The following is a 53,379-nucleotide window of genomic DNA, read 5'->3' on the forward strand; positions in this document are numbered from 1 at the left end:
CTGTTGTCCCTCCACACGCAACTTCAACGATTTCCAACGCGTGGATCAACAGATTGCAATCCGTCGCGCCAACGCTTTGCAATCCGTCCCTCCAAATCTTTGCGAATGGGACGTAGACGTCGCTTACACCATTTCCGGTCTTCAGGCCATTGCAGTTGAGGATGCCGGCGATAAGGTCGTCATTAGCGATAAGCACGAGCTGACGCACGGCGGTGATCACATCGGCGGATGTGCTGTTCCGTTGACCGCGGCGGCGCTTGGGCAGGCGCATCTCGCTGTGCACACCGCCCATCCAGTGGATCACGAGAACGATCTCGGCGGCTGCGTCGTCGATATCGGCCACCACTTCATGGATGATGGGCGCACGATGCGCTCCTTCAGCCTTCAGCCGCGCATCGGTCGTCGGTGCGGACCAGACGGTCTTGAGGTTCGACGCCAGTGATTGAGCGTGAGAGGATCGACGGCGGCAACGGGCATGGCTGCATCATGTGTCGCGATCTTGGCCTCGACCTCCGCCACGTGTGTGAGCGCCTTGTTCCAGCGCGCCTCCAGTTCGCCCGCGACCAGCCCATTGGCTGGATCGGCAGCATCGTATTGCCGGAAGGCGCGGTCGGCGGCGTAACGCGCCGCTTCGAGGTCGCGGCCGAGAGCGTCGCGCACTTGATCCCGCCGCTGGCCCGCCTCCTGCTCGGCGGCTGTGGCGGCGGCGACCGCGCCAGGGCCGACTACAGTCAGCAACGCATTCTCGATGGCGTCGTCAACACGCAGACCGCCGAAGGCGATGCAATGAGGGGCGCCATTGTCCATCCAGGCCCGGCTGAAGCTGTAGCGCGGGATACCGCGCTTGGCGCCTGTGTACTTCAGCGTCAGCTTGCGTCCGCAACGGTTGCAGCGGACAGCCCGGCGAGGAGCGCGTCGCCAAGCTTGGGCGCGCCGTGATGCCGGCCGTGGGAACGTTGCTGCTGACCATTTTGCGGATCGCTTCCGCCCTCTCCCAGCTTACGTATACTTCGTGCGCATTCGGCATCAGCGCCAGCCAATCAGTCCGCGCCTTGCGATGGATCTTCACGCTGACGCCATCGGCGCTGTATCCCGATGCTGCGGCAGTCTTACCATAGGCATAGGCCCCGCCGTAGATTGGATTGTCGATCATCCATCCGGTGGATGGTGGCGTAGTTGGGACGCCGCCAGGTCGTGTCTCCGTTGTTTTGCCTCACCGGCAGATTGATCGTGCTCATGGAACCAGCACAGCGCCTGTCGCGCGCTGCCAAGCTCCTGCACCTTGTCGAAGACCAGCATGATCGCCTCCTGCACTCGCCGGTCCGGATCCTTCTCATAGCGGTCGCCGGCCTTCACGAAGCCCACCTCCAACTGCGCAAGTTGGGCCAACTGTAAACAGGCCTTAGTGGATCGCCGCGTACATGATCTTCTCTTCGGTCGCCTCGAGCGCCGAAAACTCCTCCACGACCTTCCCCTGCCTCGAGACGAGGATCCGGTCAGAGAGGGCCATGATCTCTGGCAGGTAGGAGGAGATGACGACGACCGCCGTCCCCTCGTCGGCGAGCCGGTTGATCAGTTCATGGATCTCGACGATTGCTCCGACGTCCACCCCCCGCGTCGGCTCGTCGAAGATGACGAGTTTCGGCTCCTGCACGAGCGATTTCGCGATAACGACCTTCTGCTGGTTGCCTCCCGAGAGTTCGACAACTCTCGCCTGGTTGCTGATCGCGCGCACCTTAAGCTTTTCGGTCCATTTGGCGCCGACTTCCATTCCTTCCCGCTTCGAGAGCAAGGCGCGGCCCCGGGGAAACTTCGCGAGAAGCCCAAGATAGATGTTCCAGGCGATCGAGGCCGTCTCGAAGAAGCCCTCCACCTTTCGGTCCTCGGTGATATATGCGATACCTGCGCGAACGCCCGGCGCGGGCACCCGGAAACGCACCGGCCTGTCGTTCAAAATGATCTCGCCGCCGTGAAAAAAATCCCGTTTGAGGACGCCCGCGACGACCTTGAACGTCTCCGTGCGACCGGCGCCGACGAGACCAAAGACGCCGGTGATTTGACCGGCAAAGACGGAGAGTGAATTGTTCTTTACTGCCGGCGCCATCTTCAGGTTCTGCACCACGAGGACGCGGGCACCGGCTTTGCGCACCGCCGTCTTGCGAACGCCATAGAGCGTATGGGACAGATCGCGCCCGACCATCGCCCGCACGATACGGGCGCGGTCGAATTTCGCCGCATCGTCCGTCACGACGTTCCTTCCGTCCCGTAGCACCGTGATACGGTCGGCGAGCGTCAGCGCTTCCTCGAGAGCGTGGGAAATGAAGACGACTGACACACCGCGCTTGCGAAGGTCGCGGACGAGATCGAAGAAATACTTCTTTTCCTCGGGGGTCAGCGTCGCCGTCGGCTCGTCGAAGATGATGATCTTCGCGCGGTGCAGGACGGCGCGCGCGATCTCGACCATCTGCTTCTTCGCCGCGCCGAGAGTACCGACGATCGTGGTTGGCGGCACGTCGAAATTCAGCGATTGCAGGAATTGCTGCGCGGCAATGTAAACGCCCCTGAGGCGGTTATAAAAGCGCTCCTGCCCGAGAAAGAGGTTCTGCCCCACCGTCATCGTGGGAACGAGGCTGTTTTCTTGAAACACCATCGCAACGCCGAGATGCCGGGCTTCGAGCGGCGTCTTCGGAGAGGCCTCCGACCCGTCGATCGTCATGACACCGGATGTCAAAGTGACAACGCCGGCCATGACTTTGGTCAGTGTCGATTTGCCGGCGCCGTTCTCGCCGACCAGTCCATGGATCTCGCCCCGCCGAAGCGTGAAGTCGACGTTCTCGATCGCGGGATTGCCGCCGTAGAGCTTCGTCGCCCGGCTCAGGGTGAGAATGTCTTCGCCGCTCATGCGCCAAATTCCTTTTCCAGCGAGGCAAGGGAAAGGGCGAGCACGCGGCCCGGACCTTTCGCGATGACGATGAGGTCGTCCCCGAACTCGACGGCGGCGACGACGCCATGGTTCGAGCCGTCGACCCGGCTGTGCAGCGAGTAGAGCGGGAGGCCTTGCGGGTCGAGCCGGATGATGAGCCCGTAGGAGCGGGGCGGCGCCCAAGGCTTCAGCATGCCCATTGTCTTGATATGGCCGCCCTGCAGCGGCTCCTTGAAGGAGGCGCCGGAACTCAGGCGTGGCGCGATCCAGTATTGAGGGTCGATTTCCGCCATCATGCGCTCACGAAAGGCGGGCTCGCGCAGAACGAACTCGATGAGCAGCGTGCGGGCGACGAAGGCTGTGAGCCAGTAGCCGCCGGCCGCGGCGGGAGAGATGCGCGAGGGATAGACGGGAAGATGCGGCAGAACGATCCTCGTCGCCCCGTCGCGCCCAATGAAAATCAGCCGGTGGCGCCAGCTTTCGCTAACGAGCGCTCCCTCGCCGAAGGCGCAGGCACCGAACACGTAGTGCAGGCCGTTCGCCATAACCTTTGCCGTTCCGTCGGCCGGATCGAGCCGATAAACGCGTCCGGTCCGGCCGAGTTCCATAAGGTCGCTTGCCCATTCGTGAACGCCGCGTGTCGTCGATCCGTCGGTCGAGAACAGCATCCCTTCACGAGTCGGCGAGAGCGCATTAACGGCGCTGAACCCCGTTGCGAAAGTCGCGCGGGGGGCGGGGTCGGCGAGGTTTGCGTAGATGCGCACCTCGCGACCGCCTAGCGCCACCGCAAGGCCGCTGCCCGGCATGCAGGCGAGGGCGGAGATCGGCTGCTCGAAAACGCGCACCTCGGTCGCCGCGCCCCCCTGGATGGCGAGGAGCCTCGGTCCGTCGGCGAGGAAGAGACGCGCGCCGTCCGTCGCAAGATCCTCGGGAGCGGCGCACTCGAAAAGGGGCGTTGCCTGCTCGAGCATTTGATTTGGTTTCAGGGCGCCGTCAAGCGGCGGCACCGCGATCGTGGCGTCTCCACGGCCGAGCAGCCGGTTGGCGAATTCCCATCCTGCCGCAATCACGCCCGCCCCCATCGCCGGTCGTATTGCACGAAACTGGGATCGGCGCCGTCGAGCCTGTAGCGCCCGATGCGGTTGTTGGCGATGCCGCCGAGGTAAAGGAAGCCACGATGCTCGCGCATGGAGGTGATCATCGGATGGTTCGCGCCCTTGAAGTCCCATAGGGATTCGAGAATTTCGCCGCGCTCGTTGAATTTGACCACGCAGCCCGTGTTGAGGTTCGGGAAGAGCCATTCGTCAACCGGCAGGCGCTTGGCCATGCGCGTGCGGAAGCCCGGCATCCGCCAAGCGAGGTCGAGCACGGGGCTGCGCATGCCGACGAGTGCAAGCCAGTAATTCCCATCGGACGCCAGATTAATATTGTCTGGATAGCCCGGAAGGTTGTCCATAACGACCTCGATTGCGCCCTTCTTCGGGCCCTCGAACCAATAGCGCTTGACGGAGCAGCCGAAGGTTTCCGCGAATAGGATCGACTGCCCGTCGCTCGCGACGCAGACGCCGTTAGGAAACTTTAAGCCGCGCAAGGCGGTGTGCGTTTTTCCGGTGTTCGTGTCGTAGCAGATGATGCGCCCATTGCCGCGCGCCTCGAGCCCATCGATCGGCCACTCGTCCATTTCGTAGCGGATCGTGGCTTCCGAAAAGAAGACGAGGCCGCCGTCGGTGATGTCGAGATCGTCGGCGAGCCTGAGGCGGCTGTCGTCGTTGACCGAGGTCATGCTGCGGTTGGTCTCGTCGGTCGCCTTCTCGACGTCGCCGTTCGGCGCGATCCTGTAAAGACCCATGCCGCCGATGCAGATGTAGAGATTATCGTTGCGGTCGAAGGCCATGCCGAGCGGCTGGCCGCCGATATGCGCAAAGATCTCCATCTGCTGGTAGTCGGGCGCAAGGAAGCGGATGACGTCGCCGTGGCGCGAGCCAGCGTAGAGATTGTCGTTCCGGTCGAGAATGACGTCTTCCGGCGCTTCGATTCGGCCGAGGCCGATGAGATCGACCTCGCGCAGCCGGTCGTTCTGCTCGAAGGGACCGCCCATGCCGACTTCGGTCGGGGGAGGCGGCGGCAAATAGTGATAGGTCGGCGCCACGTAGACCTTGCTGATGATGCGCGTGCGGTTCTTCAGCCAGCGGATATCGATCACTGCGGCGACGAGCAAGATGCTCGCCAGCGCCATGCGGTTGATCCCGCCGCGCGCGTTCATGGTCGTCAGACCATTGGTAATCAGAAGCACGATGAGGACGCCGACCGCGGATTTCGTGACCGAGCCCTTGCCGCCGCCGAGCGTGATGCCGCCGAGCACCGTCGCGGTGAGTACGATCACTTCGAGGCCGACCCCAATGTCACCGCCGACCGTTCCGAGCCGCGCCGCAAAGAACAGCGCGCCGATCGCGGTGAGCGCGCCGCAGGCGACATAGCTCAACGCTATCATGCGCCTCACCGGCACACCCGAATTGTAGGCGGAGCGTCGCGACCCGCCGATCGCCGTGATGTGCCAGCCCGGCCGCAGCCGCGTTAGGAAGAGATGGCCGAATATGGCGACCGCGAGATACGCGATCGCGACGCTCGGGACGCCCAACGCATCCCCGCCGCCCAGGAAATTCCAGGACGGAAAATCGGGAAAAGCGGCGGCGATCTGGTTCGAGTAGCGCTGAATGAGCAGATCGAAGGCGGATCGGTAGATAATGAGTGTAATGAGGGTCGTAATGAAGGCGCGCAGCTTCAAATATCCGATGAGAAAGCCATTGATGGCGCCGAGCGCGGCGCCGCAGACGATTGTCGCGGCGGCGGCCGCAGGCACCGGCCAGTTCAGAACGTTGAGGGTATAGAGCGCGCAGAAGTCGGTGAGGGCAAACATCGAGCCGACGGATAGGTCGATCCCTCCGACGATGACCACGAGCGCCTCGCCAAGGCCGATAAAGCCGATTTCCGAGGCTTGTCGCGCTGTGTCGGCGAGGTTGGTTGGGCTCAGGAAGTTATCGATCGTCCGGCTCAGCACGAAGCCGACGATCAAAAGGACAATGACGGGGATTGCTGTCTCGGTCCAGCGCTTCGACAGGGTCTCGCCGAGGAGATGATGGGGCCAGTACTGATAACGCCAGCGAGTGAAAGTCTCACGCATGGAGAGCCGATCGCGATTGGAAAGGGAGAACAACAACGGCGGTCGGAACGGGGAAGCTCCGGCCGCCGGCGTCAACGGTTCACTGTTTCAGATCGCTCAACTTCCAGCAGGCCTTGTCCGCATTGTCCTTCGTGACGTGGACGAGCGTCGAGTAGGCGAGGCCCTTCGTGTCTCCCGGCTTTGTGCCGGAGGACAGCAGATACTTGATCAGGGCGGCGATTTGCTTGGCCTGGGTCGGAACGTCGTAGCTCAGATCAAGATCGAAATCGCCGGACTTCACGAGGTCGCAAGCGGCCTTTTGCTCGCCACCGCCCGAGGTCGCGACGAAGACCTTGCCGGTGAGGCCCGCTTCCTTGACCGCCGCGGCCGTGCCGATGTCCATGCCGTCCCAGAAGCCGATAACGCCGCAAAGATCCGGATTCTGCTTCAGCACCGTCTGGGTGATCGCCTTGGCTTTCGCGGCGTCCCAGTCCGCGGCCTGGCTCGACACGACCTTGATCTCCGGATGCTTGGCGAGGACATTGTAGACGCCTCTCAGCTGGTAGGCACTCGCCGCCGCCGAGAGAGCGCCCTGCACGATCGCGATCTTGTTCGACTTACCTTGGCAAGCCTTGACGACTGCTTCGGTTTCCTGCTCGCCGACCGAGATCCAGTTGGCGCCCACCAGGCCCGCGCTGCGATAAGCCGAACCCATATTCACCTGGATGATGAAGATTCCCTCTTTCTCGGCCCGCTGAAAAAGTTTGGCGTAGGTCTGGACGTCCGGGTTGTGGGCAACGATGACCGCGGGCTTCTCCGAGATAAGTGAGGTCACGGCCTGCGCGCCCGCGTTTGTGTTCCAGTTCGGATCGCGCAACTCGAACTTCATGCCGAGAGGCTCGAGTTCCTTCTTAAGGCCCGCGAACCAGCCCTCGGTCAGATCGATGTTCATAGCGACCGGGACGAAAGCAACCGCCTTTCCGGCGAGCGCCTCCTTGAAACCCTTTTGGAACGGCTCGTCGAGCCCCGGCTCCTCCGCAAGTGCATCTGCGGTGACGCCCGCAAGAAATCCGAGAGCAATCGCGCCCGCCTTGATCGCATCCGTCAATCTCATTGTTCTTCTCCCAGGTTTTCTCGATATCTTCCCGCTAAATGTCTCCCTGTTGGGCTGTCTCCTCGTTTCGCGGGTTGAGGAACGAGTCAGTGATGACAGCCAGAAGCAGAACGACGCCCTTGATCAGGTTCTGCCCGGCGTAGGGCACGTCCATGATCGTCATGCCGTTGAGCAGCGTTCCGATCAGAAACGTTCCGATGATGACGTTGACGACTCCCCCACGGCCGCCGGAAAGGCCGATGCCGCCGAGCACGACGACGAGGATCACATCATAGATGAGCGTCGAGTTGAATATTCGAGTCGGCATCGAATTGATGGAGGCGGCCATCACGAATCCTGCGAAACACCCGATGAGCGAAGCCAGCACGTACTGGAGCACCACGATCGGCCGCGTCGGGATGCCGGTCACGCGGGCAGCGTTCGGGTTGTCCCCGATCGCATAAATGTAGGCGCCCCATCGGGTTCGCCTCAAGAAGAATGCCACCGCAGCGCAGGATATCGCGAACATGATGATCGGAGTCGGCACGCCGAGGATCGAGCCTTGGCCGAGGTTCTGGAAGCCTTCCATCCCCTTGCTCCACTGCACCACGTCGATCGAAAACAGCGACGCCTGCCCGACGCCCGCGAGGAAAAGGCCGGTCGCCAAAGTCGCAAACAGCGAGGGCACCTCCGCGTAGGCGATCAACCAGCCGTTGACGATGCCGAAGGCCAGCGAAAGCAGAAGGGCGGTCGCTACCGAGGCGAAAAGGGAATGGCCGTCCTGCACCATCTGCAAAAGTAGACCCGGGGGCACGGCAAGCGCCGCGATCAGCGAGATGTCGATGCCTCGCCCGAGGACAACGATCGCCATCGCGAGGCCGAGAATGCCGAGAACCGCAACATTCTGGAGGAGCGACAGCATATTGGCGGCGGTGAAAAATCCGGGCAAGAACAGCGCGAACGCAAGAAAGAGCGCCGTGAAGACGGCTAATACGATTTCCTGCTGCGTGAGTTTCATGCGCTTCATGAGGCCAGTACCCGCGTTTGGGCGCGCTCCTGAATTCCAAGACCCATCGCGAGCATCTCCGTGACGGCCGCCACATAGGCCTCGATCGAGGTGCCCCTGTTCCGGTATTTGCCGCGCTTTAGGTACCAGTCCTGCAGGAGCGGCTTGATCAGCGTCGCTGCGAGGTCGGCGTCGGAGACGGCGAAAACGCCATCCTTGACGCCGCGCCGGATCACATCCGCAAAGATTCCCTCCGTTTGCGCCTCCGTCTCCACCGCGATGTGACGCTCCGCGCGGGGAAACGCCTTGGCCTCCATGAAGGCGAAAACGAACCAGGGCAGCATCGCTTCCGACAGTCTCACATGCGTGTCGATGAGCCAGGCGAGATGCCGCCGTGCGTCGCTCCTGACTTCGGGAGACACATCAACAAGGATGGACGTGACCGTCGGCATGAACTCTCCGAGGATCATCGAGAGGAGCGCAGCCTTGCTGTCGAAATAGGAATAGAGCGCGCCCATGCTGACGCCGGAGGCCTTCGATAGATCGCGAAGGCTAGTCGCGTGAAAGCCGCGCCGGTTGCCGAGCCGCAAAGTGGCTTCGATGATCCGCGCGAGTTTGGCGACGCCGATGTTCGGGTTGCGGACCCGGATCGTCTCATTGTGGCGCTCGAAGATGCGCGCGCACATCGCGCCGGTCGAAACCCTCGCCTCCCACGACGCGCCCCGCGCAATCGCCACGCGTTTCATCCCCAGAGCGTCCTCTTGCCCTCGCCGATAGGCGAGGCAACCTAAAGCATGCCAGACAATTCGTGCAGGCGATAGAGAGGGAACGACAAAATTTTGAGCGAGCGCTCGATTTTTTCTGCCGGTATGCTAGATTTGACATATCAAGCGGGAACCGCGGGCAGGGAGGACGCATGTCGGCGCACCCGAGGGGCGTAGCTGTGGGGTTTGATCCGCTTCTTGAGCGCGTGCGGCGCTTCATTCAGCGAGAGCGCGGGGGCGGGTATGCCGTCGCGCATTTCGACGTCATGGAGGACGGCCACGCGGGCCTTACCTACGGATTCGACCTTTGCGATGCGAAGGGAGAGGCCGCGGGCCGCTATGTCCTCAAGCTTGCGCCGGCCGGCGTCGCGCGCCGCGGCAACACCGACGTCTACCGGCAGGCGCCTCTATTGAGGGCTCTGAAAGGGGCCGGCGTTCCGGTCCCCGACGTTCCTTGGGCCTCGCCCGACGAGGAGGCGCTCGGCGTTCCTTTCATCATCATGGAACGGCTTCCCGGCCGCGTCTTCATGAGCTGGCAGCCTCACGAGAGCTTTCCGCGCGACCCCGTGCGGCTTCGCGACATCTGGCTTCAGGCGGCGAATCTGCTCGCCAAGGTGCATCGCGTCGACTGGCGGCGACATCTTGCGGGCTGGGAAGAGCCGCGTCCGCTGAGCTTGGAGCTCGATCGCTGGACCACCGTTCTTCGCCACGCTCAGGAGCCAGAGTGGCATATCGCGGGAACGTCGCTCGGTTCCGCGCTGGCGGCCTGCATGCCGGACGGCGATCCTGTCGGCCTCGTTCACGGCGACTTCCAGCCGGGAAACATCCTCTATGAGAATGAGCGGGCCAACGCCGTCATCGATTGGGAGCTTGCGTCGATCGGGGCCCAGGGCCTCGACGTGGGCTGGCTCCTGATGATGCTCGATCCGCTCGCGTGGCATCCGGACTGGCGGCCGGTCGCGCCGGTCGGGAAGGAAGAGCTTTTGGCGGCCTACCGGCGCGCCGGCGGTCCGGACGAGGCGCGGCTCGAATGGTATCAGGCGCTCGCCCAATACCGTCTGGGGTCGATCGCCTGCCTCAATGTGAAGTTGCATCGGACGGGTAAGCGGACCGACCCCATCTGGGAGCGCTTCGCCCTTTCGATCCCGAGCCTGTTTGCACGCGGCCTCGATCTCGTGACGCTTGCCAACAGCTCCTGAAGGGGGAAGAGGATTTATGATCGACTTCAAGTTATCCGATGATCTCGTCGAATTGCGTTCGCGCGTCGAAACCTTCATCGCCGAGAAGGTCGTTCCGTTCGAGAACGACCGCAGGCAGGGGCCGCACGGGCCCGAAGAATCCCTGCGGCTCGAACTCGTCGCGCTTGCTTTCGAGGCAGGATTGCTGTCGCCGCACGGGCCGAAGGAATATGGCGGCCTCGGGCTCGACCACCGGTCGATGGCGGTTGTGTTCGAAGCTGCCGGATGGTCTCCGCTCGGGCCGCTCGCGCTGAACATCCAGGCGCCGGACGAGGGCAACGTGAATCTGCTCGAATCGATCGCGACGCCCGAGCAGAAGAAGCGCTGGCTCGCGCCGCTCGTGCGCGGCGAAATCCGATCGACCTTCGTCATGACCGAAACCACGACCGGTGGCGCTGGCGCCGATCCGTCGCTATTGAAGACCGTCGCGCAGCAGGATTCCGACGGGTTCCTGATCACGGGCGAAAAATACATGATCACAGGCGCGCCGGGGGCCGGCGTCCATATCGTCATGGCGCGCACGCTCAATCCGGCCGGACAGGACCTCGGCGCGACCATGTTCCTTCTAGACGCGGACGCGCCGGGATTCGCGATCGAGCGCATGCTCGACACGATCGATTCGAATTCGCCGGGCGGCCACGCTGCGGTTTCCCTGACAAGGGCGCGGGCAACGCCGGACCGCGTGCTCGGGCAGGTGGGCCAGGGGTTCAGGAACGCGCAGATTCGACTAGGTCCGGCCCGCCTCACTCACTGCATGCGATGGCTCGGCGCCGCGCGGCGCTGTCACGCGATCGCGATCGACCATGCCCGGCATAGGCGCTCATTCGGGCGCCCGATCGGCGAACACCAGGGGGTCGGTTTCATGATCGCCGACAATGAGATCGACCTACATCTCAGCCGGCTTGCGGTTTGGCACGCCGCCTGGCTCCTCGACGGTCACGATCGGGCGCGCAACGAGACAAGCATGGTAAAAGTATTCTGCTCGGAGGCCCTTGGCCGGGTCATCGACCGCTGCCTCCAGATCCTCGGATCGATCGGGATCACGGGCGATACCGTGGTTGAGCGCTTCTATCGGGATATTCGACCGTTTCGCATCTACGACGGGCCTTCGGAAGTGCACCGGCACGCTCTCGCAAACCGCATTTTGGGCCAACGCGTGAATCAGAGGTAAGTCGCCATGGACCGGCATCCGACCTACGAGGACCTCTATCGGGCCTTCCGGTGGAACGTTCCGGACCGCTACAACATGGCCTACGACGTCTGCGATCGCCACGCGTCGGACTCGGACAAGATCGCGTTCATAGGTGAAAGCGGCACCGACGTCTGGCGCATGACGTTCCGGGAGGTCCAGAGAAGAGCCAACAAGCTTGCGAACCTGTTCAACGCGATCGGTCTTGTGAGGGGTGATCGCGTGATGCTGCTCCTGAGCCAGGATCCTTGGACCGCGATCGCCCATATCGCCTGTTGGAAGGCCGGTCTCGTCTCATCACCAGCGTCCATCCTTTTCGCGGCAGACGCGATCGCCTACCGTCTCGAGACCGCCAGCGCCCGGGTTGTCATCACTGATCTCGCCAACCTGCCCAAGGTCGCCGAAGCGCGGAAGACGGCGCACAGCGTCGAGCGCGTCTATCTCATCGACGGAGCAGGGCCCGACGCGCATTCGCTCGAGGAGGAGCTCGAGAAGGCGAGCGACCGATTCACGAACATCGACACCGCCGCGGATGACCCGGCCTTCATCAACTTTACCTCCGGTACGACGGGCAAGCCGAAGGGCGCGGTTCAGGGCCATCGTTCGATCCTCGGGCACATGCCGGGAGTCGAACTCCCGCTTGATTCCTTCCCGCAGCCGGGAGACCTCATGTGGTCACCTGCCGACTGGTCCTGGCTCGCCGGACTCATGGACGCGCTGATGCCGGCCTGGTATCATGGCGTTCCGGTGCTCCTCTATCGCGCCGCGCGCTTCGATCCTGAGCAGGCCTGCGCGATAATGGGCCGCCACGGCGTCCGTACCTCACTTCTTACGCCAACGATGCTGCGGCTCATGCGCCAGGTTCGCGACCCCTGGGGGCGCCACGGCGTGCGGCTTCGGGCCGTCATCTCCGGCGGCGAGTCGGTCGGCAAGGAACTTCACGAATGGGGTGCGGAGGCGCTTCGCGCGCCGATCAACGAGGCGTTCGGGCAGACGGAGTGCAATCTTGTTCTTGGTTCGAGCGCAACCGTCATGCCAGTCAAGTACGGGTCGATCGGCCGGGCGATTCCGGGCCATGTAGCGGCGATCGTCGATGATTCCGGCGAGCCTCTGCCCTCCGGAACGCTCGGTAACCTCGCGTTCAAGAGCCCGGATCCCGTGATGATGCTCGGCTACTGGAACAATCCCGAGGCGACGCGGGACAAATATGCGAACGGCTGGCTCATCACCGGCGATCTCGCGATTTGCGACGAGGACGGCTATTTCTGGTTTCAGAGCCGCGCCGACGACGTCATCACGAGCGCCGGCTACCGAATCGGACCGGCCGAGATCGAAGATGCTCTCACCCATCATCCCGCGGTCGTGATGGCGGCGGCGATCGGTGTGCCCGATCCCATGCGCACGGAGCGGATCAAGGCGTTCGTCGTATTGGCGGAGGGACGCACGCCATGTGAGACGCTTGCCGAGGAGATCCGCGATTTCGTGCGCGGGACGCTCGCTCTGCACGAGGCGCCGTCCGAAATCGAGTTCGTGGCTTCCCTGCCGATGACGACGACGGGCAAGATCCTGCGCCGCGAACTGCGGGAAGCCGAGCGTGCGAAGCGGGCGCGATGACTGCTTGGCTGGTCCCCCTTCATTCGGCGCCCACAATCGAGTTCGCGCGGCAGCGCACGGCTTTCGGCAAGCCGCTCGGCGAACATGCGAGGGCCTCCTTCATGCTGGCCGACAATGCGATTGACATCCATCAGGCGCAACTGACGATCTGGCGCACGGCCTGGCTGCTCGACAGAGGCGAGCGGGCCTCGACCGAAAGCTCGATGGCCAAGGTGACCTGCTCGGAGGCGGTCCCCGCGTCGCTGACTGCTCGTTGCAGATCCTCGGCGGACTCGGAACGACACGTGATACGGTCGTTGAGCGATTCTACCGCGATGTCCGCGCCTTTCGCATCTATGACACCCCTTTCGGAACTCCACCGCTGGGCGATCAGGCGGCGCCTCTTGACCTATGGCGGGCGATAGGCCACGCGCCGGTGGCAGTTTGGCAGAGCAAGAATGCGCGAAGCGGGAGGAAATAATGCGAGATGTGTGGTCATCCGCCCAGCAGCCGACGGCTGAAGACTATGAGGCTATGTGCGCGAACTTCCGCTGGGACGTGCCGGCAACCTTCAATTTCGGCACCGATGTCATCGACAGGCGCGCTCGCGAGCACGATAGCCCGGCACAGATCTGGGAAAATGCTGCCGGCGACAGCCGCAGCTACAGCTATTCCGATCTGTCGCGTCTTTCGAACAGGCTCGCCAATGTCTTGCGTGCGAACGGCGTGGCGAAGGGCGACCGCGTCATCGTCATGCTGCCGCGCCTGCCCGAATGGTTCATTGCGCTCATTGCCGCGATGAAGATCGGCGTGGTGCCGATCCGGTGCATCGAGATGCTTACCGCGCGAGCCGTCGAATATCGTGTCACAAACGCCGAGGTGAAGGCGGCGATCTGCCGACCGGAGCATGCGGTCAAGTTCGCATCGGTAGAGCAGCAGATCCCGGTGCGGGTCGCGCTGGGCGAGGTGTCGGGCTGGCTCGATTACGCCAGCGAACTGGCACGCGATTGAACCTGCTGTCGTGCCCGCCGAAGTCCAGCGATCATGTACTATACGTCCGGCTCGACCGGTCATCCCAAAGCCGTGGTTCATGCGGCGCGCGCGATCTATGCGTGGCGCGTCTCGGCAATCTATTGGCTCGATCTGCGGCCGGGTGAGGTGATCTGGTGCACGGCCGACACCGGCTGGAGCAAGGCGGGAACGAGTATCATCTTTGGGCCGCTGAGCTGTGGCGCCTGCTCGTTCTTCTTCGATGGTCCCTTCGTTCCGAAAGACCGTCTCACGCTCCTGCGCAAGCACCGGGTGACCGTGTATTGTGCGCCCGGGCACGGAGTTATCTCGCGTGGTGAACGAAGTCCGGTCAGGCAACGACCTTAGCCGCCTGCGCCGCGTTGTGACCGCTGGCGAGGCCATGAATCCTGTCGTCGCCGAGCGTTGGGAAAAGGCAACTGGCATCCGCATCGACGAAGCCTACGGGCAGACCGAAGCGCTCATGCTTGCGCTGAATTATCCCGGTGAGTCGGTTCGTTATGGCTCGATGGGGCGTCCATCTCCCGGTTCCGATCTCGACGTGATCGACGCCAGCGGCAATCGCCTGCCGGTGGGACAGGAGGGTGATCTCGCGCTGAAACTGCCCAATCCACAATTGATGCTGGGCTACTGGAAGGATGCCGAGAAGACCGACAGCTGTTTCGTCGACGGGCCCGACGGACGCTGGTATTTGATCAGCGATCGAGCCGAGAAGGACCCCCAGGGTGATCTCTGGTATCGCGGGCGCTCGGACGACGTCATCAATTCGGCCGGATATCGCATCGGTCCGATCGAAGTCGAGAACGCACTGGCCGAACATCCTGCGGTCCAGGTCTGCGCCGTAGTTGCCAGTCACGACGAGCAACGCGGCGAGATCGTCAAAGCATTTGTCGTGCTGCGGCAAGGCCATACGCCATCGCCGGAGCTGACGCGCGAGCTGCGTGACCGCGAGTTCACGCGCATTGGAGCAAGACGGTGAGCACGATAACTCATGCTAGAGCGTTAGCCGATCAGATTGCAAATAGCCGGCGGCGGCGAAGTAGTTTTTAGATTCTGTGGGCGTGTAGGTGTCGACGATGCGCCCGATCGCGTCCCAAAGGCCGCCGACGGTGCGTTCGGCGGCCTTTCGCAAGTGCGCCTTGAGTTTGGCGAAGGCGTTCTCGATGGGATTGAGGTCGGGACTGTAGGGCGGGAGGTAGAGGAGCGTGGCGCCGGCCGCCTCGATCATCTCGCGTATGCATGGCCCTTTGTGGCTGGACAGGTTGTCCATAATGACGATGGGGTGCTCGGGCAGCTCGGGGACGAGCACTTTTTCGACATAGGTAAAGGCGTCGCGGTTGATGGGGCCATCGAGCACCCAGGGAGCGATGATGCCGTGCGTGGTGAGAGCAGCTACGCAGGTTGTCGTTTTCCAATGGCCGTGCGGAATGGCGGCGCGCACGGCGAGCTCACTTTTGACAACGGCAGAGTTTGTCAATCAACGGTCCGCGAGCGCGGCTTCGGCGTCGGAGGAGCTGTCCTCATCCGTCAACGAGATCAGCCGGCAGGTTACGGAGGCAAGCCGGATCGCCCGGTCGGCCGTCGCCGAAGCCGAAAAATCGGACAAACTGGTGGCTGGGCTTGTATCCGTGACACAGAAGATCGGCGATGTCGTTGCCCTGATCAGTCAGATTGCGAGCCAGACGAACCTGCTTGCCCTCAACGCGACAATCGAATCAGCTCGCGCCGGCGAGGCCGGCAGGGGTTTTGCGGTGGTTGCTTCCGAAGTGAAGGGGCTGGCCAGCCAGACCGCCAAAGGGACCGACGAGATTGCCGCTCAAATCTCCGAAATGCAGACGGCGACCGGCAACACCGCGGTCGCACTCAAGGATATCTCGCACACGATCGTCATAATAAGTGAGATCAGCACGACAATTGCGAGTGCCGTTGAGGAACAGGCGGCGGCAACGAAAGAAAGTCACCACTAACATCAACGGAACCAATCAGGCGATCGGCGATGCGAGCACTGCTGCCGGTAACGTTCTTTCAGCTGCGGATAGCCTGGCCAAAGATGCATCTGAACTTGAAACACAGGTTGACAAATTTCTTGCGAGCGTCCGCGCCATGTAAACGGTGGAGTATGGGCGGGATGGCTCAGGGAATCAGGTGATGGGCGCTGTTGTCGATCTTACGTCCGAGGCAAAGAAGTTGGGCCGCTCTGCAGAATATTGGAGCACATCGCAGCGCTTGCCAGGCGCCTGCGTAGGATGCAAAGTGCGGCGGTATCCGAAGCCAAGTCCATTTTGTCAATGCTGGAACGAGAGCTGAATTGTTTGGGAGAACTCCAGGATGCTGGCCGCTACTTCAGGCCATTGCTGGTCGAGTCGAGATTGCGGATCAATTTGTCAGCCTGTCGGCGTCGTCGAGCTCCCAGGCCTGTCGCAGCACCCGACGGGTGGCCGCATGATGCTCTTTCGGCAGGCGTTCCATGATGTTGCGCGCCTTGTGGATCTGGCAGCGCTGGATCGCAGCGGCCAAACCGAAGGTGCGGCGGATCGCCTTCGACAACGCCTTCGCCCCGTCGGCGATGAACAGTCTTGGCACCGTCGGGTCGAGCCCGCGCGAGACCAGGTTGTCCAGCAGGGCCTGAACCGTTGCGGCACTCTCGGTCGCCCCTTCCACCAGCGCCAGCGGATGCTTGTTGCCTTCGCCGTCAACGCCGATCGCGGCGACCAGCATGAGATCATCGCCGAGATGCAGCCCGTCGATTTGGACCACCAGAAGGTCAGCGCGGACAGATCGGCAGCCATGAAGTCGGCCAGCCGCGCCGCCGACAGCGCCACGAACCGCCGCGAGGCCGCCGACTTCGAAACCCCCGATCCGGGCGGTGCCGGCACGTCGCCCTCGGGCAGCCCGACAGCGCGGCCGAACCGGCGCGTCGACACATTGATCAGCATCAGGCTCATCGCCCAGCGACCGAACCAGTCCTCCTGCGCCGCCGTTTCCCAACTCGGGATCGTGACCTCGCGACCATCCACGCCTGGGACCCGCGGGCGCTTGACCTCGATCTTGCCGCCGTGGAAACCGATCCGTCCCCGCGTTCGGCCCCAACGGTGCGCCCGCCGCGCCGCATCGCGACTGTGGCGCGGCCCACAGGCCGTCACATCCGCCTCCATCATCGTGCCGAGCGCCTGGATCCGTGAGGTGAGCAACGCCGACCTCTTCAGAAATTCTCAGAACTCGGGACATTCCCGGGACGAGATAGAGGGCTCCGCAAGCAGGCGCCGGACTTCGCAGCCGATTTCGTGACGGAAATTATAGAACAATCTCAATAACATAAGAGTTCGTGATTTTGTTCCGAATGGCGCGCCACTTTTTCAATGACTTAGCAAACCGCCCGAAATTTTTTGCTCTTTTTTTGCTCTGCGCTCTGAGAGCCGGTGGCATGATGAATATTAAACGCGTGCGCTGCCACCTACCTGGGCGCCAGATCGCAATGCGTCAGACTTGACTATTGCCTCATTGAGACATCGACCGTCGACGTAGTGAGTGCGATCCCACATGATCGTGTAGTAGATATCTCGGAAGAGGTCTTTGGCTGCTTTCTCCTGCGACTCGCGAAGGCCGAGGCCCTCGATGAAGGTGAGGAGACGACCTTCGAGGTCTGAAATCTGAAACGGATAAATCACGCGGCCGTCCATCGGATCGCCGCTCGGCACATCGCCCGGTGCGATGCCTTTTGCTTTTCTCGACATGACTCGTGTTGGTTTATCCCCCGGCTCTCAAAGAACAGATGTCTGGATTGTACCACGTAGAAAACCTCCCCGATCGCAATATGACCGGGGAGGCCAGTAAGCTCGGACGCGTCGTGTCCGGGCTTGGGGGCTCGCCTCCGCCATACAGTATACCAAACAGAAAACCCGCGCCTTTCGGAGCGGGTCTCTGCATCAGAACAGCCGCACGATCAGTGCTACCATCGAAGCAACCTGCGGGGGCACGAGGCACCCGAGGCCGAGACGGTATTTCGTACCGTTCGGCTGACTGGCTTCGAGGACGAGGAAGATACCCATACGGGTCTCCTGTCATCGTGCGCGGGGTCCTAACTTAGTCGACATCGCGCGTTGAGCCAGCGAGCTGGGGTTTTTGGACGTTTAGGTAGTCTACCGGTGTCCCCTTCACGCTTCGACTATTTCGGTGTCGCCGGGGAATTTGGGACCGAAGGCCCCGGACCGCAAGCCTTGTGGACATGATTTTTGTGGATTGGCGGGTGGCGAATCAGGACCGGTGCCCCATCAACCGCCGCACGATCTCCATTCCCTCCTCCACCGTGAACGGGCCATAGCGTCGGTCGTAGCGGAGGAGTACCTGGATGGCGTAGGCGAGGGACATGTGATGCTCCTTTCTTTGTTGGGGGTCATGCGGGTTTGTTTAATGCGAGCCACAAGCGGGCGACGGCTTCGTCGGGAGAACTATTGAATTTGCTTTCGGTGATCTCACCATCCAAAAATAGCTGGGCGGCCGATCCGTCATTGCTCTCCCAGCCGCGCGACGCGCAGTAGGCTTTCGCCTGGCGGCGCTGATCCGGGATGGAAAGATCGCTGTCGGCCTGCCGTCCCGTTGAGACCCGGAGGTAGAGCGCCGCACGAACAGCCGTCGCCATGGTCATGTCCCCCTCAGCTGTTTCCAAACAACTCGTCGAACAGGTCGCCGAACCACGCTTCGAAGACGGCGATCTCGGCTTCAGCAACCGGCACGTCTTCCGGCCAGTCATCCGTCACCGTCCATGTCACCGAAGTGCGCTTCGCTCGTCGCCGGCTGGGACGTGCGGTCGCCACGGCATAGTCGTAGAGATCGTCGCATTCCGCGTTGGTCGACACGCGGCGCTGCGATTCTTGAGAGCGAGCCATGGCGCCATTGTGGCAAGCATGGCCGATCCACTGAACAGCCGAAGTGCGCGCCACATCACGCTGCGGTGCTCCGACCTCGCGCTTCTTCTGCCGCGTGAGCGCAATCGCGCAGAGCAAGCCAGGATCGCATGGCAGCAAAGAGCCGGGCCATCGGAGCGCCGTCAAGGCCGCAAGCCGGCGGAGCAGGTCGCGCGAAGCGCGAGCCTTGACGGCGTTCCGTTGGTCCGGCAGCGGTCTCCCATGCGATCATGGCGGGCATCCATGCCGAGCATGCGCAACACGACGCTACGCTGCGAACGATGGCGCTCGGGACGTTGATTTTGAATGCTTTCTCGGTTCGAGCGGCACCAGGCCGTTTCATACGGTGCCGCTGCAGGGCTATCCAGAACAATGTGCAAACAAACACTTACGACCCCCAACGGCGCGGAGCGACACCGTCGCTTTTATCTAGCCGTCCTAGTCGATCAAGGATCAAGGATCGCGCCCATCAATCCTGATGACGAGCACGCCGCTCTGTAGCCGTGAAGCAGGCGCACGGGCATGGACTCGCCGACACGAGATGTGCAAGACTATACAACCATAGATTTTGCAAGTCTGCAGGAGGTGCCGTTATGGTTAGCCGCGTTGGGATGCTGCTGCTCGCTCTGGTCTTTGCTGCACCTGCGGAAGCGCGCTTCCTCCAGGCGGATCCTGCTGGCGTGGAAGGAGGCATTAATCTCTACGCGTTTGTCGCGAATGATCCGCTGAACCGTGTCGATCCGTCCGGGCTTCAATATATTCCACCCGATCGCATGGTTCACATTCTGAACGCGCACGGGATCGACACTCCTCGCACCCGTCCTGGCAATAGCGTTTTCAATCAGGAATATACAAACCCTACCGCGCTTCAGCAGCTATCAAATGATGTCTTCGCGTCACCGCTTGCCCCTCCCGCAGTCGCGCCATTCGGGCAAGGAAGTGTCATGGTCTTGCAGGGACAGGTGATGCTTCTAAACCAAAATACGGGACAAACGATTCCCTATATGATTGGTACCGCCAACGGAGTACCAACAAACCAGGTGCAAATTTACTACGACAACGCAACTGGCAATGTGCAGACCATGTTCCCCGTTCCAATTTCGGGAGGCCAAGGCCCACAGGGCTCCAATAGCTCCCCTGGACTGGACGTTCTCCCAGCGAGCGCGTCTGCGCCGACAGGAAATCTGGCGGGATCGGATCAGAATAGCTTCGCTCCAACCGCCGCAGGAACAGCATCAAAGTAGGAACTGCAGATGGCAAGGAGGTCGACCAGCTGAGGAGGGAGCGGATGGTGAGGTACCATAGATCTCGGCTGGCGGCGGCGTTCTTCGCCGTAACGGCGCTCCTTATTTCTGTGAATGCAGGCGCTCAGGACGCGCCTCTATCGGCCCCTGCAACCGTTCGGTCGGTGTTGGCGACATCGGACGCAGAGATCGATTTCGCAAAGGCCAAGCTAACTTTCGACAAGCTGGTTAGCCCGGCATTGGACATCTCGGCCGCCCTCAACCAACTCGACCGTGCTTTCGAAACCGTGACTCGGATGGCAGGCCCATCCCCGTCCAACAAGGCGAAGCTCACCGCGATTCGGACGTACATATACGAGAGTGGGGATTGGAATGACCGGCGGCCCTTTCAGTACGATATGACCGACCCGAACGGGCAAAAGCTGTCCAACAGACTGCTTGCGAGCTATCTCGACACCCGACGTGGAAACTGCATCACCATGCCGATCCTGTTCTTGATCCTCGCAGATCGGATGCACCTTCCAGTCGCGCTCTCCAGGGCGCCCTTGCATTTCTTCATCAAATACACAGACGACGTGACAGGTCAGGCACTTAACCTGGAAACAACGAGTGGAGGATACCCGGCGAGGGATTCTTGGATTCGGGAACAAATGCCGATGACGGATCAGGCGATTGCAAACGGCCTTTACCTTCGTCCGCTTACGAGGCGGGAAACGTTGGCAGCGATGGCGGCGGTGGTGGTCGAGGCCGATCTCGAACGACAACGCTTTCAAGAAGGTATCGAGATCGCCAACATCATCCTGGAGTACGATCCCACGTTCGCATACATGTTGGCGAAACGCGGAAGTGCCTTCGCAGCTCAGATAGAGGCGGAGTTCGTGCAGAAATATCCCAGACCTGCCGACATCCCGTCGTCCCTACGACCGCGATATCAGGTGCTGCAGGAAAGAAATCTCTCTGATTTCGCGAAAGCGGAAGCCTTGGGTTGGCGTGAGGACCAGTAGGCGCTCCGCCGCGGCGTCAATCGTGAGAAGTCTCAGAGCTAGTCTCGGACCCCTTGTCGGACAAAAGCCGCTCGATCTTGCTCAGACGTTCGATAACCTCAAGCAAAACGTTCACACTCTCCTGGGTCGCTACACCTTCGGACCGGCGAATTTCGCTAACTACCTCGGAGAGGCGGTCGCGCACGCTTTGGCCACCCGTCGAGAGCCCCAACTCGGTCTCGACCAAGTCGATCAGAGCAATGAGGTCGTTCACCGGGTCGGCGTCGACTGGCACTCCTTGAACGATTTTCTTGAACATTGCACCCTAGCGGCTCCGTGTGATCGGTAGAGGATGTGCCTTCTCGGGATTGAGGGCAAGGTCAGCCGCTAACCTAATTGAGTTTGAGCCCTACCCCGATTCATAAATCGCAAATCAGCCGAACTTGGGCTGATGCCGGCTCGGTGCAGTAGCGCCAGATCGCGGCCCGTCGCAGACTTGCCGATTGGACCGCGTCGCGGGCTACTGTATCATAGTATCACGGCGAAGCAGTAGTGCCCATCTTCATCGGCCGTGGCGCGCCATTTCGCGATTGCCGCTTTTCCAAGCCGCGGCGAGCCAGGGGGGCGCCACAGGTCCCAGGCGTCAAGTCGTGCTCGAACGCTTCAGTTGATCGAGGACGGGCAATACGTCCGAAGGCTCCGGTCGGCGCGTATAATCCGGATTGATTTCCGCATAGGCGATGACACCGTCCTGCCCGATCACGTATCGCGCCGGCATCGGCAGCGTCCAACTATCCTCACCATTGAAGGCGACGAGGTCGGCGCCGAGCTGCTTGTGGATCGCCTGCAGGTCTTCGGGCAGGTGCCAGCGAATTCCGAATTTTGCGGCCAGTTCGCCGCCCTTGTCGCCGACAATGGGGAAGCCGAGCTTGTTGCTGCGCTGGGACTTGCGGCTATTGGCGGCCGTCTGTTGGGACACGGCCAAGAGCAGCGCGCCGCGCGCTTCGATGTCCGCTCGAACCTCCTCAAGCGCCTGAAGATCGAGATTGCAGAACGGGCACCAGGCGCCGCGATAGAATGTCAGGACGAGCGGACCTCTGGTCAGCAAGTCCTGCGAAGACACGAGCTTGCCGTCCGGATCGGGCAGCGCAAACACCGGGGCGCGGTCGCCGGCGTGCAGCGCACGGCCGGCCTGACCTGAGGCGATCAGTTCGTCGGTGACGCGGTGCATGACCGCCACGACCTCAGGCGGAGCCATTTCGGTTTCGAATTTCGTCTTGAGGGCATCCAATTTGTCTTGAAGGGACATCGCTTTTTCCTCGGTTGCGACGCATCTGCGTCCGGTGACCGGAAAGTGCTCTATTCAAATCGAAGGCGATAGACGGAGAATATGGCTTTGAGTTATTCATTAGAGCCATGAATGATCACCTCTCGTCGTTGCGTCTGTTCGTTCGCGTCGCCCGGCGGGGAAGCTTCTCGGCCGGAGGCCGCGAACTGAATATTCCTCAGCCGACGGTGTCCCGCACGATTGCGGCCCTCGAACGCAAGATGGGCGCAGCTCTGTTCACGCGCACGACGCGCGCCATCGCCCTGACCGAGGCCGGCGCCGACTTTCTGGCGCGGGTCGAACCGATCCTCAGCGCGCTCGACGAAGCCGAATACGCGGTGCGCGGGACCGGCGAATTGCGCGGCGTTTTACGGGTCGGCCCGTCATCCACCTTCGCGATCCGGGAGATCGCGCCGCGCCTTCCAGTTTTCATGGACAGGCATCCGGCGCTGCGGGTCGAACTCGTGGCCGACGACATGCGGCAGAACTTCGTGAGTGAAAGCATCGATATCGGGCTGAGGTTCGGGTCGCTTCCGGATTCGACGGCAGTGGCGCGCCGTATCGCGGCATGGCCACGCGTGATCGTCGCTTCGCCGGCCTATCTCGAACGGTTCGGCGTTCCCCGGACGCCCGCCGACCTCGCAGCACATTCGGTCATCGTAGGACCGTCGCGCCTCGGCCCCGCCTGGACGTTCCGCAAGAACGGCAAGGCAACGTCGGTGCGAGTGGGTGGCCGGCTGACGGCGACCGTCAATGAAGTCGCGACAGCAGCAGCAGTTGCCGGCCTCGGCCTGACCTCGATGGCGAGCGTCGGTTGCCGAGGCGAGATCGAGAATGGCTCCCTCGTTCGGGTGTTAGCCGACTGGGATATGGGGGCGGTCGAACTGCATGCCGTGTTTCCAGATGACAGAGGCGCCAAACCCTCCGCAAGAACCTTCGCCGATTTCCTTGTCGCCGAATCCGCCAAATGGTCGGCTAGCCTAGGCTAGCACTCGCGTCCCTCGCCTTGCTGGAACTACACCAATTTCGACGACATACGAGTTCGCGTTTTTGTTCTGAATGGCGCGCCATTTCATCACGACAAAGCAGGCTCGCTGTAGTCCGACATCCTTTCGGTATGAAGCGCCACGCGAACGACCCGAAGCGGCCCAGGACGTGGGCGGAGCTTCAATTGCCGCGGCAAAGCCCGGTTATGATCGTCGCGTCAGCGGAAGCAGCGAGATTGCGGTGAGAAGCGGCCATCAATGATCGGCCGGTGCACTCCGTCAGCCCCTCATCTCGAAACCACGTCCTTGATTCGAATCAAGACGCGGCCGGAGCCAGCGTGCCAGGAGATGCGCTGGCGGAGGGCGGTCATGCCGGTAAGACAACAGGTTTGGCGTATGGCGGCGGCCATCATTGCGACGCTGGCCGCGTGGGGCTTGATCAGGCTTGTTCTTCCATCGCTGGACTATTACCCACCGGAAGGTCTGGCTCGAAACCTGCAAAGAAGCTGGTTCATTGTCTCCGGCACGCACAAGGCGGCCCAACTCGTCTACGCACTGGGAACGCTCATTCTCATGGCGCCGTTCCTTGCGATCGTGCAACGGCGCTGGCCGGGCCGGAGTGGATGGAACGGTCTCACCTTCGGGGTGTTGCTCGGGCTGTTGTGGGCGTTCTGTTTCCTCAATAGCGCTACGCTTTTTGGCATGAGGGTAGGCGAGGCGCTTCTGAACGGTGCTCTGGACCTTGCCGCACTGGCCCTCGGTGGGTGGCTGATCGGCTTGGCGCTGGGTCGAGACCATCCAAAACCGGAGCGCGCGAGCCGCGTGCCTTGGCTCGCCATTGTTCTCATCGCCTGCGGCTTCACTTCAGCTTACAGCATAGGGGCGCTCCTGCTGCGGGACACCCTTGGTCAGGCAGCGGCTCTGTTCGCCAGCCCTGTGACGGCGCTGCAATACGCGACCCTCTTCATGGTCGGGCTTTGGGCCGGCCTGATGTATGTGATCGTGCGCCCCGGACTGCCATTCGTTTCGGCTTCGGCAAATGCGGCGTTCTTCGCCTTCGGAGTCTTCGGGCACAGTTGGACGCTGTTCAAGCTTTACTCCGTCATCGAGTTCAGTGGTGTCCTGTTGACTGTTATTTTGATCGGCTTGACGGGAGCACTCGGCGTTTTCATCGGCGCGCTCGCCTATGAATGGGCGACGCACGCACGATTTCTTGGCCGATATTCGTTCGAGTGAGCTGGGACTGCAGAGCGCCGCTGCGAGGCGTCATTTCAGAGCGTCCGCCGCTGCCGACATCCGCTCGAACTTCACGCTGCAATGGACGCCGGCCGGGATCGCAGCGCCTGGATTTGGCAGTCTGAGCTGAACCAGGAACAGTCCGCTGGCAGCATCGATCTGCGGATCTTTCGTGATCACGACGCCTTCGCGCGCGCCGCCCAGCGGCTCCTGCGGCGTGATCCCCGCCGACATGCCCATCGATACGAGCGGATAGGCTTTCGCAGGCAGGTAGACGTCGACGGTGAGCGGATCGATCTCGGTGACGGTTGCGACCGGGTTGGTTGGGTCGGCATATTCGCCCGCATGCAGCTCGACCGATGTCACGACGCCTTCGGCGGGCGCCCTGAGAGTTCGGCGATCGAGTGTCGCCTCCAGCCGGGTCAGCTCCAGCGCCGCCAATTCCTTGTCGAGCCGCGCCTGCTCGATCTCCTCCTTGGCCACGGAGGCGGCGGCCTCGGCTTCCTCGAATGCCTGCTCCGAGGTGACGGCGGCGACCTTGAGCTTGCGCTGGCGCTCCAGCTTGGCGGCTGCGGCGGTGTAGACCGCCGTCTTCAGGCGAATGGCGACATCGGTCGTGGACCTCACACGGGCCGCATCGACCTGCGCCTGCTCGACCACGGATTCGAGCTGCGCGATGATCTGTCCCTTCTTGACCACGTCGGCCCGCTTGACGGCCACCGACGCGAGAGGTCCGGGGATCGACATCGCCAGCTTGTAGACATGAAACGGCGTGATCAGGCACGAGGCGCGCGAGGCGTAGTCGTCCAGGGATTGCGCCCGCGCCCCCGGTGCCAGCAGCAAAGCCGCAACCAGACCCGACGCCGCGCGCCATGCCATCGCCTGCATCAGTCGAGCCCTCCGGCAAAGGCCATGACCTTGGCGAGCTGGCGGTCGCGGCGCAAGAGTTGAAGTCGGTCGTGGCGGCCGCGCCGTTCGCAGATGGACTGCGCGCGGGTGATCGCATGGCTGGTGATACGCGGCCAGGCGCGCAGGATTTTGCTCCATGGCGGCCCCAGCATCTGGAGGATGGCATCTCGCTGCGAAATGAATTCGGCAACGAGCCCGGGGTCGCCCTGGCGGGCGCAGCGGCCCATCAATTGCCGGTCGACGCGCCGGGATTCGTTTCGCTCGCACATCAGCACCACGAGGCCGCCGAGTTCTGCGACGCCGGCCTCCAGGCGTATATCGGTGCCCCGGCCGGCCATGTTCGTCACCACCGTCACCGTCCCGCGCGCGCCGGCGCCTGCGATGATGTCGGCTTCGGCCTCATCCTGCGCGGCGCTGAGCACGCGATGGATCACCCCGCGCTCGTGCAAAGCTTCGCTCGCCCGCTTGGCTTCGGTCACGGTGCGCACGGCGACGAGCACCGGTTGCCCGCGCGCCTGGAGCGCCTGCGCCTTGTCGGCGGCACGGCTCCACAACTGCGTTCTGTCGGAGAACACGATCGGAGGCGCCGCGTCCCGCCGCAGCGGAAGCCGGCGTGCGATGCGGGTCATGCGAAGGCCGTAGACGGTGTGCAACTCGACGGCAACCTCGCGGACGGTTCCGCTGAGGCCGCAGATCGTTGCGTAATTGCGGAAGAAGCGCTGGAAGCTGATGCTTGCGAGCGATTTGCGCTCGCCGCTGATGGCGCATCCTTCCTTGACCTCGACCATGAGGCTGAGGCTGTGGTTAAGATATCTGTCCGGCATGGTCCGTCCGTTCTGCTGGTCGATCAGGACGATCTTGCCATCGCGCACCAGATAATGGTGGTCGCGTCGCAGCGTATGCACGGCGGCCGTCGCCGCGCGCAACAATTCGTTGCGGATCAGGCGAACGCGCCACGGGCCGGTCAGCTCGGCGACCTCCTGCTCCAGCCGGCGTTCGCCGCGGAGCGTCAGGGTCGGCATCAGGCCGTGCGGGTCGACGGTGAAGTCGATGCCGCGCTCGAGACCGGCAGCCAGCTCCAGCGCCTGCCGTGCGGTCGCCTCTGAGATATCGCCCTTCGTGTTGGTCGAGATCAGCAATGGCGTCGTCGCCTCGTCGATCAGGACGCTGTCGATCTCGTCGATGATGGCAACGTCCAAAGCGCGTTGCAGCGGCTCGGCATCGTCACGCGCTGCCGCGCCGAGCAAGCGTCCGAGCTTGCTGGCAAGAGCGGATCGGCCGGTGATGAAGGTGTCGGCCAGCCCGTCCCGCAGATAGTCGAAACAGACCTCCTTGCTCGACACATAGGCGATGTCAGCGGCGTAGGCGGCGCGGCGCGGCGACACCGGAATGTCGCCGGTGACGACGCCGACGGTCAACCCGAGCGCCTCGAGCGCAGGTCGCACCTGCTCGGCGTCGCGGCCGGCGAGGTAGTCGTTCGACGTCACGACATGAACACAGCGGCCGGCGAGGCCGAACACGGCCGCGGCGAGGAAGGCGGCGATGGTCTTGCCTTCGCCGGTGTCCATCTCCGCCACGCATCCTCCGATCAACGCAGCGGCGCACGCCATCTGCTGGGAATAGGGTTCGAGGCCAATCGTGCGGCGGGCATATTCGCCCGCAACGGCGAGAGCATCGACCATGTCGGCGTTGCTCATGCCGCCGGAGCGCAGCGCGAGCGCCACCTCCATCCGGCGCTCGGCCAGGGCATCGGCGGCAAGGTCCGCAAGCGTCCGGGCCCGCGCCGCTGCGGCCTCGCCAATGAGTCGCGCCTTGCGGGAGCGCAGGCCGGTCGCGGCGACGGACAGATGGGCAGCCATCCAGGTCACGGCGGAGTCGACTTCCCGCTCCTGCGCCATCCGCCGGCTGTGCGCGAATGCGCGCGGAAGAGCGAGGTCCATCGTGGCCAGCGCGTCAGACATGGAACCGTCCGAGGAAGAGTTGCCTTCCGGCGCGATAGAGCCGCTCCAGCACCGGGCTCGCACCATGGTCGAACCGCACCCACACGCGTTGGCCCCAGCGATCGAGCGTCATTGGCGCGGGCGCGGCGACGTCGATCTGGAAGAACGATTCCAGGCTGGCCTCCTTCTCCTTTGCATTCGGATCGGGCGCGAACGGACCGCCGTTTGCGCTGGAAAGCGCGGAGCTCGGCAACAGCTTGGTCGATTGCGGGAACTGCCGCTCGATCCGGGCAGCTTCAATCGGAGTCCAGACGGCTTCGTCGAAACGGACTGACACCGTCTTCGTTCGATCGCGAACGTATTCGATCTCGCTTTCGGGAACGGTGGTCCGGATCGGAGGCGAGCGATCCGTCACGACGTAGCCGACCATCTGCCCCCGCTTGATGAAATTGCCGGTCAGGTCAGGCAGATGCGGAACGATGAACTGGCCCGTCGCGGGGCTTCGAAGCACGAGATTGTCGTATTGGCGTTCGATCTCGCGAAGCTCGTCCTGCGCCAACTGCCTCTGGCGCTCCAACAATTCGGCCTCGTAGGGGGTCCGGGCCTGGGCCGAAACGAGCCGAGCGTCGATCTCCGTGAACCGGGCCTGGGCCTTTTTCCGCTTGCTGGCGATCAGCGGATCCTCGAGCCGTAGCAGCGGCGTTCCCGCAGCGACATCCGTGCCGGGACTGGCCAGCACCTCTGCAAGGATGCCGGACGCATTGGCGACGACGCGTGTCTCCTCGGGAATCCAGACCACGCCCCGGACCACCGTGCCGTTGGGCAGCGGCACGATGACGACCAGCGTTCCGACCGCGAGCAGAAACAGGGCCGTGACGCTGACGGCGCGCAGCCTCGTGCGTTCGAGCGTCGGCGAAACCAGGACGAATTTGACGGCCTTCACGATCGGCCAGGCGAACGAGATCAGGGCCATCCAGATCGCCAGCACGATGCCGATCACGAAATACTGCGACGAGATGAACAGCACCACGCCGGCGACCGTCACCATCCGGTAGATGAAGGAGGCGGGCGCATAGGTCAGGAACCAGAACCGCTCCGCCGGCGTGGCGCGCATGGCCGTCGTGTCCCTGACGCCGAACACATAGCGCTGCAACAAATAGATGTAATAGCGCTGCGAGCGGCTGCCGAGATTGGGCAGTTCGAGCAGGTCGCAGAAGATGTAATAGGCGTCGAAGCGCAGCAGCGGATTGCCGTTGAAGATCAGCGTCGAGACGCTGGCGATCAGCACGGTGTCGTAGGCGATCGATTTCAGCAGGCCCTGCTCCGCATTGAGCCAGACCAGCATCGCGATCGCCGCGACCGAGAGCTCGACCGCCATGCCGGCGGCGGCGATCAGGGCGCGCTTCCACTTCTCGGGAACGATCGCCGATGCCGAGGCATCGACATAAGGCGCCGGCAGCAGCGTCAGCATCATGACGCCCATTTCGTGAACCTCGGCGCCGGCGAGTTTTGCCGCATAGGCGTGGCCAAGCTCATGCAGGACCTTGAGCAGGGGATAGATCAGGACCAGCGTGACGAGGCTCTGCGCCGCGAGAACCCGGTCGGTGATGTCGTCGGTCAGCTCCGGCCAGTGAATCACCAGCTGCACGCCGAGCCAGATCATTGCGGCGAGCCAGAGCCCGGCACCGAGAACGTTGCAGAATGGCCGGATCAGATGCGCCGTTGCGTCCAGAAACCGGTCGGGGTCGAACACTGGAATCCGGATCAGCATCGGATTCTTGAGATTGGCCAACGGAAGATGCTCGCGTTCCTTGCGTCCGCGCTCGGCCAGGTCGCCTTCGTCGACCGGCGCGTCGGACTGCAGGAGATTCGCCGCATAGAGTTCCGAGGCGGTATGCAGGATCTGATCCTGGGACGGCGCATCCTCGCCGAATTGTGCGACGGTCTCGCGCCAGATCTGCTCGAATGTCCGCGTTCCGTCCATCCGCGCCAGCACGCTGTAGGCCGCCGGCGAGAGCCGATGCACCTTGGCCGAGAAGCGATCCCGGACCACCTGCCACACCGTCCCGCGAATGACGTGACGTTCGATGCTGCAATCGTCGCGCAAGCGCGGCTTCAGCTTCTCCGCCAGGTGCCAGTGCGGCGAATGGATCGACCTCGGGTTCATTCGCGCCTCGAGCCTCTCACGGTATCAGGGCCCAGATCTTGATCCGCAACCAGTCGACCAGCGGATGAAACCAGATCCAGGCGACGTTGCGCCGTCCGGCTTCGATCTTGACCACACCTTCCATTCCCGGCCGAACGCTAGGGTCCTTTGAATCGACGCTGCCGATCGCCTCGAAACCATTCACCCCTTCGCTGGCCTGCGCGACCCGCGTGACCGACCCGATCACCATCGGGAACGTCCGGTCGGGCAGCGCCGACAGCAATAGCTCGCCGCTCTGGCCGGGGGTGACCAGCCTGATCTCGGCCTCGGGCACCACGGCGGTCACGCGATAGCGGTCGAGCGGCGCGATCTCGAACACCACGTCCCCGCGCGACACCGGCTTGCCGACGGATTGGCTGAGGTCGCCGCTCACGACGACGGCGGCGAAGGGAGCTTTCAGTTGCGCGCGCGCGATCATCTGGTCCGAGAGGTCGATCTCGGCGTCGGCCTGCTCGATCTGTGCCCGCGCGATGTTGGTTTCAGCGAGGTCGCGCTTGGCCAGCGCCTTGTCGAGCTCGAGCTGGTATTGCCGCTTCTTGGAGATCTGCCGCAGCCGTTCCAGGACGAGGTCGTTGTCCTGCAGTTCAGCGAGCACGAAGCCTTCCGGGACGACATCGCCCGCGCGCGCGAACTGGGCGCGAATATAGCCGTCGAACGGCGCCGCCACGAGACGCCTGATCTCGCCCTGGACCTGCGCCTTCGCGCGCACGCGATAATCGCTGGTGCCGAACGCGAGATAGAGCGCGGCCGCGATCGACACGGCCGTCGTCAGCTTGAGCATCAGGTGGCGTGGGCCCATCAGCTTGCCGAGAACGGCGCCGGCTCTTTCCGCCGCCAGCGCCGGCAGCGAGCGGTCAAGTCGCCATTTCTCGTCGAGCAGGGACCCGACCGCCGCCCCGACCGCATCGACCAGAACGATCTCGTCCTGCGTGAAGGCGCGTCCACCCCGGCGCAGCGTGATCGCACCCACGGCTTCGTTGTCGGCAACGAGCGGGATGGTCAGGATGTGTGCGCCGTCGAACTGCTTCGACAGGCTCTGGTGCGCACGCGTCAGCAGCGGCGACGATGTCGCCGGCGGCGGCACCAGCACCGCGCTGCCCTGATCGATGGCCTCGTCCTGGGCCGCTTCGAGCGCGCGGGCGAGGGTGCTGCGGCGGTCGATCGCCGCCGTCTGCGACAGCGCGATCAATCTCGATCGCTTTCCGTGGTAACGTCCGACAGCGGTGCTGTCACATTCCAGCCGTCGCGCGATCAGATTGCTGAGCAACCGGGCCGCGTCCACGCCGCCTTGAGCCGCGGCCAGCGCGTCGACCACGCCGATCAGGAACCGGGCCACATCGGCGGACGTCGAATTCTGCTTTGTCGCGCTGCGCGAGAGAAAAGCCTCCACGCCGGCCGCGCTCCATTGCAGGTGCCGTATCAATTGACGTATGCCGGCCGGATCCAGCGGCCGCGCCTCGATCAGGATCGCGCCATGCAGCAGCTCTCCGAACAGAAGGGGATAGGCGATGCGTGCCGGCAATTCGCCTCCGCCTTCAATCGCGGGACGCCGCCTGCGGCTGGCAAGATCGAGCACCGTGGCGACATCGGCGGGCAATGAATCCCCGTCCGCCGCCTCGGGAAAACGGGCGACGAGCTCGAAAGGGCCCCGTTCCGGCGCGCCGAGGAGGAGCGCCGAGCGCAGGATGCTGTCGTGCGCACGGCTGAGCAATCCGATCCAGGCGCGGCCAAAATCCTCGATACGCTCCGCCTGCGCGAGCGAGCGCCAGACGTCGGTCTCGATCCAGGTGTCCGGACTTAGGTCGCGGGACGTTTCACCAAATGCTTGTGTCTCACTCAGAAATGTAACTCCTGCGAGCAAAAAAACTTCGCGAACTAGGTTCCCAGATCAAGGACGCCGTATTTCGCCTCGTACTCCGCCAGTCGTTCGGTCAGCAAAATATTCAATCTCTTGGCTGCGTAAGGCGTGAGCACCATTCGGTTCGAGAGCTTGACCTCGAAGCCTTTGCCTTCCGCGAGAGACCAGGTGCTGTTCATGCCGAACAGCAGGGAAAATTCTTCTCGTGCGCTCAAGACGTTTATGACGTTGGAGAATTCGGTGCGCATGTTGGTCTGATCCCAATGCACCGGCGTGGCGTTCGACGAGCCTGGGTTGAGCGGTTCGGTTTGCTCTCCAGATTTTTTTCCGCTCATGACATCCTCCATATCAACCGTTCGGCTGAGATGAATTTCCGCGCAAGCAGACGATCACTCAACCCAGAAATCAAAAGTAACAAGAAAATACCTGGTTCGCTAGGCACCGCAACCGACGCGCGTCCCGACTACGACGTTTGTCATAGGTCGAGCTTGCTCCATCATTGCGCAGGAGTCTGTGGGATGTTTCACTTTGTATCTGCCGTGTAATGATATTATGCTTGGTGTCACTGCGTCGAATTTGATTGCGATTGAACTTTGAAGTCCCGATTGCGCATGATCTCTTGAGAGTTCCGGTTTTTGTTTTCCCGGATCATGCCTGATCGCCCGTTTGTTGGGTGGAGGCTGTTTTGAGAAGAAGTAATTCGCCGTCGATTTTCTCGAGCCGCCAGGGCCGCAACAGCGGTGCATCAACACAGACGATGAGACGTTCGCGTTCGAACAGCGCATCGAGCGACGATCATCTGTTCATCATCGAGCCGATCGAGCCGCGGCTGCTGCTGTCGGCAGACATATCGCCTCTTGCCGGCATCGCCATCGTCGATGGCTTGCACAAGCTTGCCGACGCCGCGAATACGCTGGATGCATCGGCCGCGCTCAACGTCAGCGCGCCTGTCGTCAACCGCACGCTGGGCCAGCTCGCCGCATTGGGTGATCCGGTCGGGCAGATTCAGCTCGCGGCATCCAATTATTTCTCCGGCAACAACAGCGCAACGATCGACGGGCTGGCCAGTGCGCTCAAGGCCATCGATCCCGCGCATGTGACGACGTCCACGTCGGTCAACGGCAACGTCGATCTGGTCAACGTCACGCTGACCTCCAGCTCGACCGCGGGCCTGGTGTTCGATCTGAGCGCAACGGCCGGCGGCCACACATTCTCCGGCCCGAGCGGCCAAAACGGCAGCGAGACGCTGGACAGCCACACCACGACGCTGATCTTCGGTGCCGACACCTCGACCAACTCCTTCCTGTTGAAGAGCGCCGACCTCGGCGCCAATGTCGAGGTGAAAGCGAGCCAGGTCACGGGCAGTGCCGTTGTGGACGGCGCCGCGGCCTCGGTCACGAGCGGCTCCGCCGACGTCATTGCCAACGTCTCGGCCCATATCGCCGATCCGCAGGGCGGCAACCTGACGGCGTCCCAGCTCGCCGCCGTCACGACGCAGAACGTCTCGACGCTGGCCCAGACCAGCATCAGCGGCACGGCATCGCTCGATGCCCATATCAGCCCGGCCGATCTTACCGTGCCGAAGGCCGTGTCGATGCATTGGGATAATGTCGGGCAACCGACCGTCGGGACCTTCTCGTCGACCCCCATCTCAGCCGCGAAGATCCAGTCGGGGTCGGGCCAGGCGCCGACGGCCTCCCTCCTGTTCGGAGAGATCAACACGGCGATCGATGCCGCCAGCAACGCCTTGAGCACCGTCGCGAGCGGCCTCAAGGCTGCTTCGGTTCTCGGAAGCGACCTGCCATTCGTCGGCAATCAGCTGACCAACCTCGACATTCTCGGTCCCGCGATCGCGCAGTTCAACAATCTCAAGGCCACGTTGCAGCAGGATCTCGCGGACAACACCGTGCTGTTGACCAAGATCAGGAGCGACATCGTAGCTCTGTTGTCGACGGCCGGGCTGCTGCCGGATGCGACGCCCGCGAACGACGTCAACCTCTATGTCGTCGAGAACGGCGCCACGGTGAAAGTGGTGGATGGTTCGAGCGACAACCTGACCCAGGTGAGCCAGATCGAGCTCGATCTCAAGCTCGGAAAGACCATGACGACCTCGACGCCGGTCGGCACGGACCTCGGATTGCCGGGTCTCGGGCTGACCGTCAATCCGGGCTCGACGATCAACGGCTCGGTGGCTTGGACGTTCAATTTCGGCATCGGCTTCAAGGCCAACACGACCTATCTCGTGAGTGGCGATCCCAGCAATAACGGCTCTCCCCTCAATCTCAACGTCAGCTACACGCTGGGCGACGGCTTCGGCGCGATCGGCAAGATGGGTTTCCTGGAAGCGCTGCTCACCGAAAAGTCCGGACCGAATCACACGGGCCTGTCGGGCTCGATCGGCTTGGCTCTCGGCGGGTCCGGTTCGATGGCCGCGCTCAACCATGGCACCGAGATCGACGGCAGCAATGCAGCGACCGTCACGGTCACGCCGACATTCAAGCTGAACGCGCATTCGAATCTTGGACTGGCCTTCGGCGGCGGGTTCCAGAAGGATTCGAACGGTAACTACGTCGACAAAAGCGCCTTTCCGAGCCTGAAGGGCGATTTCGCGTTCGATTGGAATATCGACGCGAATTCGCTGGCGAACGCGGCGAAGCCGGTGGTCGGCATCAACAATATCGGCCTTGATGTTGGCGGCGCGATCACCACCTTCCTGCTTCCAATCATCAAACCATTCTACGATGCCACCCACGGGATGAAGGATGTCATCGACTTCCTCACCTCGCCGGTGCCGATCATCAGCGATTTCCTGAAGCTGGGATTGCTGCCTGAGATTGCGGTCAAGCAGTTCCTGCCGACCTATACCAGCGGCGAAACGCTGGATTGGCTGCACTTCAGCCTCGACATGCTGGTGGATCAGGGCAGCACAATCTCTGCGGATGAGGCGAGGGCGATCGCGCCGATTGCCGAGGCGGTATTTTCGATCATCAAACAACTTGATGGTTTCTATGCCGATGGGCAAGCCACCGCCGGCATGGGACTGGTCATATCCCTCGGCAATCTGAATTTCAGTACGAAGGACCTCCGCCTGCCGCAGGTCAACGTCAGCAGCGATGCGGACCTTGCCAAGCTCGGCGACGCCGTCGGCAACTTTGCGGGCCTGGGCAGCGGTGGCGCCAGCGATCTCAATGTCGATGCAACCATCAAGAGTCTGGGCACTCTCCTTCCCAAGGGGCCGGTCGCTGACTTGGTCAATGGCGCCGCCCAAATCGCCAAGGTGGCGCAGGATGCCTACGGCGCAATCAACGATGCCACGAATGCGCTCAACGATGCCATCGCAGCGGTGCCGGGCGCCGGGAACGACGCGAAGATCACGCAGCGTTCGCGTGCCGATGTCCAGTTTCCGTTCTTCGACGATCCCTCCAGCATCCTGGGTCTGCTGTTCGGACAGCAGGTCACGTTCGTCAATGTCGATCTCGGCTTTGGTGCCAGTGTGGCGTTCAAGCCGACGATCGCTGCGATCAGTTTCTTTGGCATCCTCACGGCCAGTCTGAACCTCGACGTCGCCGTCGACGCCGACATTGGGCTCAATTTCGGCTACGACTCGACCGGGCTGCTAGAACTGCTCAATGGAGCGGACCCCTCGAAGCTGCTCGACGGAATCTACATCGGCCCCGATCCGCTGTTGCCCGGCAGCAGTGACGTTTTGAAATTGGACGCGAAGTTCGGCCTGGGCATCGATGCGTCGGTACTGTCTGGGCTGGCCAGCGTCGGTCTGGAAGGCGGGCTGAAGCTCAACTTCGATGCTGCCCTGACGGCGTCGACGCCGCAAAACCCGCGAGTTCACTTTCCGCAAATCGTCGACAGCCAGCCCAACGAGAGTCTCGGACAAATCGGTCCGCTATCGCTCACGGCAGACGGTTATGCTTATCTCGACTTCGTCTATAGCTCGTTCTGGGGGCTCGGTCCGTCGGGCACCGATAATATCACCAACCTGCCGATCTTCCATTACCCGTCGGTCAAGCCGCAGGATCTCGGACCGCTCGGGCTGTACGATTCCCACAGCCAGGGTCTCAGTCTCTACATGGGTGGGCAGTCGGTGCTGCGCACGCAGGCGCTGGCCAAGCTCGGCGTCCCTACCGGCGATTCGCAGTCCAACAGTCAAAGTGCTGCCGATATCCTCAAGGCGGAGAGCGAAACCTACGATATTTATATCAATGGTGATAATACCGTCAGGATCGAATACGTTGCGAGCGACGGCAAGACCTACACGCAAACTCCGAGCGGGCCGGTCGACACGATCACGGCGGATACGGGCGCCGGCAACGACATTATCCGCGTTCACAACCTCGCTCCGAATTCGGTGAAGGTCAATTTCACCGCCTCCGGGACCAGCGTTCTCTATGATCCCAATGCCACGACCGGTCCAAACGGCCAGAAGCTGACCTACGCCAAGGACGCGAACGGCAATCTGATCAAGGACGCCAACGGCAATCCGGAGCTCCTCGATTCCAACGGAAATGTGGTGCCACTGGGTCCCGCTGGTCCGTTGACGCCGGTTGGCGGCAGCGCCTATTTCACCTCCGGCGGCGGTTCGGCCGTTCTGACCGGTGCCGACGGCAACGACACGCTGATCGGCGGTCCCTCGGCCGACGTCATCAAGGGTGGTGCCGGCAACGACACAATCGTCAGCAATGGCGGCAATGATTTCATCGACGGCGGTGATGGCAACGATACGATCACGGCCGGCGCCGGCAATCAGACCATCCTTGGCGGCAATGGCGACGATGTGATCATTGCCGGTGGCCCGGGCACCTCGACCTATGACGGCGGCGCCGGCAGCAACACCGTCGATTACAGCGGCCAGACCGCGGGCATCAATTTCAACCAGCTCACCGGCGTTGCGACCGGTGCCAGCATCGGCACCGAGACCGTCTCGAACTTCCACACCATCATCGGCACCAATTTCAGCGACAGCATCACCGCCGACAATCTCGGCGACGTGATCAAGGGCCTTGCCGGTAACGACACGCTGACCGGCGGCACCGGCAACGACACCATCATCGGTGGCGACGGCAACAACATGATCGACGGCCGCGCCGGCAACGACGTGCTCTCGAGCGGGCTCGGCGCCTCGACGCTGCTCGGCGGCGACGGCAACGACCGGATCACCGGCGGTTCGGGCGGCGACACCATCGACGGCGGCACGGGCGACGACATCATCGTCGGCGCCAGCCCGACCAATCCCGCCTATACCGGCAACCACATCACCGGCGGCGACGGCAATGACAACATCACCGGCGGCAACGGCCATGATTTCATCTATGGCAACGCCGGAAACGACATCATCCATGGCGGTGACGGCGGTTCCTATATCGACGGCGGCACCGGCGACAACCAGATCTTTGCCGGCGCGGGCGCCGATACGATCCTGGCGGCTGACGGCGTCAACCTGATCTACGGCGGCGGATCCGCCGACACGATCACGGTCGGCAACGGCCAGAACACCATCTACGGCAATGACGGCGACGACATCATCGTGGCCGGCAACGGCCCGAACACCATCGACGGCGGCGCGGGCAACGACAAGATCACCGCTGGCAACGGCAACAACACCATCTACGGAAACATCGGCGACGACATCATTCAGGTCGGCGACGGCCAGAACACGGTCTATGGTGGCGACGGCAACGACACCATCACGGCGGGCAACGGCAACAACCTCCTGATCGACGGCGGGGCCGGCAACGACCATATCGTCGTGGGCAAGGGCAACAACGCCCTGATCACCGGCGGCGATGGCGACGACTACATCTTTGCAGGCGACGGCATCAACAGGATCCTCGGCGGCACCGGCAACGACACCATCATCGCGGGCAATGGCGGCAATTACGTCGATGGCGGCACGGGCGACGACGTCATTCAGACCGGCTCGGGCGCCGACGTCATCTATGGCGGCGATGGCAACGATCAGATCAACGCCGGCGACGGCAAGAATATCGTCGATGGTGGGACGGGCAACGATACCATCACGACGGGCGCCGGCGACGACACCATCTTTGGCGGCGCAGGCGACGACATCATCGTCGCCGGCGACGGCCACAACGTCATCGATGCCGGGAGCGGCAACAACACCGTCACCGGTGGCGCGGGCGTCGATCAGATCGTCGCAGGCGACGGCACCAACACCATCGACGGCGCAGGCGGCAACGACACGATCGTTGTTGGCGACGGCAACAACACCATCACGGGCGGGGCCGGCGATGACAGCATCCGCGCCGGCAACGGCAACAACACCATCCATGGCGGCGACGGCAACGACACGATCGTCACGGGATCCGGCACCAATCTGATCTTCGGCGACGCCGGCAACGACTGGATCGACGGCGGGGCCGGGCAGGTCACCGTGTCGGGCGGCGACGGCAACGACACCATCTATGGCGGCGCGCGCGGCGGCCTGCTGATGGGCGATGGCGGCGACGACACGATCGTGGCGTCGGCGGGAACCAACCTCATCATCGGCGGCGATGGCAACGACACCATCACCGGCGGCGCCGGCACCGACACCATCTATGGCGGGCTCGGCGACAACTTGCTGAGCGCGACCCGTGGCACCGACACCATCTATGGCGACAATGCCGGCCTTGCCTTCTCGCTTTCGGCCACGGGCGTCCTGACGACGACCGCGGCCGCACCCAGCGGCGTGGTCAGCAACGATCGCAACGTCATCCGCGGCGGCAGCGGGGCCGATCGTCTCTACGGCGGCGCCGGCAGCGATACGATCATCGGCGGCCCCGGCACGAAGCTGATCGTCGGCGGCGGCCTTTCGACCTACATCCAGGGCGGCAGCGGCGCCGGTGTCACCATCAATGGCGGCAATGGCGGCGACACCATCATCGGTTCGGACGGCGGCGGCGACATCATCAAGGGCGGCTCGGGCGCCGATCGCATCGAGCTGCGCGGCGCGGGCAACACTGTCAATGGCGGCGCGGGAGACGACGTCATCGTCGGCGGCGCGGGCAATGACATTCTCGAAGGCGGTGCCGGCAACGATCTGCTCACGAGCTCGGCCGCTTCCGATACGCTGTACGGATATGCCGCCAATCCCGCCGGTGACGATCATGCCACCGACCGGCTGTTTCCAAACGGCTCGGTTTCGGGCGATTCGCTGTCGTCGCCGACGTCGATCGCGACGACGCCATCAGTGGCGCTGCCGAGCGATACGACGCCGCAGGGATGGTGGAGCGCGCTTGTCGGCCCGAACGGCATCGCTCTGGGCGGTTCCCATGGCAATGCCGCTTCGCCGGTGATCGCAGCGGACGCGGCCGGTCCGTGGCTCGCCTGGACCGAGATCAACAACGGAGTGACCGGGCTCTATGTTGCGCACGACGTCGGCGGCAGCTGGCAGGGCGTTGCGGGCAGCGCGACCGGAAACGGTCTTGCGCTGGCAGGAAGCTCGGCGTCCAACCCCTCGATTGCCATTGTCGGCGGACGGCCGGTGGTCGCATGGACGGCGATCACGGCCGGCGGATCGAGCATCGAGGCAGCCACTTACGATTCCAGCGCCAATGGCGGAGCCGGGGCCTGGGTCAGCCTCGGGACGTCCAACACGCCGGCTGGATTGAGCGGCATCGGTGCGGTCGACAATGCGCATGTGCTGGCGACCAGCTCGGGGCCCGTCGTGGTCTGGCGCGATCTGTCGGGTGCAACGCCGCATCTCTACGCCAGGCGATTCGACGGTGCCAATTGGGTCGAGCTCGGTGCCGGCTCGGCGTCGGGCAACGGCATTGCCGGAACGCTGGCCGTGCCGTCCGACTTCGCGGTCGCCAGCGACGGCACGCGCGTTGCGGTCGCATTCAGCGTGGCGACGCCGATCGGAAGCGCGTTGCAGGCGTTCGAATATTCGGGCGCGAGCTGGCAGGCTCTGGCATCGCCGAACGCGGCGGATACGCCGACAGATTCGAGCTCGAGCACCTCGCCGAGCCTCGCCTATCAGGGCGGCAAGCTGTTCCTCGCCTGGACTCAGCACGACCAGTCGACCGGCTATCTGCCGCGCATTTTCGTCAAGTCGGAAAGCGCCGGCGTGTGGACCTCGGCGGGAGCGGGCGCCGCATCGGGAAGCGGCGTCGCGCCGGGCGACAGCTTTGCGGGCCAGCCGCTGCTGGTCGGCTCGGGATCAACCTTGCGTCTGGTCTGGACCGCAACGGTCGATACGGCGTCGGGCGAATCGAACTACCTGCATACGCTGTCCTGGAACGGCACCGCCTTCGCGGCCGATCGCCCGAGCGACATCACCGGCACCGGTATCGGCCAGCTGGCTGGCCCTGCGCGCAGCGCCTCGCTTGCGCTCGATCCCTCCGGCCGGCCCTATCTCGCAACCGACACGGCCGGCGCCAACGGGGTGACTGTGCGCGCTGGCCTCACCAGCGCGGCGCATGTCTTCGTGGCGGATTCCCAGACCTCGATTGCGTCGATCCTCGGCAACGGCACCATTGCCTCCGGCGATCTGATCCTGGTGACGGCGACCACCGCAGATACCGATCTGACGCTGGGCGCAGCCGCAGCCGGCATCACCATCGCCGGCCAGGACGGCGTCGTGTTCGCGCACGGCATCACGATCAACGGTGCCACCGGCATCACGATCCGCAATCTCGATATTGCCGGTCCCGTCACCGTGACCAACACGGCGCAGGTAAAGTTCGCCGAGAATACGTTCCGCTCGACCGTCACGCTCAATCAGGCGACGGCGCTGCTGATGCGCGACAACCATCTCCTGGCCGCGACCACCGGCCTTGTCGTCAGCGGTGCTTCGCAAGGCTCGATCCACGACAACAGCTTTGCGGGTTCTGCGACGGCGCTGGCGATCAATGCAAGCTTCAGCGGCCTGATCTCCGCCAATGACATCACCGCGGCGGGCACCGCCGTGGCCTATGCCGCCGGTGCCGCGCTAGCGGGCAACCGCATCCATGGCGCCACCGTTGGCGTTGCGACCTCGGTGCTCGATCCGAACAGCCTGTTCGGCGCTTTCGCAGGTTCCGGCTCCAACGATATCTTCCAGAACACGACGGGCGTCGTGCTGACCAATGCGCAGGTCATCGGTCAGCACATCTTCGCCAACACGATCGGCCTTTCCGGCAGCGGCGTCATCGGCGGCACTGTTGCGGCGGACGTCAACCTGATCAACTACAACCAGACCGGCATTTCCGGCTTCAGCGGCCTCGTGCGCTTCGACCGTATCGAGAGCAATGGAATCGGCATCGCCGCCAGCAATGGTCTGCGCATTTTCGACAGCCAGTTCATCGCCAACACGACCGCGGCGATCCAGGCCTCCGGCGTCGGCAATGTCGAGATCGCCGGCAACACGATCCACTCGCTCACCGGTGACGGCGTCCGTCTGGTCAACTCGGCCTATAATGTTGAGCTGATCTCCAACATCATCTGGACCGACAGCGGCATCGGCATCAACGTCGCCAACAACAGCCAGGCCGGATTCTGGAGCGACTACAACACGCTGTTCGCGACCGGCAGCGGCCAGATCGTGTACTGGACCAAGGGCTTCAAGGACATCCTGGATTGGCAGGATGACGTGGCCCGATTCGACCTGCATTCGGACGGCGTCACCATCGTCCATCCGGGCTGGGCCGAGCCGCATTTCGCGCCCGACGCGCTCGGCTTCCTGACCACGCGGCCTCTCGTGGCGGGACAGCGCCTGTCGGATCCGACGACCGATGGCGGCGACCCCGCCGGATCGTTCATCGGCTACAAAGGCGTCTCCAACCTCCTGACCAACGGTGATTTCGAGAACGGCCTGACCGGCTGGACGGTGACCGCGGGTGGCGCGACGGTCACCCCGGGCCTTGTCGCCTGGAGCGGCCAGTCGACCTTCCAGTCCGGGCCGGCAGCCAACGCGGTCGCGCAGCAGAACGTCGATCTTCTCGCGGCGGGATATTCAGCCAACGACATCGACTCCGGCTCGCTGAAGCTGGCTTTCGGCGGGCGCGTCGCGCCGTTGACGTCATCGGTTTCGGCGCAGATTTCGATCGTGTTCCGCGATGGCGCCAACAATGCGATCGGAGACGCGGTGGTCGTGCCTGCCGGCGCCGACCTCGGCCGCTGGCTTCGCGTGTTCAGCACCGTCTACATTCCGGCCGGGGCGCGTACCGCGCAATTCCTGTTCGGTGTCAGCAAGAGCGACGGCAGCCAGGGCGCTCTGCTCGATGCGGCCTATCTTGCAGTCGTGCCGCGCGGCGCGGGCCAGGATCAGGGCGTGCGCACGGCTGCGGACAATATCTCCGGAGATTCCACGCTCGGTCGCCTCGCGCTCCGCTCGCCGGACCTCTACGCCGATCTCACCGTCAACAAGCCGCTGTTCATCACCTGGGACAGCTACGGCGCGGCGGCCAACAACCCGGTCAAGATCGAGCTGTGGCAGGACGGGCCGAACGGACCGCAGTTCCTGGCGACGATCGCAGCATCGGCGCCCGATACCGGTCGCTTCGCCTGGACCCCGAGCGCCAGCGGGCTGACCGCGGGCACGCACGGATTGCGCATCCAGATTTCCAGCGTCGCCCATCCGACGATCTACGATCGCTCCACCGAGACCTTCACGGTACCGGAGGCCGGCACGACCTACTATGTCGATGCTGTTAGCGGCGCCAACCGCAATGACGGCAAGGTCGCCAACGCGCCGAAGGCGAGCCCGGTCAACCTGTTCCGCACCTACGACATCGGTGCGGGTTCGGTGGTCAATATCGCCGCGGGCGACTACGCGCTGATCGACACCCTGCAGCTCAGCGGCACCACCGACCATGGCTTCGGCCTCGACACCGGATTCACGATCAACGGCGCCTCGAACGGCGTTTCGCGGCTGTTCCCGGCCATTCCCGGCGCGACGCCGCAAGCCCTCATCGACCTCACCGGTGCCTCCTTCGTTTCGCTGAACTATCTGACCCTGCAGGGCGGCACCGACGCAGTGCGCACCAGCGCCGGCTCCGACAATTTCTCCGCCTCCTATCTGACGGCCACCGGCCAGTCCGGCGATGCCTTCAGCATCACCACCAATTCGCCGACCGGAACGCTGTCGCATCTGAGCGCCAGCGGCGCCGGCGGCGCCGGGCTGAATTTCAACGGCACCCTCGCCTCGATCACCTTCTTCAACGGCACCAACGACCACGATGGCATCATTGCCAATGGCAGCGTCGGGCAGATCTCGGACTCGACGATCTCGGGAAGCGGGACCTTCGGATATGGTCTCTATCTGACATTGACGGGATCCTCGAAGGTCGAGGCCAACCTCATCTCGGGAACCTATTACGGCGTCAGGCTCAGCGGCGCCGGCATCGTGTTCGGCAATGCCGATCTGTCGCTCAACCGTGGCAACGTCATCACCGGCAGCACGAACCAGGCTCTGTTCGTCGACTACGCAACGGTCGTCGGCAACAGCATCCATGACAATTCCGGGCCCTATTACCAGGCCTCGGTGACGCTGCGCTATTCCGCCTCGGCCACCAACAATCTGTTCTACGCCAACCAGAACGGCGTCGAGATCGACAACAACGTGCTGTTCTCGGGCAATCGCGTGTTCGACAACGCAGGCTTCGGCGTGCTGCTCTCCGGCACGACGGGCAATATCCGCCAGAACGTCTTCTATTCCAACGGCGTCAGTATCCAGGTCAACAGCGGCTCGGGCACGCTCATCAGCAACAACGTGATCTATGGCGACAAATTCGCCGGCGTGCGCCTGTCCAGCGCGACCAATGCGTCGATCATCAACAACACGTTCTATGAACCGACCGCCGGAACGATCTCGGATCCGTCGAACCCGAATTACGGCAGCGCCGCCATCTCGATCGACGGCACCTCGACCGGGGCATCGCTCACCAACAACATCATCGTCGCGCTCGCCGGCGTCGGCATTCGGGTTTCGGATCTCAGTCAGGCAGGATTCGTCAGCGACTATAATCTGTTCCAGACCGGCGCCGGCGGCCGCGTCGGAACCTGGATTGGGTCCGACCGGACCTCGCTGTCGCAGTGGCGCACCGCGACGGGGCGCGATGCCAAGAGCCGGTTCGGCGATCCGAAATTCGTCTCGCCCACGGGCGCCGACGGCGTGCTGGGCTATGGCTCGGCGCTGGCGAACGGCAGCGACGACGATTTCCACGTCCAGAGCCAGCAGGGCTCCTATCATTCGGGCTCGCTCGCGGTCATCGTCGGACCGAACGGCCTGCCGAAGCTGCCAACGGCGAACTTGACCGTTGATGCCTCGAGCTCGCCCGCGATCGACCGCGGCTCGCCGGCAACGCCGATCGGTTCCGAACCGGCGCCCAATGGCGGCATCGTCGAGATCGGCGCCTATGGCGGCACGAGCCAGGCCTCCTTGAGCCCGGCGACCTTCATCACGGTGACCTCGCCCGATGGCGGCGAGACGCTGGTGCAGGGCACCAGTGCCACGATCACCTGGAACAGCTTCAACGTCGCCGGCACCGTCGATATCTCGGCGTCCTCCGATGGCGTCAACTTCACCAGCATCGCCCCGGGCGTCGCCAACAGCGGCAGCTATGTCTGGACCGTCGATGCGGCCAAATTCGCGGCCGGCTCGACCTATGTGGTCAAGATCGCATCGACCGCGACGCCGTCGCTGTTCGATGTGTCGGACGGCACGTTCTCGATTTCGGGTCCGACCCACGTCTATTACGTCAATGACGGATCTCAGACCGGCGACCAGTACACGACGGCGATCGGCGACGATGCCAATTCGGGCCTCTCGCCCGACAAGCCGATGGCCTCGCTGGCAGCGCTGCTGGCGAAATACGCGCTCGGCGCCGGTGATACCGTCTATGTCGATACCGGCACCTACAACCTGACCAACAACATCGTCTTCACCAGCGCGGACTCCGGCACCGGCGAGGGCGTGCAGCGACTGACCATCCAGGGCCCGACCAACAACGGCGTCACCGCGACCTTCAACAGGCAGTCGGCCTCGAGCGGCTTCTACGATTTCGAGTTCAAGGGCGCGAGCTATGTCACGCTCGCCAATCTGCACGTCACCGGCGGTCAGTGGGGCATTTATCTCGACGACAACAGCGCCTCGAAGAACATCACGATCAGCGCCAGCCAGATCGACGGCAACACCAACGGCGTCTATGACGGCGCCGGCGACGACAATTTCATCCTGACCGGATCGACGCTGACCAGCCCCGGCAACACCGTCGGCGTTTCCTATGCAACCAACGCCCTGATCGTGAACGACAAGGTCGACACCACCGGCCGCAGCGTCGCGATCGCCGTCGATCATGCCACGTCTCCAATCATCAGGAACGTGACGGTGACCGCGGCCCCCTATGGCGCCGACGGCATCGATTTGAGCTGGTCGACAAACGTGCTTGTGGAGCAGTCCTCGCTCAGCAAGCTCGATTATCACGGCATCTATGGCTATCGGACATCAGGCATCATCCAGAACAACATCGTCGACGCGACCGGAGCGACACACGGCATCGAGATCGGCGGCTACAACGGGACGCTCCAGGCGATCGGCAACACCGTCTTCGGCCAGTCGCCGGGCAATGCCTATGGCGGCGGCATCATCGTCGACGACCAGGGCGATGCATCGAACAACATCGTCTACGGCTCGGACATCGGCTTCCGCCTGAGCGGCATTGCGGTTGCCGAGAACAACCGCGTCTTCAACAACGCGCTCGGCATGCTGGTCGGCTATCAGAGCACCGCACGCGGCAACAAGGTGTACGACAACGTCACCGGCATCATCGCCGAAAGTTCCGGCGCGACGGTGAGCAACAACGTCGTCTACGACAACACCAGCGTCGGCATCCAGGCCAAGCAATACAGCACGACGACGAATGTGGAGATCCTCAACAACACGGTTGTCCAGACCACGGGAACGGCGATCAACCTGCTCGACGGATCGACCGGCACCGACATCCGCGACAACATCATCTCGGTTGCCAGCGGAGCGATCGGGCTCGCGGCGACCGTTGCATCCGAAAACGGCGTCCGTTCCGACTACAATCTGTGGAACATCAAGGCCGGTGGGACCCTCGCGAACTGGGGCGGTGTCTCCGTCGCGACGCTGTTCGGCTGGAAGACCGACATCGGGCTCGACACCCACAGCCTCGGCGGCGATCCGCTGTTCGTCAATCCGGCTGGCACGGACGGGATTCGTGGCTATGTGGCCGGCGTCGACCATGGCGCCGACGACGATTTCAGCCTGCAACTGAACTCTCCGGCGATCAATCGCGGCGATCTGGCGCAGACGTTCTTCTCCGAGCCGCTCGGCGCCGGCGGCAATGGCGACCGGCGCGACATCGGCGCAGCCGGCGGCACGTCCGCGGCGAACGTCGTTCCGGCGCAGACGGTGCAGCTGCTGGGCTCGACCGGCGACGAGCGCTTCCAGGTCGGACGCCAGACGACGTTGTCGTTCCGCTCGACCGGGCTGAGCGGCGAGGATCCGGTGCTGTTCATCAACTCGGTCGGCGGTGCCATATCGGGCAGCGAAACCTGGAACAACTGGATTGCCGATACCTATCGGATAGGCACCGCCGCCAACTACAACACCACGACCGCGATCGATCCGAATGGTCTGGATGTGCCGCAGGCGATCCTCCAGAGCATGCTGGTCGCCACGTCCAGCAATGCACTCGACATCAAATATCAGATCCCGCTCTCGGACGGCTCCTATCGCGTCACGCTGATCTTTGCTGACAACCAGGCGACCTCGGTCGGCCAGCGCACCTTCGACATCAAGGCCAATGGGACGACGTTTGCCTCCGGCTTCGACGTGTTCAGGTCTGCGGGGGGAGCCAACAAGGCCACCAGCTACAGTTTCGACGTCAACGCGTCGGCCGGTGGCGGTCTGTCGCTCGACCTCGCTCCCAAGATCAACTACGCGATCCTGTCCGGAATCCAGATCACGCGCATCACACCCGTGGCCAAGCCATGGACGGCTTCGCTCGATGTGTCCACCGACAATGGCACCACCTGGAGCAACGTCGCCTCCGGCCTGACGCTCGACCGGTTCGGCGCCGGCACCTTCAATTGGACGCCGACCGCGGCAACCAGCGGCTTCTCCGGCCTGCTGCGCGTGACCGCGACCGACGGCACCAATACGGTCACGAACATGTCGGCGGCGCCGTTCATGGTCGCGCCGGCCGGCAACGCCTATTATGTCAACGACGGTTCGACCGCGGGCGACGTCTATACGACGGCGGTCGGTAACGATGCCAATTCCGGCAAGACCGCCGCCGATCCGATGGCGAGCCTCGCCGCCCTGCTCAACGTCTATCAATTGAAGGCCGGCGACATCGTCTATGTCGACAGCGGCACCTACAATATTCCGACGCAGATCACGTTCAATGCGCAGGATTCGGGCGTATCAGGCAATCCCGTGCGCATCGTCGGTGCCGGCAATGGTCAGACCGTGTTCGATCGCGGCTCGACCGCATCAGGCACGGCCGTGTTCCGCTTCTCCGGCGGACATGACATTTCTGTCGAAGGATTGACGCTCAAGCGCGGCGAAACCACCGTCGACATCACGAGTCCCGGCAGTGTCGATATCGCGCTGAAGAACGACGATATCTCTGGCTATTCCAGCATCGGCATCAATGTGGGAGCCGGCAACAGCGGCTTCACGCTGACGGGATCGAAGATCCATGACGTCAGCCTCGGCAGCACCTATGGCGTCTACATCTACAACGGCAGCAATGATCTGATCTCCGGCAATACATTTGCGAATCTCGCCGCCACCTATCCCTTCGCCTATGGCATCAGCGCCAGCAGCAGCCTTGGCCCCGTCACGATCTCCGGCAATACCTTCATCAATGTTGGCTATGCCATCGCGGCGACGGTCGGCTACATGCCGACCCCGCTCACCGCGCTGACGGTGACGTCGAACGTCATCTCGGGCGGCAACCAGGGCATTTACCTCAGCGACAGCTACGGCATCAGCCTGATCCAGGGCAACACCATCACCGGCAGCTCCGGCTTCGGAATTGACGGCGACGGCGCGCGAACCAAGGTCGACCACAACGAGACCGGCAACGACACCATCGGAATCGAGGTCAGCGGCAACGCCGTCGCCACCAACAACAACGTCCACGACAATTCGAACACCGGCATTCAGGGCGTCGGCAGCAACGGCGCGCTCGCGTCCGGCAATCTGATCAAGAACAACGGCATCGGTGTCAGCCAGAATATCTATACCGTCGCCAACAACATCCTGGTTGGCAACGCCATCGGCATCGACGTCGCCAGCACGTACCAGTCGATCCTCAACAACACCTTCGACCAGGCCAGCGGCATTGCGATCCGCTTCCGCCAGAATTCGTCCTCCTATACGTTCGATATCGAGAACAACATCATCAGGATGTCCGGCGGCACCGTGTTCGATGCCGATGCCGTGCATCAGACCGGTATCACCAGCGACTGGAACCTGTTCTCGCTGTCCGGCGCCGCGACGCTGGCGAACTGGGCGGGCCTGTCGGTCTCCGATCTCAACGCCTGGCGCTTCGGCACCGGCTTCGACGCGCATTCCCTCAGCGCCGATCCGCTGTTCACCGATGCGGCGAACGGCAATTACAAGCTCCAGGCCGGCTCGCCCGGCATCGATCGCGGCAACCCGACGTCGCGGTTCGACAACGAGCCGGGCAACAATGGCGGCCGCATCAACCTCGGCTACGAGGGCAATACCGCCAACGCCACCCAGAGCGGCGCCCAGACCGTGCAGGTGCTCTCGCCCGACGGCTACGAGAAGCTCCAGCAGGGTGTTGCGACGACGATCGCGTTCCGCACCGACGGCATCGTCGGCGTGCAGCCGATCCTCGCCATCAATGACGGCGGCTCAGGCATCGCCGGATCGAATCCAGGGACCAACTGGACCGGCGTGACATCGCTCCCCACCGCCTACAATGCCTCGACGACGCAGACGATCGACACATCGGGATCGCCGCTGGCAGGTCCAGCCTCGCTCTATCAGTCCGAGCTCTACAACAACAACTATGCCGCCGGCGCGAAATTGACGCAGAGCGTGGCGATCGGCGACGGCACCTATACGGTCAATTTGCACTTCGTCGAATACAGCGCGCTCGCGGCCAACAATCCGCGCAAGTTCGACATCCGCATCAATGGCGTCCTCGTCGCCACGGATTTCAACATCCAGGCGCTGGCCGGCAACCAGATCGACAAGGCCGTGGTGGCCAGCTTCCAGGTGACCGCCAGCGGCGGCACCGGCATCACCATCGAGCTCACCAACAAGACCGCAGGCAATCCCGCGACGCTCGCGGGCATCGAGATCGAACAGGCGACGGCGAGCACGGCGGTCAAGACCGCCAAGGTCGAGGTGTCGCCCGACAACGGCCAGACCTGGCAATTGGTCGCCGACAATGTCGCGCTCGACCGGCTCGGCAATGGTTCGGTCGCCTGGACGCCCGGCTTCATCACCAATGGCAACGTCGCGCTGGTACGGGTCACCGCCGGCGGCGTCAGCGCCGTTTCGGAGCATGGGTTCCTGGTCGCCAACAGCGGTCACGACTACTTCATCAATGACGGCTCGACCGTCGGCGACGAATACACCAGTGCTGTCGGCAACGATCTCAATTCCGGCAAGACGCCGGATGCGCCGATGGCGAGCCTCGCCGCGCTGGTGCGCGCCTATGCGCTGGGACCGGGCGACACCGTTCACATCGACACCGGCTCCTACAAGCTCCTGTCGGACGTCGTGCTCGGCCAGGGCGACAGCGGCGATGCGGATGCCGTGGGTCACCGGTTGACGTTCCAGGGGCCGACAGGCGCCGGTCACGTCGCGACGATCGATCGCGCCAACGCCTATGGCTACAATTTCGACTTCACCGGGGGCGACTTCGTCACGCTCGCCAATCTGTCGCTGACCGGAGGCAATATCGGCGTTCTCGTGACGACCAATACGGCCAGCAACGGCATCGACCTCTCGCACCTCGACATCTCGTCGTCAGCCGCGTACGGAATCTATGCCGGCTCCGGGAATACCGGCGTCGCGATCGATTCCGTTCGCGTGTTCGGCGCGCCCGTCAACGCCTCGCCGACCGGCATATTGATCGCGGAAGCCGGCTCGATCACCAACAGCGAGGTGTTCGGGCAATATGTCGGTATCGAAGTCTATAACGCCTCAGGCGTGCTGGTGGACAACAACAGCGTCCACGACAACCGCACCTACGGCATTCTCGCCTATGGCGGGTCCGGAACGGGTGCGGCGACCACCACGGTCTCCAACAACCGTGTCTTCAACAACGCCACCCAGGGCAACTATTACGGCATCTATGCCAGCGGCTCCAATCTGATCATCTCGGGCAACCATGTGTTCGGCCAGACCACCGCGGGCGATGCCGGCATCTTCGTCAACTCCTCGGTGCTGGCGACCGGCAACGATGTCTACGGCAATTACGACGGCATCTCGGTCTATGATCTCTCCAGCATCGTGCGGGGCAACCGCATCTTCTCGAACAGCAACAACGGCATCACGGCGAACTATTACGGCGGCACGATCGTCGGCAACCGCATCTACTCGAACAAGACGGGTATCAAGTCCAGCCTTTACGGCGGCTCGATCGATATCGAGGAAAACCTGATCTACGCCAACACCACGTCCGGCGTGGAGCTTTCCTATGGCAACGGCAGCAAGCTGATCAGCAACACCATCTGGCAGTCCGTCGGCACCGACGTGAAGCTGTCGGGCTCGGCGTCCAATTTCAGTCTGAGCGACGACATCGTCTGGAGCGATCTCGGCACGATGATCTCGATTGCGGCCGACAGCCAGAGCGGGTTCAAGGCGACGAACAATCTGTACTGGCGCGGCAGCAGCAGCGCTGCGACCCTCGTCGCCTGGGGCGCGACGAACTATTCCAGCCTCGCCGCCTGGCAGGCCGGTGTTCCGGCGCTCAATTCCGGCAGCCTGGAGGGCGATCCGAAATTCATCGATATCGACGGCGCCGACAACGTGCTGGGCGGCCTCGATACCGCGCTCGGCGGCGGCGCGGACGACAATTTCACGCCGGGAAAATTCTCGCCGGCGATCGATTCCGGCAATGCCTTCGTCACCGGGGCGACCGATTTCCTCGGACAGACCAGGCATGACGATCCCGCCGTCGCCAACACCGGCACCGGCCCGGCCGTCTATGACGAGACCTCAGGCGGCGCCAGCGTGCTGGCCGCCGGAACTGCGGTGAGCCCAATCAACTACTACGCGGCGTCCTACGCCACGATCAATCTGCCGTTCGCCTTCAATTTCTACGGCAAGTCCTATTCGACGATCTACGCCTCGCCGGCCGGGTTCATCGCGTTCACGCCCGGTGTCACCGGCGGCGATGCCTATACGCCGAGCCTTGCGACGCTGAAAGCCAACGCGATGATCGCGCCGTTCTGGGCCGCGATGGACAATCGCTTCGGCACCGGCAACATCTACGTGGAGTCCGCCGCCGATCACGTCACCATTCGCTTCGTGTCGGAGGCGTTCGCCGGACCGGGCTCAACCCTGTCCCAGGCTTCCGTGCGCCTCGGCGCCGACGGCAGCGTCCGGTTCGACTATGGCAACAACCTCAACGGATTTACGCCCGTCATCGGCCTGTCGTCCGGCGATGGCGCCGACTACGCTGTCGCCTCGATCAGCGGCCGCACCGACCTGAACAACGCCAATGCGGTGATCCTCACGCCGAACCAGGCCGAGGGGCGCGTCTACTACGACATCGGCGCGATCGAGTTCCAGGGCTCGTCCTCCGACGTCGTGCCGCCGACCATCCTGTCCGGTGCGAACCTTCCGGCCAATGGCGCTTCGACCGACGCCGTGTTCACGTCGATCAATCTCAATTTCAGCGAGACGCTGGACGTCACCAGCGCCAACAGCAATGCCAATTTCCAGCTCATCGAAGCTGGAGCCGACGGCAAGTTCGACACGCCTGACGACAGGATCGTCGCCATCGTGCCGTCCTATGCGTCCGCCTCCAAGGTCGTGCAGCTGTCGCTGTCGAACGGCCCTCTGGCCGACGGCTTCTATCGACTGACCGTGAGCAAGGCCTCCGGCCTGCTGGATTCTGCCGGCAACGCGCTGGATGGCGACGGTGACGGCGCCGCGGGCGGCGCCTTCGTTCGCAGCTTCCACATCGATCGCAGCGCCAATCACGCGCCCGTGGTGCTCGATGCGACGGCCAGCGTCGCCAACGACCAGACGCTGGCGGTGACCTTGCACGCCACCGATGCCGACAACGATCCGATCACGTTTGCCATCGTCACGGCGCCCAAGCATGGCACGATCCAGAACTTCGATCCGGTCGCCGGCACCTTCACCTACGTTCCCAACTACGGCTATGTCGGCAGCGATACGATCCGCTATGCCGCCAATGATCCGAAGCTCGGCCACAGCGAGGCCAACTTCGTCGTCAACGTTACGCCGATCAATCACGCGCCGATCGCATCGGACCTGTCGGCAAATGTCATCGCCGGTCAGCCGACGACGATCGTGCTTCAGGGCTCCGACCTCGAGACGGCCGCCAATCAGCTCACCCTGCTGATCCTGAGCCAGCCCGCCCATGGCACCGTGTCCATCACCGGCCAGAATACCGTCAGCTACACGGCTTCGGCGGCCTATCAGGGCTCCGACAGCTTCACCTATGCGTGGCGCGACAACGGCGCGCCTGCCGGCAATTCGAGCAACGTCCTGACCAGCCAGCCGGCGACGGTCTCGTTGGCCGTGACCAAGATCAGCCACGCGCCTGCCACCGCCGCGACCACAATCTCGCTGGTCGAGAACGCCGGCTACACCTTCAAGGTCGCCGACTTCCCGTTCTCCGATCCCAACGACAGCCCGGCGAACGCGATCAAGGCCGTCGTCGTCGTCACTCTGCCCTCGGCCGGCGTCCTCACCAATAACGGCGTCGCCGTCACTGCGGGGCAATCGATCCTTGCGACCGATATCGCGGCCGGAAAGCTGGTGTTCACGCCGGCGGCCGGCGGCTTCGGCATCGGCTATGCGAGCTTCAATTTCGAGGTGCAGGACGATGGCGGCACCGCGAACGGGGGCCTCGACATTTCCGCCGTTGCGACCGCCACGCTCAACGTCGCGCGCATCAACAATGCGCCGACGACGTCCGGCTTTACGGTGCAGCTGTTCCAGGGCGGTCAGAAGGTCTTCACGAGCGCCGATTTCCCGTTCGGAGATCCCGGCGATGTGCCGGCCGACAGCCTCAAGTCCGTTGTCATCACAACCCTGCCGGTCGCGGGCTCGCTGACGTTTGCGGGCAATTCCGTCGTCGCAAACCAGGCGATCAGCAAGGCCGATCTCGATGCCGGCAAGCTGGTCTACACGCCGGGCGCAGGCTCCGGCGCGGCCTATGCCAGCTTCGGCTTCGAGGTGGTGGATACCGGCGGCACCGCCAATGGCGGACACGATACCTCGACCGCGGCGACGGTGACGGTTTCGGTCGGTGCGATCAACCACGCCCCTGTTACCTCAGACGTGACGGTGTCGACCAACGAAGGCGCGGCTTACATTTTCAAGACCGCGGACTTCGCCTTCTCTGATCCCAACGACACGCCAGCGAATGCGCTGAAGTCGGTGCTGATCACCAGCCTGCCGACGCTGGGCACGCTCAGCCTGAACGGCACGGCGGTGACGGCATCGCAGGCGATTGCGGCGGCCGACATCGCCGCGGGCAAGCTTTGCTCGCCTCCGCGCACCGGCCCCCGCGCGTCCCCAGCGCGCTTAGTCTTCTGTCGGTGTGAGACCGGACGCACCCCCCCAGTGAGTCACGCTC

At 63.3% G+C, this 53,379-nt stretch carries 31 protein-coding genes and 5 pseudogenes; 15 read left to right on the forward strand and 21 right to left on the reverse strand.

Annotated elements, in window-relative coordinates; genetic code table 11:
- Together G8O24_RS44555 and G8O24_RS45735 are read left to right on the forward strand one after the other, a co-directional pair.
- The coding region (locus tag G8O24_RS44555; RefSeq protein WP_244646138.1) for a hypothetical protein at positions 1-442 on the forward strand (442 nt) is incomplete at its 5' end.
- Positions 439-939 (forward strand): hypothetical protein, encoded by a 501-nt coding sequence (locus G8O24_RS45735; RefSeq protein WP_368736638.1) that lies wholly within the window; start codon positions 439-441, stop codon positions 937-939. The genes G8O24_RS44555 and G8O24_RS45735, both read left to right, overlap by 4 nt.
- A gap of 76 nt (positions 940-1,015) precedes the next feature.
- Here G8O24_RS45735 and G8O24_RS45740 read toward each other — a convergent pair.
- From G8O24_RS45740 to G8O24_RS32950, 8 genes and pseudogenes are all read right to left on the reverse strand, one after another.
- Positions 1,016-1,153: pseudogene (locus G8O24_RS45740) on the reverse strand (recombinase family protein); the annotation flags it as partial.
- Positions 1,150-1,356, reverse strand: a complete 207-nt coding sequence (locus G8O24_RS44570; protein WP_188106670.1) for a hypothetical protein — start codon at positions 1,354-1,356, stop codon at positions 1,150-1,152. The pseudogene G8O24_RS45740 and the gene G8O24_RS44570, both read right to left, overlap by 4 nt.
- 46 nt (positions 1,357-1,402) lie before the next feature.
- The gene (locus tag G8O24_RS32925; protein WP_188106671.1) at positions 1,403-2,902 is read right to left on the reverse strand and encodes a sugar ABC transporter ATP-binding protein; all 1,500 of its coding nucleotides are present in this window, start codon (positions 2,900-2,902) and stop codon (positions 1,403-1,405) included.
- Positions 2,899-4,005: an SMP-30/gluconolactonase/LRE family protein gene (locus G8O24_RS32930; RefSeq protein WP_191093425.1), complete on the reverse strand. Its 1,107-nt coding sequence runs from the start codon at positions 4,003-4,005 to the stop codon at positions 2,899-2,901. Before G8O24_RS32930 ends, G8O24_RS32925 begins: the two co-directional genes overlap by 4 nt.
- Positions 3,990-6,104: an ABC transporter permease gene (locus G8O24_RS32935; protein WP_188106673.1), complete on the reverse strand. Its 2,115-nt coding sequence runs from the start codon at positions 6,102-6,104 to the stop codon at positions 3,990-3,992. Before G8O24_RS32935 ends, G8O24_RS32930 begins: the two co-directional genes overlap by 16 nt.
- 79 nt (positions 6,105-6,183) lie before the next feature.
- On the reverse strand, positions 6,184-7,197 hold the full coding sequence (locus G8O24_RS32940; RefSeq protein WP_188106675.1) for a sugar ABC transporter substrate-binding protein: 1,014 nt from the start codon (positions 7,195-7,197) through the stop codon (positions 6,184-6,186).
- Positions 7,198-7,231: 34 nt separating this feature from the next.
- Positions 7,232-8,203, reverse strand: coding sequence for an ABC transporter permease (locus G8O24_RS32945; protein WP_188106677.1), 972 nt, complete (start codon positions 8,201-8,203; stop codon positions 7,232-7,234).
- Positions 8,200-8,928 (reverse strand): TetR/AcrR family transcriptional regulator, encoded by a 729-nt coding sequence (locus G8O24_RS32950; RefSeq protein ID WP_188106679.1) that lies wholly within the window; start codon positions 8,926-8,928, stop codon positions 8,200-8,202. Before G8O24_RS32950 ends, G8O24_RS32945 begins: the two co-directional genes overlap by 4 nt.
- A gap of 170 nt (positions 8,929-9,098) precedes the next feature.
- On the opposite strand from G8O24_RS32950, the gene G8O24_RS32955 reads away from it, so the two are divergent.
- The 7 genes and pseudogenes from G8O24_RS32955 (at position 9,099) to G8O24_RS45255 (ending at position 14,974) form a co-directional block, all read left to right on the forward strand.
- Positions 9,099-10,145 (forward strand): phosphotransferase family protein, encoded by a 1,047-nt coding sequence (locus G8O24_RS32955; RefSeq protein WP_188106681.1) that lies wholly within the window; start codon positions 9,099-9,101, stop codon positions 10,143-10,145.
- Between the two features lie 16 nt (positions 10,146-10,161).
- A complete protein-coding gene (locus G8O24_RS32960; protein ID WP_191093426.1) occupies positions 10,162-11,355 on the forward strand; it encodes an acyl-CoA dehydrogenase family protein in 1,194 nt (397 codons plus the stop codon).
- Positions 11,356-11,361: 6 nt separating this feature from the next.
- Entirely contained in the window at positions 11,362-12,987 is a 1,626-nt protein-coding gene (locus G8O24_RS32965; protein ID WP_188106683.1) for an AMP-binding protein, read from the forward strand.
- Positions 12,984-13,208: pseudogene (locus G8O24_RS45745) on the forward strand (acyl-CoA dehydrogenase family protein); the annotation flags it as partial. The gene G8O24_RS32965 and the pseudogene G8O24_RS45745, both read left to right, overlap by 4 nt.
- A 32-nt stretch (positions 13,209-13,240) precedes the next feature.
- Complete coding sequence (locus G8O24_RS45750; protein ID WP_368736637.1) at positions 13,241-13,447, forward strand: acyl-CoA dehydrogenase family protein; 207 nt, start codon at positions 13,241-13,243, stop codon at positions 13,445-13,447.
- Between the two features lie 53 nt (positions 13,448-13,500).
- A pseudogene (locus G8O24_RS44575) lies at positions 13,501-14,343 on the forward strand (AMP-binding protein).
- The gene (locus G8O24_RS45255; protein ID WP_188106687.1) at positions 14,282-14,974 is read left to right on the forward strand and encodes an AMP-binding protein; all 693 of its coding nucleotides are present in this window, start codon (positions 14,282-14,284) and stop codon (positions 14,972-14,974) included. The pseudogene G8O24_RS44575 and the gene G8O24_RS45255 overlap by 62 nt, the downstream one beginning before the upstream one ends.
- A gap of 15 nt (positions 14,975-14,989) precedes the next feature.
- Here G8O24_RS45255 and G8O24_RS32990 read toward each other — a convergent pair.
- Positions 14,990-15,436 (reverse strand): annotated as a pseudogene (locus G8O24_RS32990) (transposase); the annotation flags it as partial.
- Here G8O24_RS32990 and G8O24_RS32995 point away from each other — a divergent pair.
- A complete protein-coding gene (locus tag G8O24_RS32995) occupies positions 15,423-15,962 on the forward strand; it encodes a methyl-accepting chemotaxis protein (RefSeq protein WP_244646134.1) in 540 nt (179 codons plus the stop codon). The pseudogene G8O24_RS32990 and the gene G8O24_RS32995 overlap by 14 nt on opposite strands.
- Before the next feature lie 354 nt (positions 15,963-16,316).
- Here G8O24_RS32995 and G8O24_RS33000 read toward each other — a convergent pair.
- From G8O24_RS33000 to G8O24_RS33015, 5 genes and pseudogenes are all read right to left on the reverse strand, one after another.
- Positions 16,317-17,183: pseudogene (locus G8O24_RS33000) on the reverse strand (IS256 family transposase); the annotation flags it as partial.
- 246 nt (positions 17,184-17,429) lie between these two features.
- Positions 17,430-17,729, reverse strand: coding sequence for a hypothetical protein (locus G8O24_RS33005; RefSeq protein WP_188106689.1), 300 nt, complete (start codon positions 17,727-17,729; stop codon positions 17,430-17,432).
- A 192-nt stretch (positions 17,730-17,921) separates the two neighbouring features.
- Positions 17,922-18,044 (reverse strand): hypothetical protein, encoded by a 123-nt coding sequence (locus G8O24_RS45260; protein WP_283815614.1) that lies wholly within the window; start codon positions 18,042-18,044, stop codon positions 17,922-17,924.
- A gap of 344 nt (positions 18,045-18,388) precedes the next feature.
- Positions 18,389-18,640, reverse strand: coding sequence for a hypothetical protein (locus G8O24_RS45755; protein WP_368736639.1), 252 nt, complete (start codon positions 18,638-18,640; stop codon positions 18,389-18,391).
- Positions 18,641-18,647: 7 nt separating this feature from the next.
- A complete protein-coding gene (locus G8O24_RS33015; RefSeq protein ID WP_188106715.1) occupies positions 18,648-18,998 on the reverse strand; it encodes a hypothetical protein in 351 nt (116 codons plus the stop codon).
- A 494-nt stretch (positions 18,999-19,492) separates the two neighbouring features.
- Here G8O24_RS33015 and G8O24_RS33020 point away from each other — a divergent pair, with 494 nt between their 5' ends.
- On the forward strand, positions 19,493-20,143 hold the full coding sequence (locus G8O24_RS33020; RefSeq protein WP_188106691.1) for an RHS repeat-associated core domain-containing protein: 651 nt from the start codon (positions 19,493-19,495) through the stop codon (positions 20,141-20,143).
- A gap of 44 nt (positions 20,144-20,187) precedes the next feature.
- Entirely contained in the window at positions 20,188-21,147 is a 960-nt protein-coding gene (locus tag G8O24_RS33025; RefSeq protein ID WP_188106693.1) for a transglutaminase family protein, read from the forward strand.
- A 16-nt stretch (positions 21,148-21,163) separates the two neighbouring features.
- Here G8O24_RS33025 and G8O24_RS33030 read toward each other — a convergent pair whose 3' ends face one another.
- Positions 21,164-21,445, reverse strand: a complete 282-nt coding sequence (locus G8O24_RS33030) for a hypothetical protein (protein ID WP_188106695.1) — start codon at positions 21,443-21,445, stop codon at positions 21,164-21,166.
- A gap of 324 nt (positions 21,446-21,769) precedes the next feature.
- Positions 21,770-22,435: a peroxiredoxin-like family protein gene (locus tag G8O24_RS33035; RefSeq protein WP_188106697.1), complete on the reverse strand. Its 666-nt coding sequence runs from the start codon at positions 22,433-22,435 to the stop codon at positions 21,770-21,772.
- 107 nt (positions 22,436-22,542) lie between these two features.
- Here G8O24_RS33035 and G8O24_RS33040 point away from each other — a divergent pair, with 107 nt between their 5' ends.
- Both G8O24_RS33040 and G8O24_RS33045 read left to right on the forward strand, forming a co-directional pair.
- A complete protein-coding gene (locus tag G8O24_RS33040; RefSeq protein ID WP_188106699.1) occupies positions 22,543-23,442 on the forward strand; it encodes a LysR family transcriptional regulator in 900 nt (299 codons plus the stop codon).
- Between the two features lie 393 nt (positions 23,443-23,835).
- The gene (locus G8O24_RS33045) at positions 23,836-24,675 is read left to right on the forward strand and encodes a hypothetical protein (RefSeq protein WP_188106701.1); all 840 of its coding nucleotides are present in this window, start codon (positions 23,836-23,838) and stop codon (positions 24,673-24,675) included.
- A 30-nt stretch (positions 24,676-24,705) separates the two neighbouring features.
- On the opposite strand, the gene G8O24_RS33050 is transcribed toward G8O24_RS33045, so the two are convergent.
- Genes G8O24_RS33050 through G8O24_RS33070 form a run of 5 tightly spaced genes read right to left on the reverse strand, consistent with a single transcriptional unit; the run spans position 24,706 to position 31,923 of the window.
- Complete coding sequence (locus G8O24_RS33050; protein WP_188106702.1) at positions 24,706-25,563, reverse strand: efflux RND transporter periplasmic adaptor subunit; 858 nt, start codon at positions 25,561-25,563, stop codon at positions 24,706-24,708.
- A complete protein-coding gene (locus tag G8O24_RS33055) occupies positions 25,563-27,545 on the reverse strand; it encodes a preprotein translocase subunit SecA (protein WP_188106704.1) in 1,983 nt (660 codons plus the stop codon). The genes G8O24_RS33050 and G8O24_RS33055 overlap by 1 nt, the downstream gene beginning before the upstream one ends.
- Complete coding sequence (locus G8O24_RS33060) at positions 27,538-29,691, reverse strand: site-2 protease family protein (RefSeq protein ID WP_188106706.1); 2,154 nt, start codon at positions 29,689-29,691, stop codon at positions 27,538-27,540. Before G8O24_RS33060 ends, G8O24_RS33055 begins: the two co-directional genes overlap by 8 nt.
- A gap of 16 nt (positions 29,692-29,707) precedes the next feature.
- Positions 29,708-31,591 carry a GAF domain-containing protein gene (locus G8O24_RS33065; RefSeq protein WP_188106707.1) on the reverse strand — a complete coding sequence of 628 codons (1,884 nt, stop codon included), beginning with the start codon at positions 31,589-31,591 and terminating at the stop codon, positions 29,708-29,710.
- Positions 31,592-31,605: 14 nt separating this feature from the next.
- Positions 31,606-31,923, reverse strand: a complete 318-nt coding sequence (locus G8O24_RS33070) for a DUF3467 domain-containing protein (RefSeq protein ID WP_188106709.1) — start codon at positions 31,921-31,923, stop codon at positions 31,606-31,608.
- Between the two features lie 422 nt (positions 31,924-32,345).
- Between G8O24_RS33070 and G8O24_RS33075 the strand changes: the two genes are divergently transcribed.
- The coding region (locus G8O24_RS33075) for a right-handed parallel beta-helix repeat-containing protein (protein ID WP_188106710.1) at positions 32,346-53,379 on the forward strand (21,034 nt) is incomplete at its 3' end.

Source organism: Bradyrhizobium campsiandrae, from assembly GCF_014529705.1.
GTDB classification, from domain to species: domain Bacteria; phylum Pseudomonadota; class Alphaproteobacteria; order Rhizobiales; family Xanthobacteraceae; genus Bradyrhizobium; species Bradyrhizobium campsiandrae.

Coding starts and splice junctions, on each gene's coding strand:
- G8O24_RS32925 (WP_188106671.1), bottom strand. CDS start 2,902: ATGAGCGGCGAAGACATTCTCACCCTGAGCCGGGCGACGAAGCTCTAC.
- G8O24_RS32930 (WP_191093425.1), bottom strand. CDS start 4,005: ATGGGGGCGGGCGTGATTGCGGCAGGATGGGAATTCGCCAACCGGCTG.
- G8O24_RS32935 (WP_188106673.1), bottom strand. CDS start 6,104: ATGCGTGAGACTTTCACTCGCTGGCGTTATCAGTACTGGCCCCATCAT.
- G8O24_RS32940 (WP_188106675.1), bottom strand. CDS start 7,197: ATGAGATTGACGGATGCGATCAAGGCGGGCGCGATTGCTCTCGGATTT.
- G8O24_RS32945 (WP_188106677.1), bottom strand. CDS start 8,203: ATGAAGCGCATGAAACTCACGCAGCAGGAAATCGTATTAGCCGTCTTC.
- G8O24_RS32950 (WP_188106679.1), bottom strand. CDS start 8,928: ATGAAACGCGTGGCGATTGCGCGGGGCGCGTCGTGGGAGGCGAGGGTT.
- G8O24_RS32955 (WP_188106681.1), top strand. CDS start 9,099: ATGTCGGCGCACCCGAGGGGCGTAGCTGTGGGGTTTGATCCGCTTCTT.
- G8O24_RS32960 (WP_191093426.1), top strand. CDS start 10,162: ATGATCGACTTCAAGTTATCCGATGATCTCGTCGAATTGCGTTCGCGC.
- G8O24_RS32965 (WP_188106683.1), top strand. CDS start 11,362: ATGGACCGGCATCCGACCTACGAGGACCTCTATCGGGCCTTCCGGTGG.
- G8O24_RS32995 (WP_244646134.1), top strand. CDS start 15,423: ATGGCGGCGCGCACGGCGAGCTCACTTTTGACAACGGCAGAGTTTGTC.
- G8O24_RS33005 (WP_188106689.1), bottom strand. CDS start 17,729: ATGTCGAGAAAAGCAAAAGGCATCGCACCGGGCGATGTGCCGAGCGGC.
- G8O24_RS45260 (WP_283815614.1), bottom strand. CDS start 18,044: ATGGGTATCTTCCTCGTCCTCGAAGCCAGTCAGCCGAACGGTACGAAA.
- G8O24_RS45755 (WP_368736639.1), bottom strand. CDS start 18,640: ATGACCATGGCGACGGCTGTTCGTGCGGCGCTCTACCTCCGGGTCTCA.
- G8O24_RS33020 (WP_188106691.1), top strand. CDS start 19,493: ATGGTTAGCCGCGTTGGGATGCTGCTGCTCGCTCTGGTCTTTGCTGCA.
- G8O24_RS33025 (WP_188106693.1), top strand. CDS start 20,188: ATGGTGAGGTACCATAGATCTCGGCTGGCGGCGGCGTTCTTCGCCGTA.
- G8O24_RS33030 (WP_188106695.1), bottom strand. CDS start 21,445: ATGTTCAAGAAAATCGTTCAAGGAGTGCCAGTCGACGCCGACCCGGTG.
- G8O24_RS33035 (WP_188106697.1), bottom strand. CDS start 22,435: ATGTCCCTTCAAGACAAATTGGATGCCCTCAAGACGAAATTCGAAACC.
- G8O24_RS33040 (WP_188106699.1), top strand. CDS start 22,543: ATGAATGATCACCTCTCGTCGTTGCGTCTGTTCGTTCGCGTCGCCCGG.
- G8O24_RS33045 (WP_188106701.1), top strand. CDS start 23,836: ATGGCGGCGGCCATCATTGCGACGCTGGCCGCGTGGGGCTTGATCAGG.
- G8O24_RS33050 (WP_188106702.1), bottom strand. CDS start 25,563: ATGCAGGCGATGGCATGGCGCGCGGCGTCGGGTCTGGTTGCGGCTTTG.
- G8O24_RS33055 (WP_188106704.1), bottom strand. CDS start 27,545: ATGTCTGACGCGCTGGCCACGATGGACCTCGCTCTTCCGCGCGCATTC.
- G8O24_RS33060 (WP_188106706.1), bottom strand. CDS start 29,691: ATGAACCCGAGGTCGATCCATTCGCCGCACTGGCACCTGGCGGAGAAG.
- G8O24_RS33070 (WP_188106709.1), bottom strand. CDS start 31,923: ATGAGCGGAAAAAAATCTGGAGAGCAAACCGAACCGCTCAACCCAGGC.